The sequence below is a fragment of the Flavobacterium sp. UBA7680 genome (genome assembly GCF_002482975.1).
Classification (GTDB): Bacteria; Bacteroidota; Bacteroidia; order Flavobacteriales; family Flavobacteriaceae; genus Flavobacterium.
Genome location: NZ_DLHA01000058.1, coordinates 57,672 through 115,342, shown reverse-complemented (window position 1 = coordinate 115,342; position 57,671 = coordinate 57,672). Strand labels below are relative to the sequence as shown.

The 57,671-nt window shown below is 33.0% G+C and carries 48 protein-coding genes (2 of these 48 cut by a window edge); 16 read left to right on the top strand and 32 right to left on the bottom strand.

Annotated features, from left to right (window positions below; all coding sequences use genetic code 11):
• Positions 1 to 28 carry the final stretch of an alpha/beta hydrolase gene (locus tag B3C18_RS24120; RefSeq protein ID WP_256634067.1) on the top strand. It extends 617 nt beyond the left edge of the window, so the window shows 28 of its 645 coding nt (coding positions 618–645); its start codon lies beyond the left edge, outside the window; the stop codon is at positions 26 to 28.
• Positions 29 to 149: 121 nt separating this feature from the next.
• Here B3C18_RS24120 and B3C18_RS24115 read toward each other — a convergent pair whose 3' ends face one another.
• The 3 genes from B3C18_RS24115 to B3C18_RS24105 are packed head-to-tail and all read right to left on the bottom strand — an operon-like array spanning position 150 to position 1,904.
• Positions 150 to 575, bottom strand: a complete 426-nt coding sequence (locus tag B3C18_RS24115; protein ID WP_291152867.1) for a hypothetical protein — start codon at positions 573 to 575, stop codon at positions 150 to 152.
• Between the two features lie 48 nt (positions 576 to 623).
• The gene (locus tag B3C18_RS24110; protein WP_291152865.1) at positions 624 to 1,127 is read right to left on the bottom strand and encodes a hypothetical protein; all 504 of its coding nucleotides are present in this window, start codon (positions 1,125 to 1,127) and stop codon (positions 624 to 626) included.
• A 12-nt stretch (positions 1,128 to 1,139) separates the two neighbouring features.
• Entirely contained in the window at positions 1,140 to 1,904 is a 765-nt protein-coding gene (locus B3C18_RS24105) for an MBL fold metallo-hydrolase (protein WP_291152863.1), read from the bottom strand.
• 90 nt (positions 1,905 to 1,994) lie between these two features.
• Here B3C18_RS24105 and B3C18_RS24100 point away from each other — a divergent pair, with 90 nt between their 5' ends.
• Positions 1,995 to 3,455, top strand: a complete 1,461-nt coding sequence (locus B3C18_RS24100) for a TonB-dependent receptor (protein WP_291152861.1) — start codon at positions 1,995 to 1,997, stop codon at positions 3,453 to 3,455.
• Between the two features lie 266 nt (positions 3,456 to 3,721).
• Here the strand turns inward: B3C18_RS24100 and bcp are convergent, their stop codons facing one another.
• Positions 3,722 to 4,174, bottom strand: a complete 453-nt coding sequence (gene bcp, locus B3C18_RS24095) for a thioredoxin-dependent thiol peroxidase (protein ID WP_291152858.1) — start codon at positions 4,172 to 4,174, stop codon at positions 3,722 to 3,724.
• 97 nt (positions 4,175 to 4,271) lie between these two features.
• Here bcp and B3C18_RS24090 point away from each other — a divergent pair, with 97 nt between their 5' ends.
• The gene (locus B3C18_RS24090; RefSeq protein ID WP_056206362.1) at positions 4,272 to 4,928 is read left to right on the top strand and encodes an endonuclease III domain-containing protein; all 657 of its coding nucleotides are present in this window, start codon (positions 4,272 to 4,274) and stop codon (positions 4,926 to 4,928) included.
• Between the two features lie 16 nt (positions 4,929 to 4,944).
• On the opposite strand, the gene B3C18_RS24085 is transcribed toward B3C18_RS24090, so the two are convergent.
• The 9 genes from B3C18_RS24085 to B3C18_RS24045 form a co-directional block, all read right to left on the bottom strand.
• Complete coding sequence (locus B3C18_RS24085) at positions 4,945 to 6,009, bottom strand: tetratricopeptide repeat protein (RefSeq protein ID WP_291152853.1); 1,065 nt, start codon at positions 6,007 to 6,009, stop codon at positions 4,945 to 4,947.
• 632 nt (positions 6,010 to 6,641) lie between these two features.
• A complete protein-coding gene (locus B3C18_RS24080) occupies positions 6,642 to 6,785 on the bottom strand; it encodes a hypothetical protein (protein WP_165590706.1) in 144 nt (47 codons plus the stop codon).
• Between the two features lie 50 nt (positions 6,786 to 6,835).
• Positions 6,836 to 7,420: an RNA polymerase sigma factor gene (locus tag B3C18_RS24075; RefSeq protein ID WP_053473705.1), complete on the bottom strand. Its 585-nt coding sequence runs from the start codon at positions 7,418 to 7,420 to the stop codon at positions 6,836 to 6,838.
• A gap of 312 nt (positions 7,421 to 7,732) precedes the next feature.
• Positions 7,733 to 8,491: a glycoside hydrolase family 16 protein gene (locus tag B3C18_RS24070; RefSeq protein WP_291152848.1), complete on the bottom strand. Its 759-nt coding sequence runs from the start codon at positions 8,489 to 8,491 to the stop codon at positions 7,733 to 7,735.
• Between the two features lie 71 nt (positions 8,492 to 8,562).
• Entirely contained in the window at positions 8,563 to 10,221 is a 1,659-nt protein-coding gene (locus tag B3C18_RS24065; protein ID WP_291152846.1) for a glycoside hydrolase family 16 protein, read from the bottom strand.
• A 56-nt stretch (positions 10,222 to 10,277) separates the two neighbouring features.
• Positions 10,278 to 11,885 carry a hypothetical protein gene (locus B3C18_RS24060; protein ID WP_291152844.1) on the bottom strand — a complete coding sequence of 536 codons (1,608 nt, stop codon included), beginning with the start codon at positions 11,883 to 11,885 and terminating at the stop codon, positions 10,278 to 10,280.
• Positions 11,886 to 11,897: 12 nt separating this feature from the next.
• Positions 11,898 to 13,397 (bottom strand): RagB/SusD family nutrient uptake outer membrane protein, encoded by a 1,500-nt coding sequence (locus B3C18_RS24055; protein WP_291152841.1) that lies wholly within the window; start codon positions 13,395 to 13,397, stop codon positions 11,898 to 11,900.
• Between the two features lie 11 nt (positions 13,398 to 13,408).
• Positions 13,409 to 16,444 carry a SusC/RagA family TonB-linked outer membrane protein gene (locus tag B3C18_RS24050; RefSeq protein ID WP_291152839.1) on the bottom strand — a complete coding sequence of 1,012 codons (3,036 nt, stop codon included), beginning with the start codon at positions 16,442 to 16,444 and terminating at the stop codon, positions 13,409 to 13,411.
• Between the two features lie 241 nt (positions 16,445 to 16,685).
• The gene (locus B3C18_RS24045; RefSeq protein WP_291152837.1) at positions 16,686 to 19,487 is read right to left on the bottom strand and encodes a triple tyrosine motif-containing protein; all 2,802 of its coding nucleotides are present in this window, start codon (positions 19,485 to 19,487) and stop codon (positions 16,686 to 16,688) included.
• Positions 19,488 to 20,080: 593 nt separating this feature from the next.
• On the opposite strand from B3C18_RS24045, the gene uvrA reads away from it, so the two are divergent.
• Positions 20,081 to 22,876: an excinuclease ABC subunit UvrA gene (uvrA, locus tag B3C18_RS24040; protein WP_291152834.1), complete on the top strand. Its 2,796-nt coding sequence runs from the start codon at positions 20,081 to 20,083 to the stop codon at positions 22,874 to 22,876.
• An 84-nt stretch (positions 22,877 to 22,960) separates the two neighbouring features.
• On the opposite strand, the gene B3C18_RS24035 is transcribed toward uvrA, so the two are convergent.
• From B3C18_RS24035 to B3C18_RS24015, 5 genes are all read right to left on the bottom strand, one after another.
• Positions 22,961 to 23,260, bottom strand: a complete 300-nt coding sequence (locus B3C18_RS24035) for a hypothetical protein (protein WP_044047707.1) — start codon at positions 23,258 to 23,260, stop codon at positions 22,961 to 22,963.
• Positions 23,261 to 23,585: 325 nt separating this feature from the next.
• Positions 23,586 to 25,055 (bottom strand): oligosaccharide flippase family protein, encoded by a 1,470-nt coding sequence (locus tag B3C18_RS24030; RefSeq protein WP_291152829.1) that lies wholly within the window; start codon positions 25,053 to 25,055, stop codon positions 23,586 to 23,588.
• A 77-nt stretch (positions 25,056 to 25,132) separates the two neighbouring features.
• Entirely contained in the window at positions 25,133 to 26,416 is a 1,284-nt protein-coding gene (locus tag B3C18_RS24025; RefSeq protein ID WP_291152826.1) for a glycosyltransferase family 4 protein, read from the bottom strand.
• Between the two features lie 149 nt (positions 26,417 to 26,565).
• Positions 26,566 to 29,016, bottom strand: a complete 2,451-nt coding sequence (locus B3C18_RS24020; RefSeq protein ID WP_291152824.1) for a YfhO family protein — start codon at positions 29,014 to 29,016, stop codon at positions 26,566 to 26,568.
• 51 nt (positions 29,017 to 29,067) lie between these two features.
• Entirely contained in the window at positions 29,068 to 29,355 is a 288-nt protein-coding gene (locus B3C18_RS24015) for a DUF4834 family protein (RefSeq protein WP_291152821.1), read from the bottom strand.
• 124 nt (positions 29,356 to 29,479) lie between these two features.
• Here B3C18_RS24015 and B3C18_RS24010 point away from each other — a divergent pair, with 124 nt between their 5' ends.
• Positions 29,480 to 30,451 carry a transporter gene (locus B3C18_RS24010; protein ID WP_291152819.1) on the top strand — a complete coding sequence of 324 codons (972 nt, stop codon included), beginning with the start codon at positions 29,480 to 29,482 and terminating at the stop codon, positions 30,449 to 30,451.
• Between the two features lie 42 nt (positions 30,452 to 30,493).
• Positions 30,494 to 31,612 (top strand): GNAT family N-acetyltransferase, encoded by a 1,119-nt coding sequence (locus B3C18_RS24005; RefSeq protein ID WP_291152817.1) that lies wholly within the window; start codon positions 30,494 to 30,496, stop codon positions 31,610 to 31,612.
• An 81-nt stretch (positions 31,613 to 31,693) separates the two neighbouring features.
• Here B3C18_RS24005 and B3C18_RS24000 read toward each other — a convergent pair whose 3' ends face one another.
• On the bottom strand, positions 31,694 to 32,179 hold the full coding sequence (locus tag B3C18_RS24000) for a hypothetical protein (protein WP_291152814.1): 486 nt from the start codon (positions 32,177 to 32,179) through the stop codon (positions 31,694 to 31,696).
• Positions 32,180 to 32,302: 123 nt separating this feature from the next.
• Complete coding sequence (locus tag B3C18_RS23995; protein ID WP_053473718.1) at positions 32,303 to 33,562, bottom strand: aminotransferase class I/II-fold pyridoxal phosphate-dependent enzyme; 1,260 nt, start codon at positions 33,560 to 33,562, stop codon at positions 32,303 to 32,305.
• A 293-nt stretch (positions 33,563 to 33,855) separates the two neighbouring features.
• On the opposite strand from B3C18_RS23995, the gene nirK reads away from it, so the two are divergent.
• From nirK to B3C18_RS23980, 3 genes are read left to right on the top strand one after another with little or no spacing between them, the layout of a single operon-like run.
• A complete protein-coding gene (gene nirK / locus B3C18_RS23990) occupies positions 33,856 to 35,298 on the top strand; it encodes a copper-containing nitrite reductase (RefSeq protein ID WP_291152810.1) in 1,443 nt (480 codons plus the stop codon).
• A gap of 16 nt (positions 35,299 to 35,314) precedes the next feature.
• A complete protein-coding gene (locus tag B3C18_RS23985) occupies positions 35,315 to 36,097 on the top strand; it encodes a formylglycine-generating enzyme family protein (RefSeq protein WP_414655361.1) in 783 nt (260 codons plus the stop codon).
• A 10-nt stretch (positions 36,098 to 36,107) separates the two neighbouring features.
• Positions 36,108 to 36,701, top strand: coding sequence for an SCO family protein (locus tag B3C18_RS23980; protein ID WP_291152808.1), 594 nt, complete (start codon positions 36,108 to 36,110; stop codon positions 36,699 to 36,701).
• Between the two features lie 295 nt (positions 36,702 to 36,996).
• On the opposite strand, the gene ric is transcribed toward B3C18_RS23980, so the two are convergent.
• From ric to B3C18_RS23965, 3 genes are all read right to left on the bottom strand, one after another.
• On the bottom strand, positions 36,997 to 37,719 hold the full coding sequence (gene ric / locus B3C18_RS23975; protein WP_291152806.1) for an iron-sulfur cluster repair di-iron protein: 723 nt from the start codon (positions 37,717 to 37,719) through the stop codon (positions 36,997 to 36,999).
• A 111-nt stretch (positions 37,720 to 37,830) separates the two neighbouring features.
• Complete coding sequence (gene azu, locus B3C18_RS23970; RefSeq protein ID WP_291152804.1) at positions 37,831 to 38,196, bottom strand: azurin; 366 nt, start codon at positions 38,194 to 38,196, stop codon at positions 37,831 to 37,833.
• Between the two features lie 183 nt (positions 38,197 to 38,379).
• A complete protein-coding gene (locus B3C18_RS23965) occupies positions 38,380 to 38,829 on the bottom strand; it encodes an RrF2 family transcriptional regulator (RefSeq protein ID WP_073482666.1) in 450 nt (149 codons plus the stop codon).
• Between the two features lie 200 nt (positions 38,830 to 39,029).
• Between B3C18_RS23965 and B3C18_RS23960 the strand changes: the two genes are divergently transcribed.
• Together B3C18_RS23960 and B3C18_RS23955 are read left to right on the top strand one after the other, a co-directional pair.
• Positions 39,030 to 39,809, top strand: a complete 780-nt coding sequence (locus tag B3C18_RS23960) for an NYN domain-containing protein (protein WP_291152802.1) — start codon at positions 39,030 to 39,032, stop codon at positions 39,807 to 39,809.
• A gap of 35 nt (positions 39,810 to 39,844) precedes the next feature.
• Positions 39,845 to 41,359, top strand: a complete 1,515-nt coding sequence (locus B3C18_RS23955; RefSeq protein ID WP_291152800.1) for an FMN-binding glutamate synthase family protein — start codon at positions 39,845 to 39,847, stop codon at positions 41,357 to 41,359.
• Positions 41,360 to 41,409: 50 nt separating this feature from the next.
• Here B3C18_RS23955 and B3C18_RS23950 read toward each other — a convergent pair whose 3' ends face one another.
• The 6 genes from B3C18_RS23950 to B3C18_RS23925 all read right to left on the bottom strand — a co-directional run bounded on the left by B3C18_RS23950 (position 41,410) and on the right by B3C18_RS23925 (position 46,029).
• Positions 41,410 to 42,102: a hypothetical protein gene (locus tag B3C18_RS23950; RefSeq protein WP_291152798.1), complete on the bottom strand. Its 693-nt coding sequence runs from the start codon at positions 42,100 to 42,102 to the stop codon at positions 41,410 to 41,412.
• A gap of 2 nt (positions 42,103 to 42,104) precedes the next feature.
• The gene (locus B3C18_RS23945; RefSeq protein WP_291152796.1) at positions 42,105 to 42,881 is read right to left on the bottom strand and encodes a hypothetical protein; all 777 of its coding nucleotides are present in this window, start codon (positions 42,879 to 42,881) and stop codon (positions 42,105 to 42,107) included.
• Positions 42,882 to 43,022: 141 nt separating this feature from the next.
• Complete coding sequence (locus B3C18_RS23940; RefSeq protein WP_291152792.1) at positions 43,023 to 43,454, bottom strand: hypothetical protein; 432 nt, start codon at positions 43,452 to 43,454, stop codon at positions 43,023 to 43,025.
• Positions 43,455 to 43,662: 208 nt separating this feature from the next.
• Entirely contained in the window at positions 43,663 to 44,067 is a 405-nt protein-coding gene (locus B3C18_RS23935) for a hypothetical protein (protein WP_291152790.1), read from the bottom strand.
• A gap of 12 nt (positions 44,068 to 44,079) precedes the next feature.
• Positions 44,080 to 45,258, bottom strand: a complete 1,179-nt coding sequence (locus B3C18_RS23930; protein WP_291152787.1) for a glycoside hydrolase family 88 protein — start codon at positions 45,256 to 45,258, stop codon at positions 44,080 to 44,082.
• A 168-nt stretch (positions 45,259 to 45,426) separates the two neighbouring features.
• Positions 45,427 to 46,029, bottom strand: a complete 603-nt coding sequence (locus tag B3C18_RS23925; RefSeq protein ID WP_291152784.1) for a hypothetical protein — start codon at positions 46,027 to 46,029, stop codon at positions 45,427 to 45,429.
• 176 nt (positions 46,030 to 46,205) lie between these two features.
• Here B3C18_RS23925 and B3C18_RS23920 point away from each other — a divergent pair, with 176 nt between their 5' ends.
• Positions 46,206 to 46,589 (top strand): DUF2809 domain-containing protein, encoded by a 384-nt coding sequence (locus B3C18_RS23920; protein WP_291152783.1) that lies wholly within the window; start codon positions 46,206 to 46,208, stop codon positions 46,587 to 46,589.
• Here B3C18_RS23920 and B3C18_RS23915 read toward each other — a convergent pair.
• Positions 46,570 to 48,348: an ABC transporter ATP-binding protein gene (locus tag B3C18_RS23915; RefSeq protein WP_291152781.1), complete on the bottom strand. Its 1,779-nt coding sequence runs from the start codon at positions 48,346 to 48,348 to the stop codon at positions 46,570 to 46,572. The two genes, B3C18_RS23920 and B3C18_RS23915, sit on opposite strands and share 20 nt — an antisense overlap.
• 81 nt (positions 48,349 to 48,429) lie before the next feature.
• Here B3C18_RS23915 and B3C18_RS23910 point away from each other — a divergent pair, with 81 nt between their 5' ends.
• The 3 genes from B3C18_RS23910 to B3C18_RS23900 all read left to right on the top strand — a co-directional run bounded on the left by B3C18_RS23910 (position 48,430) and on the right by B3C18_RS23900 (position 52,334).
• On the top strand, positions 48,430 to 49,008 hold the full coding sequence (locus tag B3C18_RS23910; RefSeq protein ID WP_291152779.1) for a non-canonical purine NTP diphosphatase: 579 nt from the start codon (positions 48,430 to 48,432) through the stop codon (positions 49,006 to 49,008).
• Positions 49,009 to 49,201: 193 nt separating this feature from the next.
• Complete coding sequence (locus B3C18_RS23905; protein WP_291152777.1) at positions 49,202 to 51,124, top strand: DEAD/DEAH box helicase; 1,923 nt, start codon at positions 49,202 to 49,204, stop codon at positions 51,122 to 51,124.
• Between the two features lie 436 nt (positions 51,125 to 51,560).
• On the top strand, positions 51,561 to 52,334 hold the full coding sequence (locus tag B3C18_RS23900; protein ID WP_291152774.1) for a carboxypeptidase-like regulatory domain-containing protein: 774 nt from the start codon (positions 51,561 to 51,563) through the stop codon (positions 52,332 to 52,334).
• A 309-nt stretch (positions 52,335 to 52,643) separates the two neighbouring features.
• On the opposite strand, the gene B3C18_RS23895 is transcribed toward B3C18_RS23900, so the two are convergent.
• Complete coding sequence (locus tag B3C18_RS23895; RefSeq protein WP_291152772.1) at positions 52,644 to 54,104, bottom strand: aminoacyl-histidine dipeptidase; 1,461 nt, start codon at positions 54,102 to 54,104, stop codon at positions 52,644 to 52,646.
• 207 nt (positions 54,105 to 54,311) lie between these two features.
• On the opposite strand from B3C18_RS23895, the gene B3C18_RS23890 reads away from it, so the two are divergent.
• Entirely contained in the window at positions 54,312 to 55,373 is a 1,062-nt protein-coding gene (locus tag B3C18_RS23890; RefSeq protein WP_291152769.1) for a DUF3810 domain-containing protein, read from the top strand.
• A gap of 54 nt (positions 55,374 to 55,427) precedes the next feature.
• On the opposite strand, the gene B3C18_RS23885 is transcribed toward B3C18_RS23890, so the two are convergent.
• Positions 55,428 to 57,671 carry the final stretch of a TonB-dependent receptor plug domain-containing protein gene (locus tag B3C18_RS23885; protein WP_291152766.1) on the bottom strand. 2,289 nt of this gene lie beyond the right edge of the window, so only the last 2,244 of its 4,533 coding nucleotides appear in the window; its start codon lies beyond the right edge, outside the window — the gene reads right to left on this strand; its stop codon occupies positions 55,428 to 55,430.

Sequence of the window (57,671 nt, the reverse complement as noted above, 5' to 3'; positions counted from 1 at the left end):
TGATTTTAAGAATTGGCTGGCTTTATAAGTTTACAGTGTTCAGTCTCAGTTTTCAGTCTTGAACTGTTAATTACAATCTGAAAACTTTGTCAAAGTTTGAAACTTTGACAAAGTTATAAGCTGTAAACTGAGACTGAAAACTGTAAACTTTATTCTCCTGTATAAATAATCTTCCCTGCTTTTTTCAAGACATATCCTTTCCATGGAATTAATTGTAAATCGCCATTAACCCACGAATCACCTTCGGATTTTCTTTCTAAAATAATGGATTCTTTTTGAGTATCCAGAAAAAGTTCGGCTTTGTTTCCATCAAAAATTACGTAAGCAGCGGTTGTATACGTTTTACCCGTTTCTTCTGTATGCGATAGTTTAGTTCCTTCAAAAATTCGGATACATTCTTTTTTAAGCGTTGACCAAGTGTATCCTGCAGAACCTTTACATACGTGTGCATCAGAGTCCCCTCCCACTAATTTCTTTTCCTGTGGTTCTTTAACAGTTGTGTTTTCCTGTGAAACTTTTTTAGCACAAGAAAATGTCGCAGCTGCGATAATCGTAAACAAAAACATCTTTTTCATAATCCTCATTTTTAATTATTAGTCAAAAAAAAATAGGATTAAAAAATCCTATTTTTGATATAACCAAGTTTGATTTACTTCAAAGGTAATATTATCATCATTATCAACAAAGTATTTTAACAAGACTTCTCCCCATAATTCTCCATTACTGTAATCTGCAATGATCCAACGGTGATTCAATATTTTTACTTTATTGATGATAAATTTATTTGGGCCAATTTGATCTTGTCCTGTATATGGATTTCCTTTTGGATTGGCATTAAAATCTAAAAGTTTCTCAGTTACAACCGGAATTAGCTTTTCAAATAAAATTACTTTTCCTCCAGAAGCACTGTTATCAAAGTAGTTTTGTGCATTTTCATTGTGTTCTAAAGAAAAATAATCTGCATCGGCTAATTTTGCTGATACTAAATTAATGCTGTCTCTTAGCTTTTTAGTTGTTTTCTCATATCTTTCTTCGCCAAAACTTACTTCTCGGCTGTAAAACATATAAGTAAAAACATTCATTAATATCGCAAGGATAAAAAGGTAAAGCATTAAGGATTTTTTCATTTTGTGGTATAATTAAATTGTAATTTCTAAATTATCGTAGGCCAGATAAACATTTTCAGGAAGTTGTTTCTGCACTTCTTCGTGAAAACCTAAAACATGGCTAATGTGTGTTAAATAAGCTTTTTCAGGTTTTACCAAATTGATAAAATCAAGGGCTTCCTGCAAGTTAAAATGAGTATCATGCGGTTCAACGCGCAAAGCATTTACAACCAAAACTTTTAAACCTTTAAGTTTTTCAACTTCAGCTGATTCAATTGTTTTTACATCGGTTAGATAAGCAAAATCATCGATTCTATATCCAAAGACTTGCAAATCACCGTGCATTACATTTATAGGAATCGCAATTTTATCTCCAGTTGCAAAAGGTTCGTTGTTTTTGACTTCAATCGTTTTTACGCTTGGAGCACCCGGATATTTATTTACGGTTTCAAAAACATAATCAAAACGTCGTCTTAAATTATCAAGAACGCGTTTATGTCCGTAAATAGGAATTTCGCCTTGCCTGAAATTATACGGGCGAATATCATCTAAACCAGCAGTATGATCTGCATGTTCATGTGTAAATAAAATAGCGTCGAGTTTACGACATCCGCAAGAAAGCATTTGCTGTCTGAAATCGGGACCGCAATCGATTACAAATGAATGCTCGTCCCATGTAATCCAGATGGATACACGGAGCCTTTTGTCCTTAGCATCAGTGCTTTTACAAACGGGATGATCGATTCCGATGATCGGAATACCTTGAGAAGTACCAGTACCTAAAAAATAGACCTTCAATTGAACTTAATTTTTTTACAAAAATAGGATTATTTCTCTTTCATTAGAACCCTAATTTACTAACTTTGTAACAAATCTATTTAAAATAAAATGGGTACAGAAATAAAACTCAAAGGTGACAAGGTCATCGAACAGATTCCTTCTATAAAAGACAAAGCTTTACGCATTAATTTAAACGAGAATATTTACGGAACATTTGCTGAAATTGGCGCTGGACAAGAGACAGTTAGACATTTTTTCAGATCCGGAGGTTCTTCAGGAACTATTGCAAAAGCGATGTCGGCCTATGACAAAGATTTTAGTGATGCTGTTTACGGGATTGAAGGTGACGGAAGATATGTTACCGAAAACAGGCTAAAAAAAATGCTTACCTTTGAAGGTGAATTGATCGAAGAACGTTTGAGCAGAGAAAAACACCCAAATAAACTTTTCTTCAGCTACGCTAATACGGTAGCAACAATAGATTTTGCCAAACAGTTTAAAGGACACGGCTGGGTTGGAATTCGATACCAAATTGAACCAGACGAGGCATATAACGAAATTATTCTTCACATTCGTTTTAAAGAAACTGACGCCAGATTACAACAAGAAACACTCGGAATTTTAGGTGTAAATTTAATTTACGGTGCTTTCTATAAATATAATGACCCAAAACGTTTACTGCGATATTTATACGATCACTTAGATAAGGATCAATTAGAGATCGATACTATCAATTTTTCGGGACCTCGTTTTGCTGATGTTGACAATCGTTTGATGAGTTTACAGCTGGTTAAAAACGGAATGACGGATGCCGTAATGTTTAATCCAGATGGAAAGAATGTTTTACCAGCAGCTGTTTTATACAAAAAGAATCTTCTTGCTTTTAGAGGAAGTTTCCGTCCGGTTACAAATGTAAATCTTGACATGTATGAGAAATCATTAAAAATGTTTCTCGAAGAAAACAAAGTTGAAAAAGACAATACGCTAGTTGTTTTTGAAATTACACTTTCGAATTTACGTTCGGATGGTGAAATTGATGAGCGTGATTTTATGGACAGAGCTGAGTTGCTTTGTTCGCTTGGTCAAACGGTTATGATTTCAAATTTTCAGGAATATTATAAAGTGGTTGAGTATTTTTCTAATTATACCAAAGCCCGTATGGGATTAGCAATGGGTGTAAACAACCTTGTTGATATTTTTGATGAGAAATACTATCGTCATTTAAGTGGTGGAATCCTAGAGGCTTTCGGAAAATTATTCTACCGTGACATGAAAGTATTCTTATATCCAATGTTAGGTGAAAATGGTGAAGTTATTACTTCTGACAACTTGAAAGTTCATCCTAGAATGAAAGAATTATACAAATTCTTTAAATTCAATGGTAAAGTGGTTGACATTAAAGATTACAATCCAGACATACTAAATGTTTTCTCTCGCGAAGTACTAAAAATGATTGGACAAGGAAAAACCGGTTGGGAACCAATGCTTCCATCTGGTGTTGCCGAAATTATAAAAGAACATCATCTTTTTGGATATCATCCGCAGAAAGAACTAGAGCAAAAAGCTTGATAAAAAGTCCCCTATTTGGGACTTTTTTTGTTTCAGGTTTCAGGTGTTTTGCGTATAATTTTAACGCAAAGCACGCTAAGTTTTTTTTATTATAGATTGCATTTACAATGCTCAAAGTTCGCAAAGCTTTGTGCTGACCAAGCTTTGCGAACCTTGTTTTTTTTTATAAAAACTTACATATAAAAAACCTTAGCGTACTTTGCGTAAAACCTTAGCGTGCTTTGCGTTAAAATTATACATCAAGATTGCAACTTGAAACAAAAAACTTATTTCAAAATCTGCGCTGCGTGTTCTTTTGTTTTTACATTTTCGATTACTTCTTCGATGACTCCTTTTTCGTTGATTACGAAAGTGGTTCTGTGGATTCCGTCGTATTCTCTTCCCATGAACTTTTTGGGTCCCCAAACACCAAATGCATTAATTACAGATTTGTCTTCATCGGCTAATAATGGAAATGGTAATTCGTATTTTTCTTTGAATTTGGTTTGTGCCTTTTGACTATCAGCACTTACGCCAAGAAGTTCGTAATTATTAGCTTGGAAACGATGGAAATTATCTCTTAAATCACAGGCTTCAGCTGTACAGCCTGGCGTACTTGCTTTTGGATAAAAGAATACTACTAATTTCTTTCCAGCATAATCTGCCAGTTTATGTGTTTTTCCGTCTTGATCTGTTCCTGAAAAGTTTGGTGCTTTATCTCCGGCTTTTAATGTTGTCATATCTTTTTATTTAGATTTCAGATTGTTGATTTTAGATTTAAAACAAAGATAACTTATAAGTTATAAATCGCTATTTTTACACTTTAAAATTACGGAAATGAATAAAGAAGCTCGCGTACAATTTGTTATAAATACGTTAAAAGAACTCTACCCTACTATACCTGTCCCGCTTGATCACAAAGACCCATATACTTTATTAATTGCTGTTTTACTTTCGGCACAATGTACCGATGTTCGCGTGAATCAGATTACACCGCTTTTGTTTGCAAAAGCAGATAATCCGTATGATATGGTGAAGATGTCTGTGGAAGAAATTAAGGAAATTATTCGTCCGTGTGGTTTATCACCAATGAAATCAAAGGGAATTCATGGTTTATCTGAAATTTTGATTGAAAAATATAACGGTGAAGTTCCGCAGAGTTTTGAAGCGCTTGAATCTTTGCCTGCTGTTGGGCATAAAACCGCAAGTGTTGTTATGTCTCAGGCTTTTGGAGTTCCGGCTTTTCCCGTTGACACACATATTCACAGACTGATGTACAGATGGAATTTATCGAATGGGAAAAATGTTGTTCAGACTGAAAAGGATGCTAAAAGATTATTTCCGAGAGATACATGGAATGATCTGCATTTACAGATTATTTGGTATGGACGTGAGTATTCGCCTGCAAGAGGCTGGAGTTTAGAAAAAGATATTATTACGAGGACTATTGGTAAAAAGTCTATAATAGAAGAAGCTGCTAAAAAGAAAGTTTAGCAGCTTCTTTTTTATTTTACATACTGCTTTTTAAGGAATTGTATTCATTTGTCATATCAAGTGATCGATATACTCCCAAAAGTGTTTTTGTAGCTTCTGGATTTTTTGGTTCAATAATAAGTGCTTGTTTTAGATACGGAATTGCACTGCGGGCAATATCATCTTTTTTAGCGTTTAGTTTGTCATATTTTTGCATTTCGGATGGTGAAGTTCCTAAAGAAGCTATTTCATCTGCTAAATCTTTTTTGACTTGCAGTTTCAAATACGCCATATTTATATAGGCATCCAGGTAATTAGGGTTAAGTTCCAAGACATAATTATAAGCTGCTTCGGCTTTAGGATAATCTTTTTTCTCCAAATAAGCGTAAGCTAAATTACTATTAACCTCTATTTTTTTTGAAGGAACTAACTCGTTTCTTGGTCTTTCATAAAACCCTTGTTCTATAGCTGATTCTCTGGCTTTTGTAGAAACAAAAAAATCTTCTTCTTTTGTTTTTTTGTTTGTAGCATAATACATCATTCTCTTTCCGGAAAAATTTATCTTCTTTAAGATTTCATAATATTTTACTGCCGACTCGTAATCCTTAGCATTTATAGAAGATGCTGCAGCGTTATATAAGTTCAATGTGTCTTTTTTATCAAACAAATAAACTTTATAACTTTTCTCTGCACTTTCTTTGAATTTTCCAGCATTAAAATCGGTCATTGCACCATTAACAAGAGTAGATTTCATAGCTTTTAAAGCTGCATTTGCTTTAACTGTAAATTTAAACTTTCCTGATTCGTTTTCGTACAAAAACACATCTTGATAGGCCTGTGAGGCAAACGTAAAATTATTAGCTGCATCTATATTTTTTCCAGCTAAATCCTTATATACATTTCCTTTTAAAAAATAATAATCAGATTTAGCTTCATCTGATGCATTAAGGATAAGGTATTCTGTTTTGTTTAAAATTGCCAATGCTTCCTCGCTTTTTCCTTTATCGTATAAAGACTGCGCTTCTTTTATTTGATCATTTTGAGCAAATGCTGCGACATTTATCAATAACAGCATTGATAACATCTTTAGGTTCGTTTTCATATTTCGGTTGGGTTTTGGTTGTTAAAAATAGATTTAGGTTTTTTGAATGAATTTTGCCGCAAAAATGATAGTGGAGAACTTCAACCTGCGGTCATTTGAAAAAATAAGATTTAGAGATCAAAATTGCCATAAGTCTCTAAATTTAATTTCTCAAAAAATCAAACTTCTTAGTAAATAACTAAGGGGTATAACAAACAAAACGAAATAAGGTAGAGTAGTTTTTCTTCATAGGTTTTTGGTTATTGGTTGGACATAATTAGGTGGTTGAAATGTTTTAATACGAAAAATTCTTATGTTTTTATGAAATAATAGTTATTTTTTAACTAAAATAAAATTAATTATTGAATAAAGAAATATTTTAGCTAAAAATATTAAATTTTAACAAAAATATAATTTAAACCAAAATCAAATTTCAGGTTAATTTTAGGTAAAGTGAAGAAACTAAACAGACAATTAGAAAAATTAGTATTGAAAAAAGCACACTAAAATCTATCTTAACTAAGTAAAATTCATGCATTTAAAGCCATAAAAAAACTCACTACCTGTATTTCCATACAAATAGTGAGCTTTTAACCAAAACGACCATTTGGTTTTTCTTTCGAAATAAACATCCGACTAAAGCAGCGGGCTGTTTAATTAGCTATAATCTCAAAATTTTTATCTTCAATTTTCACAACCGTTAGGGCTTGTGAATAACTTAGTAAAAAAGAAATTACTTCTTTTTTAGGTTTCAAATCTTTAGAAGCTAACGCTTTTTTTGAGTAAATTTTCGCCATACTGTGTAAATGTTTTATAATAGTATAACGAGCTAATATTCAAAATAGTATTAGTTGGTTAAAATAATTTGATGTTTGTCAATTATTTTTCTCAAATTCATAAGCGCATAACGCATTCTTCCTAATGCTGTATTGATGCTTACATCTGTTAATTCTGATATTTCTTTGAAACTCATATCCTGATACATTCTCATTACCAATACTTCTTTCTGATCTTCAGGAAGTTCTTCGATTAACCTTTTTAAGTCAACCTCAACCTGATCTACAATCATTCTGCTTTCAACATTTAATGAATCGTCAGACATAATAGAGAAGATTGAAAACTCTTCGGTTTCTCTGTACATTGGCATTTTTTTGGTTTTGCGAAAGTGGTCCACAATTAAGTTATGTGAAATACGCATTACCCAAGGAAGAAATTTACCTTCTTCGTTATAGGAATTACTTTTTAAGGTTTTGATTACTTTAATAAAAGTATCTTGAAAAATATCATTTGAAATATCTCTATCAGCAATCTTAGAATATATAAATCCATATATCTTAGATTCGTGCCTTTTTATTAATGTTGCAAGAGCAGCTTCACTGCCTTCAACATAATTTTTTACTAATAGAGCGTCTGGAATTTGCAGATCAGCCATAATACTACTTTTTTAGTTTTAATAATTTGGAGTAATTTTTCTAAAAAGTAATTTTATTTTATAGGCGTGATCTTTTTTGAGTTATGTTAATTATTGTGACCAAATTTAACAAATATTTATTTTAAAAAGCAAACAAAAACAATAATAATTAACATTAAAACGTTAAGTTTTTTGCTGCAGAGGCTGTTTTTGATAAAAAAAGTTAAAAAAATGCGGTTCAAAACGATTTAAAAAACAAATGTAAATAACTTACAATTAAATATTTAAGCTATTTACACCTGCTTTTTGGGTAAAATTGAATTCTATTTTTTTTTATTGATAAACACGTACATAATCGACGTAATATTTTTGAGGAAGAACAGAATCATCTACTTCAGGACCTCCAAAATTACCTCCAATGGCTAAATTTACGATAATATAAAATGGTTTATCAAAGGGCCATGTGTCTTCATTTTTAACTTCGGGATTGAAGGTATAAACTAAAGTTGAATCAACAAAAAAGGCTATTTTATCTTTATCCCATTCAATTGCATACACATGATAACCTTCTTCAATATTTGGAAATTCGGTTCTTTTTGTATTGATAGTATTTCCATGACTGTCCTGCGTATGAAGGGTCGTATAAACCATATGCGGATCTCTTCCGATGTATTCTAAAATATCAATTTCTCCTGTTTTGGGCCATTTAACCTCATCAATATTAGCTCCTAACATCCAGAAAGCCGGCCATAAACCGTGTCCGATAGGAAGTTTTGCTCTGGCTTCGATTCGGCCGTATTTAAACTGTTTTTTTCCTTTGGTTGTAATTTTTGTCGAAGTATATTTATTTCCTTCTTTTCTGGCTTCAATTACTAAATTTCCATCTTTAAATTCATGGTTTGTTTTAGTATAGATTTGTCTTTCATTGTTTCCGTAACCGCACAAATTTGGGCAGCCGTCTCCAAGTTCGAAATTCCAGACTTTTTCATTTAATTTTTTAGCATTGAAATTTTCTTCCCAGACCAATTTCCTCTTTGTTTCCTGCGCATATGAAAAACTGCAGATTAACAATAGTAAAATTATTTTATTCATAGTATAATTTTAAAATTAAGAAGGCCAGCCGAAGCTGACCTTCTAGAATTACTAATTAATTAACTCATATTCTATTGATAAATTCTCACGTAATCAATCTCCATAGAAGACTGAGTGAAAGCACCATCAATATTACCGCCTAGATTACCTCCCATTGCTACATTTAAAATCAAGAAAAAGTCGCTGTTAAAAGGTAATGAACCATCGTTTGGAACTGAATGAAGTAAATCATCGTCTACATAAGTTTTTACCGATGTAGGGCTCCATACTAATTTATAAACATGAAATTCTGTTGAAACGTTGGTGTATGTTTTTGATGCTGTATTACCATTTCCACCTGAATGTCCAGGATAATGAAGCGTACTCAAAATTACATTTTGATTGTTACCCACATGTTCCATAATGTCTATTTCTCCACAGGCCGGCCAAGGTTTAGAAGCATAGTTCTGCCCAAGCATCCAGATTGCAGGCCATGTTCCTGCTCCGCTTGGAAGTTTAGCTTTAACCTCAACTTTTCCGTATGTAAAAGCAAATTTAGCATCTGATTTTAATCTGGCTGATGAATAATCTGCACCGCCAGAAGCTTCTTTTTTAGCTGTAATAACCAAATTACCTCCTTGTACTTTTACGTTTGTTGCTGCGTTGGTATAATTTTGTTTTTCATTATTTCCCCAGCCGTTATCTCCTCTTCCTAAATCATAATTCCATTTTGTCGCATCTGGCGCTCCATCTGTATTGAACTCATCTGACCAAACCAGATTTGTATAATCTGTCGTTGGATTTTGAGTTGGTTTTGTAGTAGTAAAAATATGATACCATGCTAATGCAGGGTTTCCTCCCATTACTGCTCTTACTACCATTCTGTTTGCTGTGATTGACAAGATTTCATAAGAACTTTGACCAATATAGTACCCCATAAATCCACCATCAGAGAAGTTCAGCATTGTTCCTCTTGTTTGTGTTGCATGGTTTGGATTTTTGGTAACTACAGATTCTGATGGACTTAATGAAACAGTTTTAACGCCGCTTGTATTATAAGTTAAACAAGCATCGTCTGGTCCGCTTCCTCCTCCTACGCTTGCAAAAGCTGCGTTAAAGAATGTTGCTCCACCGTTGTTTAATTCAAATTTCAATTGATCTCCATCTTTTGAGAAAGTCAATTCGTTTTCGTATAAACAGCTGCTTGCCGGCGATGCTGCTTTTTCAAACGGTCCTGCCATATAGTAGTTTGCATAATAGTTTTTAGTTGCATCGCCATCGTTTTGACCAACTCCTAAATGTCCTGCTTCTGAAGCTGACCAATACCATTTTTTAGATGAGCCACCTGTTAAGAACGCTACAGCTTCATCATCACTAAAGTTACTTAACACCGTAACATCAAGTGTTGTGTTTGATGCTACACCGCCTCTTCCGTTTGCAATTACTGTTATAGTATAGATATTTACTCCTGTTTTTGTGAAACGTTTTGTAAAAATACCGCTTGGCGAAGTTTCAGATGTTCCATCGCTAAAAACATATTTAAATGAAACAGCATTATCTGCTTTTGCAGTCAATTTTACCGTTCCTGATCCGTCTCCGTTTGGAGCATCAGTAGTTTTTCCTATAATTTCAGCTGTTACCTGAATATTAGAGGGCGCCGCCAAATCGCCAAAAGCAAAATCATCTTTTTGACAACTTATTGCTAACAGCAGAGCAAAAAGTAATACGAAGTATTTATTATATTTTTTCATTTTGTTATTTTTTATAAAATGTAAATTCATTTTAATCGATTAATAAGGTTCATTTTTTATTTATGAAAATAAACGTTATCAATATATATGGTATGACTTCCGGTTGGTGTTCCAGAATAAATAAGCTGTGCAATATGAGCTCTGGTTGTTAATCCTGTAAAATCACTTAAAGGAATATCCAGACTTACCCATTGTCCTTGTGCCGGAGCGGTAAACTTCAGTTCGTGTTCTTTATCATCTCCTCCTCCATTGTAAACTCCATTGGCCCCAAAATCAACTAATTTGATTCTGAATTCTGTAAAATCTGAAGACCAAACATCTACATGGAAATGTGTCATTCCGGTTGCATCAATTGTTGTAACTGGTTCGATACCCACAAAATTTAAATCTGAGTATTTTTTAACTGCATTTCCTGCAACAGCTGTTTCTTCTAATGTTGCTGCTGACCAGTCTGTACGCCATGTTTGAATGGCAATATTTGAATACGCATCACTAAATAATGAAATAACATCTGAAGCTGGCTTTGTTGGTGTTGGTGCTGCTGTACTTAATGTTTCGACGTCTTTGTAGAAATAAATATTATCGATAAATACAGTTCCTCCAGCCCAAGGAGTTCCCACAAATTTCAATTGGAAAATATCGGCTACCGTTAATCCCTGACTTGTAAATGCCGAGATTGGAATATCAATACTTGTCCATTGATTTGCTGTAAGATCTTTTACAACTGGTTTTTCACCATTTGTTTTACTAATTAATGAAGTTTCGATTTTTTGTAAATCTGCTGTCCAAACATCCATGTGAATATAATCCATACCAGAAACATCAACTGTAACATTATCTGCTAAAGCAATTCCCTGGTAGCTTAATTTGATGTAGTTCAACATTTTGTCTCCGTTTAAATCAAATTCTGTCCAGCTGCTTCCTTGTCCTGCTTGTCCCCAATCCGGGAAATAGTTTGTTCCGGCAACATTAGTGTATTTAGAACCGTAAATAGAAATTACATTTCCGGCTGCTCTGTTTGGAGGCGTTGGTGCCGAAGTTGTTGGATTAAGAACTAATTTTGCTTCAAATTCCTGAGATTTTTCAGTTGTTTTAATTGCAGCACTTTTTGAAACCACACGAATTGTGTAAACTCCAGCCGCTTGGTACGTATATGAAACTGATTCTCCGTTATTAGCCGAAATTGGATCTGGTTTTCCTGCTTCTCCAAAATAAACATCGTAAAACAATGCAAAATCTGCTGTTGCTTTTACGGTTACTTTTTTAGAAACTGATAAATCGTTTGTTATTACCACTACTAAATTTTCAGGAGCTCTAAACGAAACTAAAACTTCTTGTGTTACTTCGGTTTTTTTTCCTGTAATTCCCATTGCAATAATTTTGCTTTGGTAAGTTCCTTCTTTATATACGTGCGTTACGGTTCCTCCAGAAGGAAAATAATCAGATTCTGGCGATCCGTCTCCGTAATTTATTTTGTATTGTGTTACTCCTTCTCCTTTTGGTAAAAAAGTTACTTTACCGGAGTTATCCTGAGTTACAGTGGTCAAAGCAGATATGTTTGCAGGTGCACTAACACCTTCTAAATCAACATTGCTGTCATCGCTTGAACAGCTAAAAAATAGCGCTAAAACGACAAGACTTAATATATAATGTAATTTTTTCATAATAGTATTTTTTTAATATCCAGGATTTTGCGACCAGTTACCGTTTGCGAATTGAATTTCTTCTATAGGAAGCGGAAATAATTCGTTTTTGTTTGCTGAAAATCCAGGGATTGTTCCAACAGCTTTACCAGTTCTTACTAAATCAAAGAAACGATGTCCTTCTCCAAAAAGTTCTACTCTTCTTTCTGCCCAGATAAAATCTGTAAGAGCAGCTCCAGAAGCCGTTACGTTATGGTTATTATCTCCAAATGCACGCGCTCTAACAAGATTTAAATATGTTCTTGCTTTTCCGTCATCAATTCCACCTCTGTTGTAAGCTTCTGCAGCCATTAAAAGAACGTCTGCATAACGAATTGATCTGTAATTATTTGGATTTGTTAAATTCAAATCTCCTTGTGCATTTGAGCTTCTTTTTCTTGGAATATATTTTCTGTTGAAGAAACCTGTATCTTCATTTCCTTTTCCGTAGCTAACTCCTTTTCCTCCATCATAATTAGAATTTGCAGCAGCAAAAGCAGCGATGTCTAAAATAGCTACATCTTTACGTCTGTCTCCTACTTCAAAAGCATCTGCACCTTCCTGAGTTGGTACATTAAAACTAAATCCTGAAGAGAAAAGTGGTCCTGAAAAATTTCTAACACCGCTAAAACCTACAGCTACGTTACCTTCACTACATTGTAAACATCCAAATCCTGCACCTTCAATATCTGTATATTGTACTTCAAAAACAGATTCTGCTCCGTTTTCTCCGTCCATTTCAAATATTGAATTATAATCTGTTACTAAAGAATATTTTCCTGAAGTAATTACAGATTCAAGTACCGTTGCTGCCTGCGTAAATTTATTTTGATATAAATAAGCTTTTCCTAATAAAGCCTGAGCAGCAGTTTTAGTGGCACGCCCTTTTTGAGAAGCATTTGGCGCTAAATTAGCCGATGCGAAAATTAAATCAGCTTCAATCGAAGCATACACTTCCTGAACTGATGAACGCGGTATCTTTTTTTCATCTCCAAGTTTAAATCTCGCATCGCCTTTCATTGGTATACCGCCAAACCATTTTACTAATTCAAACTGGTAATATGCTCTAAGAAAACGCGCTTCGGCAATAACTTGGGTTTTCTCCGGAAAATCTGTTTTATCTTGAAATTCAAGAATATAATTAGCTCTTTGAACTCCTGCAAACATCCAGTTCCAGATATCTCTTAAGTTGCTATTTACCGGAGTATGAATCATATCATCTATTTGCTGAAACCCGATAACATCTGTTGGGCTTTCTCCTCCTGCTAATGTATTATCTGAAGCAATTTCTCCTAATAAAACATTTACATAAGAAGCCTGAAGCAAATCGTAAGCAGCAACCAAAGCCTGATCGTAATCTGATTTTGAATTAAAATAGTTTTCAGAATCGATAGAATATTCTGGTTTAGGGTCTACAAACTCATCCGAACAAGAAATACACAAGGTCGAAAACAGAGTAAGAGATATAACGGTTGTAAATAAATATTTTTTCATTTTAATTGAAATTAAAAATTAATGTTTAAACCCATTAAATAGGTTCTTGGAGTAGGATAAAATCCATAATCAATTCCACCTCCAATTGGCGCACCATTTGAAGCTCCCGGATCGTAACCTTGGTATTTAGTAAATGTGTATAAATTATTTACTCCTGCATAAAGTCTTAATTTTGTGATTCCTACTTTTTGAGCAACACTTGGATTAAGAGAATATCCTAACTGAACATTCTGAATTCTAAGGTATGAAGCGTCTTCTACAAAATAATTAGAAAAAACATTGTTTGATGTTGCACCGGTTGTAACTCTTGGTGTTGAATTTGTAGATCCTTCACCGGTCCATCTGTCTAAAACATAATCTATACGATTTGCATCAGAAAGTGTTCTTTCGTAGTTACGAACCATATCATTTCCTACAGATGCAAAAGTGTAAACTGCAAAATCAACGTTTTTATAGTTTAATTGAAGATTGAATCCCATTGTTGCAGCAGGAATTGGATCACCAATATTGGTTTTATCTTTTGTATCAATTACACCGTCTCCATTTACATCAACAAAGCGAAGATCTCCTGGCGCTGCATTCGCTCCTAAAGCTAATTGTGATGGGTGGGCATCAACTTCTGCTTGATTTTGAAAAATACCATCGGTTTTATATCCATAGAAATATCCCATTGGTTTTCCTATTTCCATTCGTGCAGGTGCAGGTTGTCCAACACCAAATCCTCCAGCTTCTAAAAAGCCAGTTCCGTTATTTACTTCCAGAACTTTATTTTTAATAAACGTAACGTTATAAGCTACATTCATTGAAAAAGAATCTGAGAAATTTTCTTTATAATCGATAGCAAATTCGAAACCTGAATTTTTTACTGATCCTGCGTTTATAGTTGGAGCACCAGAGCCCGGAGCACCTGTACCATTAATACCTGAAACAGGAATATCTCCAATTAATAAATCTTTTCTTGTATCACTAAAATAATCTGCTACAATAGAAACCTTGTCGTTTAATATTCTCATATCCAAACCAATGTCAAGCTTTCTAGCTTCTTCCCATTTTACATCTGGATTTGGAACAGCTCCGGTGGCTACACCGTTTACAAGAGCGCCATCAAAAACATAAGTTGCTTCTCCGCTCAAAGTACCTAAATATCTATAATTTCCAATTTGATCATTTCCTAATGTTCCGTAGCTTCCTCTTAATTTCAAGAAATTAATGAATTTAGGAGTTCCAAAGAAATCTTCTTTAGAAACAATCCATCCTCCTGTAACAGATGGAAAATAACCCACTTTATTCCCTGGTCCAAATTTGGTAGAAGCATCACGTCTAATCATTCCAGATAATAAGTATTTCTCTTTATAATCATACTGCAGCCTTGCAAAATAAGATAATCTGCGCTGATCATAAACATAAGAGCTGTTTGTTAAAGTTGCAGAAACTCCTTTTGTTAAAGAAATATCGGCAAATTCCCAAGAATTATTAGGCACATCAAAACCAGTGGCAGAAAGTCCGTTACCCCATTCTTTAAAAATAGTTGTACCTACAGTTCCGGTAATATTATGTGCATCTGCAATTTTTGTATTATAAGTTCCAAAAAGGTCAAATGAATAATTGTTATCATTTACAGCACCTTGAGTTACAGAGCTTCTTTGTACGTCAAAAACTTTTCCTCCATAACTTATTTGCGGAGCAAATGTTTTTGATTCGCTGTTTGAAGTATTAAAACCAATTGAACTCGTCAATGTAAATCCTTTAAAGATTTTATAATCAAATCCAAAATTCCCGTTTAATTTTTTATAATTATAATCGTTGTACGTATTTGCAATTTGTGCAAGGGGATTAATAATTTCATTACCCAATCCTGTTGTATTTGGCACAAGAGTAAAATTGCCGTTTGCATCTTTAGGAGTCAATGTTGCAGGAACATTTAGTGCATTAAACAATACAGAGCCAAGACCGTTTTCATTTAATGTTTTTCTGGTAAAATAAGTATATATAACATTAGTCCTAAGTTTAATTTTACTACTAAGATCTGCTCCTAAAGCAAGTCTTGCCGTATTTTTTAAGAAACCAGATTTGTCGCCTCCCACGATTCCTTCCTGATCTAAATGCGATCCACTAATAGAATACGTGATTTTATCTGAACCTCCTGAAATACTCAAATCATTATTGACAATTGGAGCCATTTGAAAAACTTCATCCTGCCAGTCAGTACCTTTTCCTAATCCGCTTACATTTGGATAAGGAAGCGGTTTACCTCCGTTAGCATAACTTTCGTTTAATAAAAGTGCATATTCCGTAGCATTTAAAGTTGGAAGTTTTCTTGATGTTTCCTGAAATCCAACAGAGCTATTAAAAGATACTTTTGTTTGAGTATTCTTTTTACCTGTTTTAGTTGTAATTAAAATAATTCCATTTGCCCCAATTGTTCCATAAATTGCCGCTTGAGCATCTTTTAAAACTGTTATGGATTCAATATCATTAGGATTTAACAGACCAAAATCTCCAACATATCCATCAATAATAGCAGTTGGCGCATTTTGCCCGTTTGTAGCAATACCACGAATACGAATATCCAATGGTGCTCCTGGTGCTCCAGATTGAGTTGTTACATTCACACCTGTAACGGTACCTTGCAGAGCTTGTTCGATTCTCGTTGGTCGAATAAGATCAATCGTTTTACTGTCTATTACAGAAACTGATCCTGTAACCTCTCTCTTCTTTTGAGTACCATAACCAATGACAACTACTTCGTCAAGTGATCTTGCATCCTCAATTAATTTTACAGTTATTTTAGTTCCAGAAACTGCAACTTCTTGCGTTTTGTAACCTATATAACTGAAAATAACTAAAGATCCTTTTGGAACTCCGGTTAATTTAAAAGATCCGTCAAAATCAGTGGTTGTGCTTTGAGACGAACTTTTAACTTTTACATTAACGCCAGGCAATGATAAACCTGAGCCATCTACTACCGTTCCGGTTACATCAATAGATTGCGCAAACGCAAATGATGTACACAGTGATAGTACAATTAGTAATAATTTAGATTTCATAATTAGTTAGTTTTTATTGAAAGTTAAATTTATCTGTTCCCTTTATGAAAACGATAAAATTAACCTCAACAAAAAACATACATCATAAAAAAATCTAGTCTTAATTCAGGATATCACAAAATAAACCGCTGTATAACTATAATTTGTGAATGTTAATTTCTTTAACATTTGCACTGCAATTTCCCAACAAAAGCATAATGTTGTGGTAATGTATAGTTTTTTTAAGCCGATTTTAGAATTCCTATACAGCCAAAATATATTCAACTAAACCGATTTCGTGCTGCAAATCCATTTTCTTACGCAAACGATACCTTTTTATTTCAACACTTCGAACCGAAATATTAAACATTGGAGCTATTTCTTTTGAAGAAAGATTCAATCGAAGATAAGCACATAAACGAAGATCATTTGGTGTTAAGGCTGGATGCATCAGTTTTATCCTTTTTAGGAAATCTTTATCGGCACTATCAAAAGCTTCTTTAAAAATTTTCCAGGAATCTTCCTCTGTAATATTTTTGTTAATAGTACTAATTACAGATTTGATATTAGAACTATCATTTTGAGACGTTTTCTTCAAATCTTCTTTAATAAAAGCCAGCAATTCATTTTTACTGTTTAAACTCATTGTCGAAACCGCCAGTTCACGGTTTTTATTATCAACGTCCTGCGAAAGCTGCTCGTTTCGAAGTTTCATTAACTGCTGTTCGTTTTCAAGCTCCTGAATCTCCAGTAAAAGATTATTCTCTTCTATAAGCTTTTCTTTCTGCTTTTGATAATAATTTCGATACGCTTTATTGATAAAGTACGCCATTGCCAAAATCAGAAGAAAATAAACAAAACAAGCTAAATTGGTCAAATACCAAGGTTTTAAAACCACAAATGTATAGACAGCCGTATTCTGCAAAATTGTATTGGCATATTTTGCCCTAACTCTAAAAGTGTATTTTCCCGGCGAAAGGTTTTTAAAATTTACTGTCGCCTTTGTACTCCACTCGCTCCAGTCATCCTGAAAACCTTCTAATAAATATTGGTATTCAGAGTTGATGTACTTATTGTATTCTGGAACGGTGTAATTAAGCGTAATGTTATTTTCATCAGAATCAAAACTACCTTCACTTTGAATGCCAACATTTTTAAACGTTTCGTTTTGTTTGTTTATCAATATATCGGTAATAAAAACATCATAGTTTTTAAAACTCAAATCGTCAATATTTAAGGTATAATAACCGTCTGTTGTACCGATTAAATAGGTTGATTTTGAAATTTGAGTAATATTTTCATAACCCAGCATCGAATTAGTTAAAGAAGACGGAATAGGAATTATATTCTGCTTTAATTGATTACTCAATTTACTGGCAGAGAAATAATGAATGTAGTTTTTAGAAAACAACCAGATTTTATTCGAATGGTCTACAATTAATTTACCCGATGTATATTCGTCTTTTTCAAAAATCGAACTTAAAACGGTATCTTTCTCGAACTGTCTTGTTTTAGGATTTAATTTAAAAATCCCACCTTTGTAAGCATAATAAATTGAATTATTAAAAGTCGTTAAACTCGCATTTATTCCTTTTTGCGGAGACTTGTAAGTATAAAAATCATGCGTTTGCAAAAGAGATTTCCCAAGTTTTAATCTAAAAATCCCTTTGTATTCATGACTTATGTAAACATCCAGATTCTTTGTTATTTCAAAATATCGCGATGAATAATCAAAACCCTGAATTTTGTTTTTAAAAATCCACTGATTATTTACTTTCTCTAAAACCGAAAGTCCGTAATAATTTCCCTGAATTAATTGGTTTTTATTTGTTGGAGAAGGTTCAAACTTCCAGGTTCCAGATCCCGAAAAGATACTTCTTGCCGAATCGTTTGTAATTATAAAAGTTCCCGAATCATGTCCGCAAAAAAGCATATTATCATACGTAAACAAAGACCAAACCTGACCTTTTGTTCCGTTTATAAATTTAAATTCAGCATTACTCTGTGTTGACTTACAAAACAATCCCTGATTTGTTCCAATGTAAAGCATTCCGTTAAAAACTGCCGAGGCATAAACAGTTCCTAAAACGCCCGTATCATCTGTAAAACTGTGTACCGGCGATTGAATATTGATACAGTTAATTCCGTTATCTAATCCAACCCATAAATTTTGGTCTTTATCTTCAAAAAGTGACAAAGCCGTATTATTGCTCAAACCTTTGCTCTGGGTAAGATGATATTTTAATTTTCCATTATTTGATAAAATAAAAACTCCGTTTGAAACCGTTCCTAAAGCAAAACTACCATCCTGAAGACGCTGACTGCTGTATACAAAACTTGATTTTAATTCGGCATCCACATCTGTAACAACTCTGGCTATAGAATTTCCGGTCAGTTTGTAAATTCCGTCGAGCTGTGTTTGAATCAGCAAACCATCATCTGTCGTAAAAACATTCGCAATTGTAAATTTCTTTAGAGTCGGATTATCTGAAACTAATTTTGCTCTTCCGCTTTCAATTTCAAAAAGTCCTTCTTTGATGGTTTGAAAATAAATAGCATTTTTTGCCGAAAACGACTTTATAACCCCATTTTTTGGTGCAATTATATTAAAACTTCTGGTTTTAGTATCGTAAATATAAATTCGGTTTAAGGATTGAAACAGAATCCATTGATCGTATCTTAAGATATTCCAAAACTGTTCATCGTCTAAAATTTTGCTTTTAATTTTATCGCTGAGTGATGTGTATTTTAGTTTACCATTTTCATTTCTGGTCCAATAACCAAAATTCATATAACTGCCTGTATATACTTTATTTCCAATCACTTTTACAGATCGAATAATAGTTTCATTTGGTCCCGGATATAATTGCCAATTCGTTCCGTTATATTCTAAAAGTCCATCGTTATTAGCAAAATACAAATAATTTTCATCGTCCTGCGAAATCATCCAGCTCTGATTTCCAGCTCCGTAAACAGATGAAGAATATTTAACAATTGGCGGAAGTTCCTGCGCAAAAAGCAAGAAATTCATCAAAAACAATAAGGTAGTTAGTTTAGTTTTCAAATTTGGTCAGGATATTAAATAATACTAAAACAGTTCTAAAATAGCACATTTTAGAGTGAAACAATAATTTTTAGTAAAATAAAATCTTTGTAAATAATTCGTGATTTTAACCACATAAAACAATTGATATAATATATTGCGTTCCAGCGGTTGAAACCGCTGGCTATGTTTCAACAATTTCTTAAACATATTCAAATATAGTCCGTGGTTTCAAACACGGGAAACGGATTGCAATGATATACTTTACGTTCCAGCGGTTGAAACCGCTGGCAATGTTTCCTAACAATTCCGCAAACATATTCAAATATAGCCTGTGGTTTCAACCACGTGAAACAGATCGTGATGATATACTTTGCGTCCCAGCGGTTAAAACCGCTGGCTATGTTTTCAAACAATTTCTCAAACATATTCAAAATATAGCCCGTGGTTTCAACCACGGGAAACGGATTGTAATGAGATAAGCTTATATTCCAAATGGTTCAAATACCTTCTTTAATCAAAACCAAACATGGTAATTCTGTTAAGATTTGGAACAATATCCTTAACAAAACTCTATTCAAAATTGATTACTTTTGTAAAAATTGACTTTTTTTATGCAAATTGATCTTTCTACACTCGACCCGAAGCAAAATATTATAATAAAAGGCGCACAAGTACATAATTTAAAAAATGTAGATGTTGCCATTCCGAGAAACAAGCTTGTAGTAATTACAGGGCTTTCAGGATCAGGGAAATCAAGTTTAGCTTTTGATACTTTATATGCCGAAGGACAGCGCCGTTATGTTGAGAGTTTATCATCATACGCACGTCAGTTTTTGGGCCGTTTAGACAAACCGAAAGTAGAATACATAAAAGGAATTGCGCCCGCAATTGCCATTGAGCAGAAAGTAAATACAACAAATGCTCGTTCGACTGTTGGAACTTCTACAGAAATCTACGATTATATTAAACTTTTATTCGCCAGAATTGGAAGAACCTATTCTCCCGTTTCCGGACAGGAAGTCAAAAAAAATACCGTTACAGATGTTGTTTCCGATGTAAAAACACTCGAAATCGACAGCCGCTGGCTCTTGCTTGCTCCTATTCATTTAGAAGAAGGCCGTTTGCTTGAAGACAAACTAAAAGTACTTTTGCAACAAGGTTTTGCCCGTATTTTAGTCGATAACGAAATGGTTCGTTTAGATGAATTTACACCAACAGAACTGCATAAACTGGATAATAAAGACATTTTATTAATCATTGACCGTATTGTAGTTAAGGAAGAGGAAGAATTTTACAATCGTCTTTCTGACGCTGTACAAACTGCTTTTTTTGAAGGAAAAGGAATTTGCTATCTTCAGGAAGTAGGTTCAGAAAAAAGATTTTCTTATTCTAACAATTTCGAATTAGACGGAATTACATTTTTGGAACCAAACGTACATTTGTTCAGTTTTAATAATCCATACGGAGCTTGTCCGGTTTGCGAAGGTTACGGAAATATTATTGGAATTGATACTGATTTGGTTGTGCCAAATACTTCTTTATCTGTTTTTCAAAGTGCCATTTATCCTTGGCGCGGCGAAAGTATGAGCTGGTATAAAGATGAATTGGTAAAACATGCTTATAAGTTCGATTTCCCGATTCATAAACCTTATTTTGAACTTTCAGAAGATCAAAAAGATTTAATTTGGAAAGGAAACCAATACTTTCAGGGTCTGAATGATTTCTTTAGAGAACTTGAAGAAAAAAATTATAAAATACAAAATCGTGTCATGCTTTCGCGTTACCGTGGAAAAACAAAATGTCATGCCTGCCGTGGAAAACGTTTACGCGAAGAAGCTTCATACGTAAAAATCAACGGAAAAACAGTTTCAGATTTAGTTGATCTTCCGATTAGACATTTGGTAACTTTCTTTAAAAACATCGAACTGAATGTTTACGAACAGCAAATTGCCAAACGTTTGATGGTTGAGATCAATAATCGTTTATCATTTTTGACAGAAGTTGGTTTAGATTACCTAACATTAAATCGAAATTCTGCTACACTTTCCGGAGGAGAATCACAGCGTATTAATCTTGCTACTTCATTAGGGAGCAGTTTGGTTGGTTCGATGTATATTCTGGACGAACCAAGTATTGGTCTGCACCCTAAAGATTCGGAACGATTAATTAAAGTTTTGCTTTCTCTTCGTGATTTAGGAAATACTGTTATTGTCGTAGAACACGACGAAGATATTATGAAAGCTGCCGATATGATTATTGATATTGGCCCGGAAGCTGGAACTTTTGGTGGAAATTTGGTTGCGCAGGGAACTTATGCAGAGATTTTAAAATCAGATTCGCTTACTTCTAAATATTTAAATGGTGATTTAGAAATTTCTGTTCCAAAGAAAAGGCGAAAATTCAAAAATCATATTGATATTATTGGTGCGAGAGAAAATAACCTTAAAAACATTAATGTTACTTTTCCTTTGGATGTTTTAACCGTTGTGACTGGAGTTTCAGGAAGTGGAAAAAGTACGCTGATTAAGAAAATTTTATTTCCTGCCATGCAGAAAAAACTGGAAAATGCTGCTGAAAAAGCGGGACAATTCAGTGATATTTCAGGTTCTTTTTCTCAGATCAAACATATTGAATATGTGGACCAAAATCCTATTGGAAGAAGTTCAAGATCAAATCCAGTAACGTATATTAAAGCATATGATGATATTCGTGATTTGTATGCAAAAGAAAAATTATCGAAAATAAGAGGATATCAGGCTAAACATTTTTCTTTTAATGTTGATGGAGGCCGCTGCGAAACTTGTAAAGGAGAAGGCTCTATAAATGTCGAGATGGTCTTTATGGCCGATGTTTCGCTTCCTTGTGAAACCTGCGGTGGAAAACGATTTAAAAAAGAAATTCTCGAAGTGGCTTTTGACAATCAAAACATCAATGATATTTTAACCATGACAATTGATGATGCAATTGCTTTTTTCGAAAAAAATAAGCAGTCTAAAATTACTCAAAAATTACAGCCTCTGCAAGATGTTGGTTTAGGATATGTTCAGTTAGGACAATCGTCTTCTACTCTTTCCGGTGGTGAAGCGCAGCGTATTAAGTTAGCTTCATTTTTAGTAAAAGGCGCCACAAAAGATAAAGCACTGTTTGTTTTTGATGAACCTACAACAGGACTGCATTTTCATGACATTAAAAAATTATTGGCTTCATTTGATGCTTTAATCGAAAAAGGACATTCGATAATTGTAATTGAGCACAATTTAGATTTAATAAAATGCGCCGACTGGATTATTGATTTAGGTCCCGAAGGTGGAGAAAATGGAGGACATTTATTAGCCACAGGAACGCCGGAAGATGTTGTTAAAATAAAAGAATCGGTTACAGGAATTTATTTAAAAGATAAATTATAAACGGAACTATTATAAAAAAGTTAGCCCTAAATTACAATCTTAATGAATGTGATTTAGGGCTAAACTATTTTAGACTGAAATATTTTATGCTACTAAGCATTTTTCTTCAAAAGGAAAGCCATCTTCGTCAATGGCAACTAATACCTTTTTTTGTTTGGAAGCCTCGAATGTTAAATATAGCCAAGCAAATGACCATAATCCGAGGGTTAAACAAAAAATCATGAAATTTAAACTGTGGTTAACTACTTTTCCTCCTTTAGAAAGAACCGCAAAAAGTAATTCATCATTTCTCTCTTCTAGTGTAAATCCATTATGAACTTTGTTCGATATCATATTGGAAAACACCTGTACACTTTGTTCCTGACTTAGCTTATTGCTTTTCATAATCGTTTGTTGGGTTTGTCTGCATGTGATACTTAAATTTAATAATTTTGGATAGCTATTTAATTTAAAAAAAACATTAAGACACCACTTTTACTGGCCTTATGTAAATATTTCTCATAATGTCAATGAAAGAGATGTAATAAAAATCTACATAAAATTAATCGTAATAAATTGAAAAACAAAATAATTTGAACGAATTTTTTAAGATTTCCTTCACATTTTCAAGATGTTATATAAAAAACTAGCTTTTATTTTGGATAATGAAAAAATTGTACCCTTAAATAATTAAGTTCGGAATTCGTTGTTGCAGGAATAATGAAAGTTATTAAATCTTTATTCCAATCTTTCTGAAAATAGTATCAATAACCTTATTAATATCCGGAGAGATATTAAATTTATAATTTAGGTAAACATATAGAATTGTTACCAAAATTGATTTTAAGGCAATGCTGATAAGCTGGTAAAATGGAAATTCCCAAAAATAGAAAACTAGAAACAATACAAACGTAAGCAGCATTGAAGAAAGTGTTTCTTTTGTAAAAGGATATAAATGAAGTTTCTTGACAACAAAAAGAAGCTTAGCTAAACTGTATAATGTGATAGACAATAAAGTAGCAAAAGCTGATCCGAAAATTCCAAAAATGGGAATGAAAATCATATTTAAAACTACTGTCAATACAACCAGCATTAATCCTAAATACAATACCATTCGGTAATATTTAGTATTAAAAATAATCGCATTGTTGTTACCTAAAATCAAATCGAAATATTTTGACAAACCAATCATAAATACGACTGCGATACCTCCGCTGTATTCTTTTGGAACCAATTCATACAATTGATTAATATTTACAAATATGCAAAGCATAACAAAACCACCCACAATCTGCAGATTAATTGAAGTCTTTTTATAAAGATCATTCAATTCGTCATGCTTATTTTCATGCATTAATTTTGCCGTAATTGGATATACGATTTGATGCATCGCACGACTTGGAACTGAAATTACCAAAGCAATATACGTAGCCACCGAATAGAAGGCAATATTTTCAATTTGCATGTATTGATTTAATATCATTTTATCTCCATCTAAAAGCAAATTGGCAACACTTCCAGATAAAATAATATAGAAAGTATATACTAATATATCTTTTGTATTTGCTGGTATCGTAAACTGAAAAGTTGGCTTCTGAATACTAAATGCATATAACATGATTATCAGGAATGCTAAAAAATACAAAATTGCTGTTGCGTACACAAAACCTTCTACGCTAAGCCAATTGTAGTAAACACCTATCAATAGAAATAATGAAAATAATCGCAAACCTACTTCCTTAACAAAGTTTCCAAAAACAGAATGCATATTTACTCGCAGCCAGGCATAAAAAATTTCAAAATAGGCCATACACAATCCTATAAATGGTATTAACCAAATATAACTTTTTACAATCGCATTCTTTTTTGAAACAAAAAATAAAATCTCATCATAAAAAACAAGCCCAATAAGTAAAAGTGGAATTATTAATAGCAGAGGAAATAAAACCGTAAAGGATAAAAAACGGGATTTTTCTTCGTCGGTTTGATATTGTGAATAAAACTTAACCAGAGTGTTTTGCATTCCAATTGCAAATAAAGGCATAATCACATTGGCACAAGACGTCACATAATTAGTTAAACCATAAAAAGTTGCGCCTAAAAAAACAGGATATAAATAGAGTGTATTTATGGCTCCAATTCCAAAGCCAATGTATGTTATTATAGTGTTTTTAAAAGACTGGTTTAAGACAATACCCATTTTTTGATTGCAGAGTTTAGATTGTAGAGTTTAGATTTTTGATTTTCTGCTCTCCTTTTGTTTTTGAAATTGTTGTTTTAATTTATCAATTGTACTAATTGCTTAGTCAGGTTTTTTCGTGAATATTGCTGTAAACCAACACCATTAGCTTGTAATTTCCCTTCTAAAAATTGATTATAAAAGTCCAAAATTACACTTTTTAGCTTCGCTTTTTCTGAATAATCAAAAAATACGCCTGTATTGGTTTCTTTTATAATGTCGGCAAAATCAGAACCTTGAGGCCCAATAGCAATAATTGGACGATTAGAGACCATATATTCAAACAATTTACCCGGAATAATACTTTTAGTGTCTTCAGAGTTTATTTCGATTAAAAGTAAAACCTGAGACTTTTTTTGGTGGGCAATAGCTTCATTATGCGAAACATATCCTAATAAGTTCAAATAATCGTTTAGTTGAAATTCTTCAACAGAATCTAAAACTTCCTGGCTTACGGCACCAATTAATTTAATTTCTAAATGCGTTTTAAAGTCTGGAATTTCCTGAAGTAATTCGACCAGACATTCCCACAAAAACTTTGGATTTCTGTCTGATAAAAATGATCCGATATGAGCAAGCGTAAACTTAGTATCTAAAGTTTGTTTCTCAACGTTCTCAATATCGTAACCGTTTGTAATTACTGAAATTGGTTTATTCGTAATTACCTGAAATTCAGCTTTTGTAGTTTTACTTGTTACAATTATAGTATCAGCAGAGTTGAGAACTTTATGTTCTAAACTTTTATGTTTTTTAGCTGCATAATTAGATAAACGCAAAGCTTTATGATAACCAATTGTTGTCCACGGATCGCGGAAATCTGCAAACCATTTTACATTTAGTTTTTCTTTTAATTCTAAACCAATTAAATGCAAACTGTGCGGTGGTCCCGACGTTACGATTGTATCAATCTTGTTTTCTTTGATGTATTTTTCAAGATAAGAAACTGAAGGTTTTACCCAAAAAACTCTCGCATCCGGAATAAATAGATTTCCACGTATCCAAAGAAAAGCTTTGTCTAAAAAGGTTTGCTTTTTTTTATGTGGAAAAATTCCCGAGCTAATTTTCTTGGTTTTATTTTTTGAAAAAACAGAAGCTAATTGATAAGGTTCCCAAATTTTATTTTTAAGAACTATTACTTTATCTGATATTTCGCTTACTAAACCTTCGTCAACAATTGGATAAGTTGGATTTTCCGGAACATAAACAATAGGCTGAACCCCAAAGTCTGGCAGATATTTTACAAATTTCAGCCAGCGCTGTACTCCCGGCCCACCAGCTGGAGGAAAGTAATAGGTTATAATTAAGAGCTTTTTTTGTTCCAAGGAAAATCGTTTATTATTTTAAAGTGCAAATTTAGAGCTTATTACCGACTTTGCGAAACTCAGTGACTTCTTTGTGAATCTTTGCGAAATAACATTTCACAAAGTCGCGCAAAATATCGCAAAGATTCACAAAGCAATACTGAGATTAATTACTGAGACTGCTTACTAAATTTCTTTCTTTCGAAATAAATACCTCCAATTAAAAGCACAAACATTCCAATTGAACTTACAAGATTAATTGTACCACCTGTTTTGATAACCTGCGGTTCAAACTTAAATTCGATTGTATGTTTTCCGCCAGGAATTTCCATTGCTCTTAAAACATAGTCAACTGGGAAATGATCTGTTAATTTTCCGTCTATATAAGCATTCCAACCATTTTTATAATAGATTTCAGAGAAAACAGCTAAACCATCTTTTCCATTATCTGATTGATATTTAATATAATTTGGCTTATATTGAACTACTTTTATGGTTCCTGTTGTATCCCATTGTTTTTTCATTCTGGCATTTTGGAATTTACTTTCATGTTCATGAACGTTAAAAACTGCCACTTCTTTGGTATCAATATGATCTAAAGCTTTCATTACATCATCTGGTTTATTTACAAGCTTAACAGCACTTACAAACCAAGCATTTCCATTTGCATCAGGATTAACTGCTGGTATAGGTGCACCTGTACTATCTGCCTGAATTACATACTTAACATTCAACATATTAAGCACTTCAAGATTCATGTTTTTTGATTTGTTACCAATTTGGTAATCAAACAATTGCTGCATTCTTCTTGGTTTTGCAGCATGATATCCTCCAATAGAATGGTGAAAATAAGAAGCTGTCGCACTTGACATGTTTCCGTCAATATCAAAAACTCTGTAATGTGTTGTATCTTCTAAAATTTTAGCATCTGCAGCTGTTTCCTGAAAAGGAGCAGCAATTTGAACCGGGCTCACAAAATCTTTTGCCGAAACGTATTTTTTATCAACAAAAAACAAATCAAAAATCATTAAAAGAGCAACGATAACTAAAGTTGTTGTTTGCGAAAATTTGTTTTTAATAAACAACCATAAAGTTCCAAATGTTACTACGATAAAGAATCCTGAACGAAGCAAATCTGCAGAATATAAAGACTTTCTATCTTCTATTAAAACATCAACAAATTCTTGTCCATACATTTGAAGGAAATAGTTGTCACTGCTTCCCGAAAAATGGAAGAAACCTTTAGCAATTACCAGAATTAAAATAACTCCCAATCCAAAAACTCCAGTTTGCACAAGAGCTTTTTGCTGTAATTTAGGTTCATCTTTTGCTTTAAAAAACGACTGAATTCCCATTACTGCTAAAACTGGCATACATAATTCTAAGATTACCTGAATAGATGATACAGCTCTAAACTTATCATACATTGGCACATAATCAATAAAGAAATCTGTTAACAGCGAGAAATTTTTTCCCCATGAAAGTATTAAGGAGAATAATGCTCCTGAAAGAAAAACATATTTTATTTTTCGGTCATCAATAAATAAAGCTAAGACTGCTAAAAAGAATACTACAATTCCAATATACGCCGGAGCAGCAACAATTGGCTGATCTCCCCAATAAGTTGGCATTGCTGATACAAAACCTTCTGCCTTAGAAGCTTCAACATTATGATCAGTCATAAATGTATACATGCTGCTGTCTTTACCTATATTTTCATGATTTGACCCTCCAAAAAGTCTCGGAGCAATCAAATTAAAACTTTCGGCAATTCCGTAACTGTATTCTGTAATATATTCACGGCTTAAAGCGTTTTCATTTTCCTTTTTACTTCCGTCAGGATTAAAAGTTAATTCGCTGTTGCTTCGTGTACTAAACTTAGCATATTCACTTGTCGCTAATAAATTTCCTGCATTAGCGCCAATTGCAAAAATTCCGGCTACAGCCAAAGTTCCAATGGCAATTAAAAGCGGTTTGAATTCTTTATCTTTTATAAAAGTAAAGGCAAAATAAACTGAAAGTATCAATAAGAAAATCAATAAATAATAGGTCATTTGAAAGTGGTTCGCATTAACTTCTAATGCAACTGCAAACATGGTGAGTAAACCTCCCCAAATATATTTTTTTTGAAAAACGAGTATAAATCCGGCAATAACCAATGGCATGTAAGCAATTGCATGCGCTTTTGCATTATGCCCGACGCCAAGAATGATAATTAAATAAGTAGAAAAACCAAACGCAATCGCGCCTATAAAAGCTTTTAAAGGATCTGTTTTTAAAACCAATAACAAACCATAAAACCCTAAAAAGTATAGAAATAAATAATCAGCCGGACGCGGTAAAAAACGTAAAACATCATCTATTTTGCCCACAAAATCATTAGGATAATTTGCTCCTAACTGATAAGTCGGCATTCCGCCAAAAGCAGAGTTTGTCCAGTAAGGCTCTGTATGTTCTGCTGCTCTAAAATCATTTTGCTCTTTGGCCATTCCGGTATATTGAGCAATATCTGACTGGAAAATTTGTTTTCCCTGCAGAACAGGATAAAAGTAAATTAAGGAAACAAGAATAAAGCCCAGGATTACAAGGGCGTGCGGATAGAATTTATTTACTATTTTCAATTTTGGCTGGTTTGGTTAAATGATGAATCCTAATACTACAAGGATACAAACTTAATCTATTTCTTCGTAATCAACATAATCGCCGATCTTTTTGGTCTCGCGCGGTTTTTTGGCATTAGCCGTATTAATGATTATTTCGTCATTATTGTTATTACGAGTTTGCTGCCAAGAATTATCCTGACTGTATTGTTGTTGTCTTTGAAAATTTTCTCCTGCTTTTTCTACCGCTTTTTTAACCAATACCGGCAAAAAGATTCGGGCCAAAAATTTAAAAATATAATAAAACGCAATAATCCACATTATCGTTTTAAACAAATTTGTAAAAGATGCTTCTTGCATGATCATATAATTTTTTTCCAAAATTAGTAAATCCGTTGTTTAAAATTAAAATATCAATCTTAAATAAATAATAAAATATAGTACATTTGAAATGCGTTATAGCTTTTAATCAAAAAATACATTTATGTTGAAAATTAAAAACTTACTCTTTACGTTTCTTTTTTTAGTACCACAATTTTTCTTCGCACAATATACTGATGTGATTAATTCGAACCGTCCGGGAGAAACAATGTCGGCTTATGCGGTTGGAAAATCAGTTATTCAGGGCGAAATTGGTGTTTATGGTATTAAAGAAAAACACGATTTATTAGATTATGACGCTACCGGTTTTGGTACAGATTTAACCGTTAGATACGGTGCATTTTTTGAGCAGCTTGAATTTATTTTAGATGTTCAGTATCAAATGGAAAACTTTGACACTCCGTATACAAGTTATAAAAAGAACAACTTCAGACAGACCGTTTTAGGAGCTAAATACCTGATTTACGATCCTTATAAAAACTACAAAAAAGAAGCTAATATTTATAGTTACAAAGCAAATCACAGTTTTCAATGGCGCGAATTAATTCCGGCTGTTTCTATTTTTGCCGGAGCAAATTTTGTTGGTGCTGATAACCCGTATTATTTTTCTCCAAATGGAGATATTTCTCCAAAAGTTGCTTTAGTAACTCAAAACTTATTTGGCGGCGGAAGATGGGTTTTTGTAACCAATATTATTGCAGATTATATAACTACAGATTATCCGAGTTATGGTTATATTTTAACCTTAACACACGGATTTAATGACAAATGGTCTGGTTTTGTTGAAAATCAAGGATACAAAAGCGATTTTTACAGCGATGCTATTGTGCGTGGCGGAGCGGCGTACCTTTTGTCTCCAAACATGCAGGTTGATGCTTCTATAAGTACTAATTTCAAAAATACGCCTTCTATTTTATATGGAGGAGTTGGTTTCTCCTGGAGATATGACGGATGGTACAAGGAAAAACAAATTGCGAATAAGAACAAAGAAAAAGCAAAGAAAAACTCTGATAATAAAGAAGAAAAAATAGATTATCAGGAAAAAGAAAGAAAACGTAAAGCTAAATACGAATAAATTAATAATCAAACCTTTAAACAAGGAGCTAATACCACCTTAATGATTACAATCAAAGAAGCCAAAACTAAAAAAGAACTAACAGATTATATAAAATTTCCCTTTTCACTTTATAAAGACAATCCGTATTGGGTTCCTCCTATTATTGCTGATGAATTAGAGTCTTTTGATAAAACTAAAAATCCTGCTTTTGATAATGCAGAGGCTTATTTTTATCTGGCTTACAAAGACAATGAAATTGTTGGACGTATTACGACTATTATAAACTGGGCAGAAGTAAATAATCAGCATAAAAGAAAGGTTCGTTTTGGATGGTTTGATGTTATCGATGATATCGAGGTAACGAAAGCACTTCTTGAAAAAGTGTATGAATTAGGCAGAAAACATAACTTAGAACATGCCGAAGGCCCAATGGGTTTTTCTAACTTAGATAAAGTTGGAGTTTTGACTGAAGGTTACGACCAAATGGGAACTATGATTACGTGGTACAATAATCCTTATTATGTTACTCATTTTGAACAATTAGGTTTTCAGATTGAGAAAGAATATATCGAAAGTATTTTCCCGTTTTCGAATGTAAAACCTGAATTTTTCCTGAAAGCCCAGGAATTAATCAAAAAGCGTTACGGACTTAGATCGCTGACTTTCACCAAAACAAAAGACATAATGCCGCATGTAGACAAGATGTTTGATTTATTCAATGATTCTTATGCTAAACTGGCTTCGTTTGTGGCAATTTCAGATGTTCAAAAAGAATATTTTAAAAAGAAATACATCAGCTTTATCAATCCTGAATATATAAAGTTTGTGGTGGATAAAGAGGATAATTTAGTTGCTTTTAGTATTGTAATGCCAAGTTTTTCAGATGCATTACAAAAAGCAAAAGGAAAACTTTTCCCGTTTGGTTTTATCCATTTATTAAGAGCAAGAAAGAAAAGTAAAGATGTTGTTTTTTACCTCATCGGAGTTCATCCTGATTACCAAAACAAAGGCGTTACAGCGATTATTTTTGATGAATATTTTAAAACTTTCTCCGAAAAAGGAATTCAAAACTGCATCAGAACTCCAGAATTAGCCGAAAACACTGCAATTCATTTGCTTTGGAAGAATTTTGATCCTAAAATTCACTGTCAGAGAAAGACTTATTTGAAGTATCTTTAAGAGTTTTCAGTCTCAGTATAAACATAAAAAAAATCCATTCGCCCCCAAAACGAATGGATTTTTTACTTTAATAACAATTCATTAATCCACTTTGCAATCTATTTTGGTCAGCGTATTTTTCTGATCAAATTTTAGTTTGTTTTTATCTTTAAATGTTACTTTGTCATTGGCTTGTACAACATCTCCGTACCCTTCAATAAGAGTTCCGTCTTTTTGTAAAAAAACAACTTCTCGTACTGATGAAGTTCCTTCAGAATTAAAAGTATAATCGGCAACTATCGTGTCACCTTTCACATTTCCTATCAGTGTTCCTTCGTTTTTATCTTTTCCTAACAGATTATAAGTTAATTTTCCGTTTACTTCCTGATGAGAATTTACATTAAAACTAATCTCAATTGCACTTCCATTTGCTTTCCATTCATAACATTGATCTCCCGCAGGTTCCACAATTTCAGCCTCTTTTGGAGGGCTTGGCGTAATTTGTACGGGCTCTGTAGTAGTCGTTTCTTTTTTACAGGAAATAAGAACCGTTAAAATAAGGGTCGTTATTGCTAATACTTTTTTCATAATGCTGCGTTTTTTATTTTGTGATTTATGAATTAAAGTTACTTGAAATAAAAAAAATCCATTCGTATAACAAATGGATTTTTTTACATAATTTCCACTTAAGGAAATCTATTTTTAAATTAATTACGAAACGTCAACTGTTGTACGTTCTGCAATTTCTTTATAAGTTCCGTTAACTAGTTTCTCACGAATTGCTTCAAAAGCAGTTAAAGTTTCTTCAATATCTGATAAAGTATGAGAAGCTGTCGGGATCATTCTTAATAAGATAATTCCTTTTGGAATAACCGGATAAACAACAATAGAAAGGAAAATACCGTAGTTTTCTCTTAAATCGTTTACCATTACCATTGCTTCAGGAATACTTCCTTCTAAGTAAACCGGAGTAATACAAGTATTAGTATCCCCAATATTGAATCCTTTTTCTTTAAGACCGCTTTGTAATGCATTTACATTTTCCCAAAGTTTATCTTTAATAGAAGATGAATTACGCAATAGCTCTAAACGTTTCAACGAACCAATTGTTTGGATCATTGGCAATGCTTTTGCAAACATTTGCGAACGTAAGTTGTATTTTAAGTAATCAATAACCGTTTTATCAGCAGCTACAAAAGCTCCAATATTTGCCATTGATTTTGCAAAAGTCGAGAAGTAAACATCAATATCGTCCTGAACTCCCTGCTCCTCACCTGCTCCGGCACCTGTTTTACCAAGTGTACCAAAACCGTGTGCATCATCAACTAATAAACGGAAATTGTATTTTTGCTTCATAGCAACAATTTCTTTCAGTTTACCCTGCTGTCCACGCATTCCAAAAACACCTTCGGTAATAAATAAAATACCTCCACCTGTTTCTTCGGCCATTTTAGTAGCACGCTGCAGGTTTTTCTCCATACTTTCAAGATCATTGTGTTTGTAAGTAAAACGTTTACCCATGTGCAAACGAACACCATCAATAATACAAGCATGTGAATCTACATCATAAACAATGATATCATTTTTTGTAACCAAGGCATCAATAATAGATACCATTCCCTGATAACCAAAATTTAATAAATAAGCTGATTCTTTCATAACGAAAGAAGCCAATTCATTTTCTAACTGCTCATGATAAGTTGTGTGTCCAGACATCATACGAGCTCCCATAGGGTATGCAGCGCCATATTGAGCCGCAGCATCCGTATCTGCTTTACGAACTTCTGGATGATTAGCTAAACCTAAATAATCATTTAAACTCCAGTTTAAAATATTTTTTCCGTGAAACGTCATTCTAGGACCCAACTCTCCTTCTAACTTTGGGAAAACGTAATAACCTTCTGCCTGAGAAGCCCATTTTCCTAAAGGTCCTTTATTGTCCTGAATTCTTTCGAATAAATCTTTTACCATAAATATATTTTGAAGTAATAATTTTATTTATACAGGTCGCAAAAATAATGATTATTATTCTAAAATAGAGTTGGGCATTTGTTTTTATTAAAAAAATATCAAAATATTAGTTTACAAAAAATTTACACATACTTAAAGAATTGAATTTAAAACAGTTAACTGTAATAAAAGTGTACACAATAAATTAATATAAAGTTTTTATTAGTACGTATTTTATGATTTTTATCATAATAAAAGATAAAATAGTCTTTTATTTTTACTCCTGATTTAAAACTAAATAAAACCAAAACCTTATGAAAAAGAAAAATGACATTTCGATTAAAATGAACATGTTGTTATGCTTACTTTTTACGATTTTTTTAGGAAGCTGTAAAAAAGAAGAATCAGTAAATTATACTGATATAATGACCGAAGGAGAAATGAATGCTGAACTTACTGCTCCGCCTATGGTCCCAAAACCTGTTGGAAACAGAACTGCCATGAAACTCAAATTGAACATGGAAATCAAAGAGCAGGAAGGCACGATGACTGATGGCGTAAAATATACGTATTGGACATTTGGAGGCTCTGTCCCGGGAAGTTTTATCAGAACGCGTGTTGGCGATGAAGTAGAATTTCATTTAAAAAACCATCCCGATAACAAACTGCCACATAATATTGATTTACACGCTGTAACCGGACCTGGCGGCGGGGCGACTTCTTCGCTTGTTGCACCGGGACATGAAAAAGTTTTCAGCTTTAAGGTTATCAATCCGGGACTGTATGTATACCATTGTGCAACAGCGCCTGTTGGAATGCACATTGCAAATGGTATGTATGGTTTGATTTTGGTTGAACCAGAAGGCGGACTTCCGCCTGTTGATAAGGAATATTATGTTATGCAGGGCGATTTCTATACGCAGGGCGAATATGGCGCAAAAGGTTTACAGCCATTTGACATGAATAAAGCCGTAAAAGAAACTCCTGATTATGTTGTATTTAATGGTAAAGTGGGTTCGCTGACAAACGGAAACGAATTAACAGCAAAAGTTGGAGAAACAGTCCGTTTATTTGTGGGGAACGGAGGTCCAAACTTAGTATCGTCTTTTCATGTTATTGGAGAAATATTTGACCATGTTCATGTAGAAGGCGGAACTGTAATTAATAAAAATGTACAGACTACTTTAATTCCGGCCGGCGGTGCAGCAATTGTTGATTTTAAGGTAGAAACTCCGGGAACTTTTATTCTGGTTGACCATTCTATTTTTAGAGCCTTTAATAAAGGTGCTTTAGGAATGCTGAAAGTGGAAGGAAAAGAGAATAAAAACATTTATTCTGGAACGATTCAGGAAGGAATTTATCTGCCAGAAGGCGGAACGATTCAAAAAATGCCTGAAAGCACAACGGCAAAAGCTGTAACACCTAAACGAACTGCCGAAGAGAAAATAAAAATTGGAAAACAAATTTTTGGTACCACTTGTTTCGCTTGTCACCAATCTGAAGGGCAGGGAATTCCAAACACCTTTCCTCCTCTTGCAAAATCAGATTATTTAAATGCCGACTCCAAACGTGCGATTAAAACAATTTTACACGGTTTAACTGGAGAAGTAAGCGTGAACGGAAAAAAATACAACAACGTAATGCCGGCTCAAAATTTATCTGACGATGAAATAGCAAATGTTCTTACGTATATCTACAACAGCTGGGGCAACAATAAAACAGAAGTTACTCCGGAAATGGTAAAAGCACTGCGATAACAATCAAAAATAAAGCATGAAAAAATTTATTTTCATTCTTACCTTTTTCCTGATGTTTACAGGCGCAACAATAGCGCAGGAAATTGGAATGGCTCTGATAAAAGAGGGACGTTTTGTTCCTCTTTACGGAGCCTCATCTAAAAAACCAGTATTTGTAAACTCTTTTTATTTAGACATTTATCCTGTTACCAATGCCCAGTTTTTGAGTTTCATCAAAAAAAATCCAACATATCGTAAATCGAAAATTAAGGGAATTTTTGCTGATAAAACGTATTTGTCTTACTGGGAAAATGATTTTGATTTTGGCAGTTCAAAACCAAATTCGCCCATAACGGCTGTTTCCTGGTTTGCTGCAAAAAAATACTGTGAATGCCAGGGAAAGCGTTTACCCAAAATGGATGAATGGGAATATGCAGCAATGGCCGATGCAAAAACAATGGATGCCAGAACCAAAAAAGAATTCAATAATTACATTTTATCCTGGTATGAAAAGTCAAAAACGTATGAAAATGAAGTGGGAAAAACGTTTAAAAATTATTGGGGAGTTTACGATATGCACGGTTTGGTTTGGGAATGGACATCCGATTTTAACAGCATTTTTTTATCGGGAGAATCTAGAAAAGACAAAAGCAGCGATAAAAATTTATTCTGCGGAAGCGCCTCTGTAAACGCATCCGATTTAATGGATTATGCAGCATTTATGCGTTATGCTTTTAGAGGAAGCCTTAAAGCGCAATACTCAACCCGAAATCTTGGTTTTAGATGCGCCAGTTCAACAAAACCAAAAGTTAATCTTTAAATTAATTTCAATGAAAAAAATAATAATTGCGGTTTTTATTCTGCTGTTTTCGTTACAAAGCTGTAAAGAAAACAAGAAAGATAATGCAGTAACAAAAAAGGAAATAAGTGATTTATCCATTTATAATCTTCCATCAAAATGGACGACTCAAAACGGAAATGATATTGAACTAAAAAGCCTAAGAGGAAATGTACTGGTTATGGTTATGATTTACACAAGCTGCAAAGCCGCCTGCCCAAGATTAGTTGCAGATATGCGTGATATTGAAGCCAAACTTAATAAAAAGACTAAAAACAATGTAAAACTTATTTTAGTAAGTATTGATCCTAAAACGGATACGCCGGAAAAATTAAAAGCTTTTGCTATTTCGAATAAAATGAATCAGGAACCGTGGCTTTTTCTTCGTTCATCTGAAGAAAACACACGCGAATTTGCAGCAGTTTTAGCCATTAATTACAAACAAATATCTCCTGTAGATTTTTCGCATTCTAATATTATAAGCGTTTTTAATCCCAAAGGAGAACTAGTTTTTCAGCAGGAAGGTTTAGGTGTAAACAATGAAAAAACAATTGAAACAATAAATAAAGAAGCAGAAAAGATTTAAAATTTTGAATAGGTTGAATTAGTGCTAAGGCATATTATCAGATCTTTTTGGTAATATGCTTTTTTTTTAAACACATAGAGACATAGATTTTGGAAACTTAAAAAAGGCGTTTCAATTGCATTAACGAACATAGCTATGTGTAAAAATCTAGATTTTTTAAATTCTCTTTTTATAATTCTTCTAAAACCTATGTTTCTATGTGTTTAATTTTTTTTAAGTTCATTCTAATAAAAAACACCGATAATACTCCATAATCTGGAATTTATCAGTGTTTTTTCTCTAGTTAAAATTATAGTTAAGCAAATTCTTCTTCCAGCGCAACCGCTTTTGGAAACAAAATATTATTCTCTAAATGAATATGTTTATGTAAATCTTCTTCAAACTCATTTAGCATAGCATACGTCACTTTATAGGTTGTGCATCCATCAGCCGGAGGCGTATAATTATTAGTCAACTCAGCTATTTCTCTAAAACGGTCACCTTCATTTTCATGTTCGTGCATCATCATGGCAATTGGATTTGAAACCGTTCCGAAAGAAGGCTGCGATAAAACTCCGTTAGCCTCTTTCGTTTTTACCATTCTTTTTACAAAAGGAAATAAAACCAGTTCTTCCTTTTTCATGTGCTGCGCCAATTCTCCCGCACATCCTATAAACAATTCATTAATTTTAAATAATTCAGGATGATTTGAACCGTGAACGCTGCATAATTTATCTAGAAAACTCAGCAGAACCTGTGTTTTTTCTTCCACATAACGGTGATGCGTTTTTTCTATATAATCTACTAATAAATCCAGAGGCCATGAATTAAAGTCGATTCCGCTGTTATTTTCAGACTGCAAAACATCATAAATACTTTGAAGCAGTCCATCAGAATTAATTTCTTCCTTTTCACAAACTTCAGAAACCGTTCTGTTTCCTTTACAGCAAAAATCTATTTTATATTTAGAAAATACAGCCGCAGTTCTATAATCCTGAGCCACAAATGATCCGATTGTTTTGTTTTTTAAATTTTCCATTTTCGTAAAAATTAATATTGATATTTATTTTGATTTTCAATAAAAGACAAAATTATCTTTTATTAGTATTTAAAAAAACTCCAAACCAAAATCAGGCTTGGAGTTTATTATTTATTCCACAATTAATATACCTTTCATCATAGCCACGTGACCAGGAAAAGTACATAAAAAGTTGTATGTTCCTTTTTTATCAATTGTAAATTCGATAGTATCTTCTTCACCTCCGCCCAATAATTTTGTATGAGCAACAATTGAAGCTTTTTCAGAAGCCGGAATATAATCTGTAGCTTTTGCTTCGATCGCTTTTGCAGCAAAAGCACCTTCATCTGTTCCTTGCTCTAGAATTACTAAGTTATGTCCCATCGCTTCTTTTGGAATTGTTCCTACGTGTTTTAAAGTAAGTTTGATCGGTTTTCCGGCAACTGCTTTTAGTTCGCTTTTATTAAACTGCATTTGGTCATTTCCTTCAATAACCAAAACATTTTCAACACCTGCTTCTGGTTTTACGCCTTCATCTGATGTTGTTTAATTTATTTCTGTTGATTCGTCAGCAGGAACTGCTTCTTTCTTTCCGCAAGAAGTTACTGCTAAAAATCCCATTAGCATTACCATCGAAATTGTGACTTTTTTATTCATTACTGTATATTTAAATTATAAGATTTATTCGGTTTTATTGAAGATTTTTAAATAATAATCTCCAGCATTTACACCAAGTGCCAGCTCCTCTAAAGTGGTATTAGTAAGCATTGCCAAAAGCAGTTCGCGTATTTTTTTAAATTGATTGTGCACAGGGCAAGGATGGATTTCTGAACATTCTTTCAGGCCAATTCCGCAGCCTTTATAAATGGTATTTCCGTCAATCGCATCCACAATCTGAATTAATTTTATCGATTTTAATGCTTCTTTCGAAACCTCAAAACCTCCTCCTACTCCTTTTGCCGAATAGATGATTCCGTTTTTGGTTAAAATCTGCATAATCTTGGCAGTAAAAGGTTCGGGCGAATCAATTTCTTTGGCAACATCTTTAATTCCAACCCTAATTCCTTCTGAAGATTTGGTTGCTATAAAAATAGAAGCCCTAATTCCGTACTCACACGCTTTTGAAAACATATACTGATTAATTAATTCCTTACAAATGTATTCAAATTCACTATAAAAGACAAATTTATCTTTAATTAATTTTTATAACAGAAACCTTATTTATAACCAAAATAATTAACACGGTCAAAAACACTTATTCGCCAACAAATTCACCTAAAAACGAATTTTAATTTTAACTTTGATTGTACTTAATTTCTAATATCTAAAAAATGCCAGCAAGCAACGCAAGAGAATTAAAATTAGCTGTTCTTATTGACGCGGATAATGTGCCCTACAGCAATGTAAAAGGGATGATGGAAGAAATTGCTAAGTTTGGAACTCCAACAACGAAACGAATTTATGCGGACTGGACGAAGCCAAATGCAAACGGATGGAAAGCGGTTTTACTGGAGCATGCTATTACGCCTATTCAGCAATATAGTTATACGGTTGGGAAAAATTCTTCAGATTCGGCGTTGATTATCGATGCAATGGATTTGCTTTATTCGGGAAAATTAGATGGTTTTTGTATTGTTTCCAGCGACAGCGATTTTACCCGTCTGGCGATTCGACTTCGAGAATCGGGCATGAAAGTAATTGGCATTGGTGAAAAGAAAACCCCAAGTTCTTTTATCGTTGCCTGCGACAGGTTTATTTATATTGAGGTTCTGGACGGCGCTATTCAAAAGAAAAAGCCAAAAGCAACCGCAGCAGATACCAAAAAACCTGTAGAAAAACCTACTGAAAAAGCACTTCACAAAGTCGACAAACAAACTATTGATCTTATTGAAGCTACAATTGAAGATATTGAAGATGATGACGGCTGGGCATTTCTTGGCGATGTGGGCAATTTGATTGTAAAGAAAAAACCAGAATTTGACCCAAGGAATTATGGTTATTCTAAGCTTACGCCAATGCTGAAATCATTAACGGATATTTTGGAAATCGACGAAAGAGAATCGGATAAAAAAGGCATTAAACATGTCTATGTTCGATTACGATACAATTAATTAAATTATTACCTTATTACTATTATTACTTAAACATGAGAAAAAAATTCTTTATTTACGGATTCTTATTGTTTCTAATTGTTATTGCAATTTATCATTACACGGGCCGAGGTTATTTACTCGTTTTTATTATCCCAATTTTATTGATTATTGGAGCTTATAATGCTTCTCAAAAAAAACATGCCATTTTAAGGAACTTTCCGGTTTTGGGTTATTTCAGGTATTTATTTGAAATGATTGCCCCGGAAATTCAACAGTATTTCATCGAAAGATCTACAGATGGAAAACCTTTTTCACGAAATCAGCGCTCTTTAGTTTATCAAAGAGCCAAAAATATTGATTCGAGTACGCCTTTTGGAACACAGCAAAATTTAAATACAGAAACGTATGAAGGTATAAAACATTCTATTTTTCCGGCAAAAGTAAATGAAGAATTACCACGTGTTTTAGTGGGCGGAAAAGACTGTAAACAACCTTATTTAGCCTCTTTATTTAATGTTTCGGCAATGAGTTTTGGTTCGCTGAGCGAAAATGCCGTTCGTGCCATAAATATTGGTGCTAAAAAAGGAAACTTTTACCAAAATACAGGCGAAGGTGGTTTAACTGAATTTCATCTTGCCGGAGGCGGAGATATTACGTGGCAGATAGGAACTGGATATTTTGGATGCCGTGATGCCGAAGGAAATTTCAGCCCTGAAAAATTCTCGGAAAAAGCCAATCTCCCGAATGTAAAAATGATTGAAATTAAGCTTTCGCAAGGTGCAAAACCGGGACATGGCGGTGTGCTTCCGGCGGCTAAAAATACAGAGCAAATTGCTAAAATTAGAGGTGTTGAACCACATACGATGATTCTTTCTCCTCCCGGACATCATGCTTTTTCTGATGTTAAAGGGCTTCTGCATTTTGTGAAACAATTACGTGATTTATCAAATGGAAAACCAATTGGTTTTAAATTATGCATTGGAAACACAGCTGAATTTGAGGCAATATGCCACGAAATGATCGCCGAAGATATTTACCCTGATTTCATTACGGTTGATGGTGCAGAAGGCGGAACCGGAGCTGCGCCATTAGAATTTGCAGATGGCGTAGGAATGCCTTTTGAACCGGCTTTGATTTTCGTAAACAAAACATTAATTGGTTTAAATATCCGCGACAAAATACGCATTATAGGAAGCGGAAAAATTATTTCGGGATATTCAATCCTGCATGCCGTTGCTTTAGGCGCAGATATGTGTAACAGTGCACGTGGTTTTATGTTCTCTTTGGGCTGTATTCAGGCATTGCGTTGCCATAATAACGAATGTCCAACGGGAGTTGCCACTCAAAACAAAATGCTGATGAAAGGTTTGGTTGTAACCGATAAATCAGATCGTGTTTATCATTTTCATAAAAATACACTTCATTCTGCAAACGAACTTTTGGCTGCAGCCGGAAAAACATCTTTTGCAGATGTTGATATCAATATCTTTATGCGTGGTGATGAATTTACCAATTTATCAGAATTGTATTTCCCTGATAATTTGACAAACGTTACGAAACGTAATTAAAACAAAAAGCCTCTTTGAGTTTTCAAAGAGGCTTTTTGTTTTTAAGAAATCTATTTTTTCTTTTCTTTCATATTTTGAGATAAGAATTCAATGGCTCGTATTTTTAATTTATCGACAGAAAGTATATTACTTTCAAATTCATAGAAATTAAGAAACCCTTCATTTTTAAAGCATAAAGCATAACCGTTATATCTTTTACTTACTTTGGTTATTTTGTATGATATCATCTTAACATCTCCAATCGTATTTTCTACTTTAAACTTTTGCAGATTGTCATTATTTTTTAGGCTTTTAAAACTTGGTTCTATTTCTGCCTTAGATTCAAAATCGTGAATAAAAACATTTACATTATCTGGCGATTTAAAGGCCATTCGTAAGGAATCATCATGTCTGTTTTGAAAGTAAAAATCCTTTGGTATTTTTATCTGAGTGTCTAATGCAATGTATATTAAGGAATCTTTTTGTATTTTTTGAATACCATAATTATCTTTTTGTAAAGCGGATAAACTGTCTAAACTTTCATAATTAGAATATAATATGGCATTAGACATTTTCCTTTGCATTTCTTGATGCTGTCTAAAATTCTCTTTCATTGCTTCCTGAGAATTTCGGAAACTTTCCATTACAGGATCATTTTCATAACGGGGCTTGTTCATATTGGAGCAAGTATACAAAAGCCTTCCGCCTAAAATTATAACCGATAAAACACTTAATACGGTTCTCCAGGTTGATCTGTCATCCATAATTATTTTAGGTCTTTTTCAGTCAAAATAATATCGTTTACCAGATTTCCTTTTGCATCCTGATATAGATATTTTATTGTTGAAATGTTATAACGCTGTATAGAACCCAGAATAGTTTTTAAATCACTGCTTCTTAAAATACTTTCTTTCATTAAAACCTTTGCTCCTTCTCCTTTAAGCAATTCAGAATATTTTTTTGGTACTTCTATTTTATAAACCAATTCATTTTTATCGCTAATTTCAATTTTTATGATTTTTGTTCCATCCTCATTTACAATTGGCATATTTTGGTTCATTATGGCCAGCATTTGCTGCATCTCAGGATTCATGCCAGAACTTGAAAGTTCTTTTCTGTCTACAGCAGGCGCATTATTTTTGCTTAAAATTCTATTTAATTCTTTTTCATCCACTTTCAATTCAGCAAGTATGGTGCTGTTGTTGGCTAAAAAGAACATTTCGAATGTTACTCCTTCTTTAATTAGTTCCATTGAGGCTCTATCACTTTTTAGCATTTCACCAAGTAAAGTCGGAAACATTTGGTTGTAAATAGACTTACTAGATTCGTTTTGTTCTAAATTAGTGTCAATTCTTATTTCAACTTTATTTTCATTTAAAAAAGCTTTTGCACTCGCGCTGCTGATAATATCATTATGAAAAAGTTCACTTGAGTTATTAAAAGTAATAACGTATTCCTGAATTTTTTGTTTGGTATTTTTACAGCTTACCAGAAACAAAGTAATAGCAATCGTGCAGGTAATTTGGGTAATTTTTTTGATCATAGTTTTAGGGTTTTATTAAGTAGACATTTACACAAACATAACTTAATGGCAGAATTAATCCAAAAGAATTATTTTTCTTAACAAAAAGAAAATAGCCTCTCTGATTTACAAAGAGGCTATTTTCAATACTTTAATTTTAACTTAAAGTTTGGCCGTTTCCTTATTTCCCTCTGCAGTTCCTTCTAAAACTGCTAATTCTTCTTTATCAACTATTCTTTTAGCTAAAATAATATTATTGTAAGCCAAAAAGTAAACATCAAATTTTACACCTTCGCCTATTAACTCTGTAGAAATCTGATCATTCTTAATCATATCTTTTAATAAATCCGGAAATGAATCGGCAGCAGCCTGCTTATTAGCATCATCGCCTTCTAAGTTGGTTTCAATTCTAATTTCAATTTTATTATCATTTAAAAATGCTTTCGCAGAAGTACCGGTAATCCCGTTACCTTTTATGGAAGATGAATTATTGTAGGTACTTACATGTTCCTGGATTTTTTGCTTGGTATTTTTACAACTTACCAGCAATAATGCAACAGCAAAAGCAAATGCGATTTGGGTAATTTTTTTCATAATTTTTTAGGTTTTTGGTTTATTTTTAACTCAAACATAATGAAATTATAACACAAAAACAAAATGAAGTCACAAAACTTTAAATTGTAACTATTTAACTACAAATAGGTTATCGTAACGAAAGAATGAAAAGAATTAACTTAATAACTAAAAAAAAATCCTCTTTAAATTGTTTAAAGAGGATTTGATAAATAGTATAATCTGAATATTATTTTAACAATTCAGCCAGAGATTCTTTGTTGATTATTTGTTTTACAAAAACGGTATTATCATCGGCTAAAAAATATGCATCAAACTGAATACCTTCTTCAACCAGTTCTTTAGGAATTTGATTTTTGTTGATCATTTCTTTCAACAGTTTTGGAAACGACGATTCCGCTTTTGTTTTATTCGTTGCGTTTTGCTCCAAATTAGTTTCAAATCGCAATTCTATTTTATCATCATTAATATAACCTCTCGCCGTTGTAAGCGTAACATCTTCAGCCTTAAAATTGGCAGCTGTACTGTTATAAGTTGTTACATATTCCTGAAGTTTTTGTTTTGCGTTTTTACAGCTCACAAGCATCAAAACTATCATAACTGCACACAAAATCTGGCTTACTTTCCTAATCATAATCTAAAGTTTTTATTTCAATTTTTGAAGTCTTAAAAGTGCCTCAAGATAGTAATAATCTGCGTAATTTATAGAACAGTCAATTTCGCTTCCGGCAGGTTTATGACCTGTTGAATGCAATAAAAATGCTGAATTCATATCATGGCTTTGGTAATTATCTGAAAGTGACACAATCATTTTTTTAGATTTTGTCAAATATTCGTTTTTCAGCGTTTTATCTTTTGTATAAGAACTCAATTCTAAAAGTGCCGAAGAAACAATTGCCGCCGCAGAAGCATCTCTTGGAGCATTTGGAATATCCGGCGCATTAAAATCCCAATACGGAATCAAATCTTCTGTTGTCAATTTATCCAGATAAACACGAGCTAATTTATGAGCAAAGTCTAAAAATTTAGGATCTTTTGTTTCTCTGTAAGTCATTGTAAAACCGTAAATTGCCCAAGCTTGACCACGTGCCCACATACTATCATCACTGTAACCCTGAGCCGTTCTGCCTTTTATTTTTTTACCGGTTTCATAATCGTAAATAATAACATGATAAGAAGTATTATCTGGTCTAAAATGATTTGCCATTGTCGTTTCGGCATGTTTTACTGCAATGTCATATAGTTTTTTATTCCCGCCGTTTTTAGATGCCCAAAACAACAATTCTAAATTCATCATATTATCGATGATGGTATTGTGTCCGCCCATTTTATTATGAGGCCAAGATTGAATTGTTCCCACTTTTGGATTAAAAAGTGTTGCCAGAGTATCGGCTGTTTTTAGAATAATTTCTTTGTATTCTTTGTTTTTAGTCAATCTGTACCCGTTTCCGAAACTATTAAAAATCTGAAAACCTAAATCGTGATCGGCAGCTTTACTAACCGACAAAGGCGTTAAAAAGCGACTAAATTTATCCGCTTCTTTTTCCCATTTTTTATCTTTTGTCGCTTCATACAAAAACCACAATTCTCCAGGCCAGAATCCGCTTGTCCAGTCTTTATAATTTACATATTTCCAGTCTTTGCTTCCATTCGGAACCGTTCTTGGTGAAGTCCCGTCATCCGGGATCACTTTTAATGTTTTTGAAGCCTGCTCTGCGCAATACTCCAATTGTTTTTTAACGTTAAACGAATTGTCTTTTTGAGAATAACCCTGATTTCCAAGAAGAAATAAAGCTGTAATCAGAGCGAAAAATTTTGCATTCATGTGGTTACTTTTAGATAGATAGTTTTTAGAACCGATAAATTTATGAAATAAAGTAAACTTATTTTAGTCTTTGTATTTTTCGATGCCTAAAAATGTATTTTATTTCTCCTTATCTCTACAATCCTCTTTGTCAAAGTTCCAAACTTTGACAAAGATTTCTCCAGAACCTTAAAATCTAAAATCAATTATATTAGTATGACAAAATATAAAATTCTCTAAATCATCAAAATACTCAACAACTTCGCCTCTCTTTAAATTTGTTTTCAAGGACGACAATATAGTTACATACGATGAAAATTTATAGCTTTTAAAATCTTTTTTAATATCTATCGGATTTTGATGAACGTATATAATCACATTCCTTAGATACTCTTCGGAATTTATTTTTTTTCTTTTGAATGGAGATTCAAATAATGGACCATGTCTATCGTAAACTTTATTATAAGCTTGTGTATAAGAACTAATAAACTTACTTAACTGTTTACTTGGAAGACTATCGATTGAATGCAGCCCTTTATTATTCGATCTTTTATTATTTTCTTCAAAAAACTTAAATAACTCACTTTTAGATTTAATTTTTATTACAAAATGAAAATGATTTGGCATTAAACAATAAGCATACAAATCACAAACATTCCTCAAGTATTTTAGAAATTGAGCCATGAAGAACATGTAATTATCATTTTCTTGAAAAACTTTATCTCCATTAACTCCTCTATTATAAATATGATAAAAACTGTCCGGTTCTAAATTTTGAATTCTAATATCCACTTATAATTGCTTAAAATTTCAAAATCAAAAATATAAAAATAAATAAGAATTTTCTTTATTTTTATACATGAAAAGTAATCTTTGTCAAAGTTTTGAACTTTGACAAAGGGAGGTACGAGTGGTTATAAATAAAAGTTTTAATATACATTTGCTCTCAACCAAAACCTACCCAAACTTTGAAAAAATCCAGAATACAATATTTCATTTTATTTCTTTGCACTATTATTCTCGGAATCCTTTCAAGGAAAATCTCCTTTATTCCTTTATGGATTGGCGATGCACTTTATGCGGTTATGATTTATTTTTTGGTTAGAATATTTCTTCCTGTTCAAAAAGCTTTTATAGTCGCTTTATTTTCTCTGCTAATATGTTACTGCATTGAGTTTTTACAGCTTTATCAGGCAGAATGGATTATTGAACTTCGAAAAACACTTTTTGGAAGATATGTATTGGGACAAGGTTTTCTTTGGTCAGATATTATGGCTTATAGTTTTGGAGTTGCTTTTGTTTTTCTTATCGAAAAAATAATGCTGAATCGGGTTAATCAAAAGTCTGCGTGATTTTTTCAATATTTAAACTGTTTGCCATTGCCATAAATATTTGATAATACGCTCCTTTATTATCATACAATTCGTCGTGTGTTCCTTTTTCTACACATCTTCCTTTTTCTAAAACAATAATATTTGAGGCATCGATAATTTGAGAAATACTGTGCGAAATTATAATCACAGTTCTGTCTTTTTTAATCGCGTCTAAAGATTTTTTAATTTGTTCTGTAGCAATGGCATCTAAACTTGCCGTTGGTTCATCTAAGAAAATTATTGGCGGGTTTTTCAGAAAAAGTCTTGCAATAGCAATTCGCTGCTGCTGTCCTCCGGAAAGTAAATGCGCATCAGAATCGTACCCTTTTGGCAATTGTATAATTTGTTCATGAATATAAGCTTGTTTTGCCGCTTCAATAATTTCAGATTCTAAAGCTTCGGGATTTCCGTATAAAATATTCTCGCCAATTGTGCCTTTAAAAATGTGGTTCTTCTGAAGTACTAAACCAATATTTTTACGCAGAAAATCGGTGTCATAATCCACTAAATCAATTCCATCTAAAAAGATTTGTCCGGATGAAGGCAGATAAAATTTATCCAATAAATTAATAATAGTACTTTTTCCGGCTCCGCTTAATCCAACTAGAGCAGTTGTTTCATTCGGTTTAACCGTAAAATTAATATCATAAAGCGCCTGAGTTCCGTTTGGGTAAACAAAATCTACACTTTTTACTTCAATTAATCCGGTGATTTTTTCCGGCATATAAGTACCGCTGGTTTCTATTTCCTGTTCAGATTCTAAAATATCAAAAAATCCTTCGGAATAAATTAAGGCATCGTTTACTTCATCATAAATTCGGTGTAATTGTCTAATTGGCGACGAAACATTATTAAACAACATAATATGAAACATGATCGCACCAATTGTCATTTGATTATTTAAAACAAAATAAGCAGTCAAAATGATGATAATCACCACTCCTATTTGTTCTACGAAGCTTTTTATACTTTCAAAAATAAAACTGGTTTTTCTAGTTGCCAGCTGATTTTCGGTCATTTCGTATTGAATCTTTTCATGACGATCAGCTTCGGTTGATTCTCGGACAAAAGATTTAATTACTGTTATGGATTCAATTAAACTTATGATTCCGTTGTTTTTGGTTTCGCGGTAATTACGCATTCTTCGTCTAAAACCGCTCAATTTTGTGGCTTGCAACTGGCTGATATAAAAGTAAATTGGAATTATACACAAACTTACCAAACCCACATATACATTAGCATAAAACATAATGACCAAAGCCACAAAAGCGTTGGCAAATAGTGGCAGAATATCAATAAAGAAATTTTGAACTAATCGTGTTAAGCTGCTAATACCGAGATCGATTCTGGTTTGGAGTTTTCCGCTTTCATTTTCGTCAGAAGTATAAAACTCCATTCTATAACTTAGAATTTTTTCTACGATTGTCTGCGAGATATCACGGGTTATAAAAATTCGGAGTTTTTCTCCGTAGAATTTTTGGCCGAATTGTACAATTGAGTTTACTAATTCTTTAGTAAGCAACACGATACTTATTATTTCTAATAAATGAAATCCTTTTGATAAAGGTTCGTGCGCCACCATTAAATTATTGATAGCATCTACGGTATATTTTAATATTACGGCATTTACCTGCGCCGCAAATGAGCCTAAAAATGTAAGCAGTAAAGTGGCAATTACCATTTTTTTGTACGGTTTTACAAAAGGCATTATTTTTTTATACAGTACAGATAATTGCATTTATTTTTATTTTTTGGTAACTATCAAATATAAGAATTCTAAATTTGTAATTAAAATAGTCTTACTTCTAAATATACAAATATGAAACTGGTTTTCGCTTCTAATAATTTAAATAAAATCAAGGAAATTCAAAGTATTCTAAACGGATCTATTCAATTATTAAGTCTGGAAGATATTGGCTGTCACGAAGAAATTCCTGAAACTGCTGATACAATTGAAGGCAATGCGATTTTAAAAGCCAATTATGTTACTGAAAAATATGGTTATGATTGTTTTGCTGATGATACAGGTCTGGAAGTAAAAGCTTTAAACGGTGAACCAGGCGTTTATTCTGCAAGATATGCGGGGGAACAAAAAAATGCCGACGATAATATGAATAAGCTCTTAGAAGCTTTAAAAAACGAAGAAAATCGAAGCGCGCAGTTCAAGACCGTTATTGCTTTAAATTTAGAAGGAAAGCAGCTTCTTTTTACGGGTTTAGCAAAAGGAAATATTACGTTGAATAAAACCGGAAATCATGGTTTTGGGTATGATCCAATTTTTCAGCCGGAAAATTATAAGGAGACTTTTGCTGAATTATCTTCAGAAATTAAAAATAAAATCAGCCATCGTGCCAAGGCAACTGAGCAACTTATTGATTTCCTGAACTCAAGAAAATAATTGTTTGAAATACAACATTTTATTGGGCAAAATTGATATTTCACGACGTATTTTTTTTGATTTCTTTGAAAAATGATTTTACTTCAAACATAACTTTTTGATAATCAAATCATAACAAATCTATAAATCTTAAAATAGCATTAGTTTATCTGAATAATTAACAGTAATTTTGCACCCTATTTTAAAAACACATATGAATAAATTTGAACAATTAGGATTGAATGAATCGTTACTGAAGGCGATTTTAGATCTAGGATTTGAAAATCCGTCAGAGGTACAGGAAAAGGCGATTCCCCTATTATTGGAAAAAGACACAGATATGGTTGCGTTGGCTCAGACAGGGACAGGGAAAACGGCAGCTTTCGGTTTTCCGCTAATTCAAAAAATTGATGCTGACAATAGAAACACACAAGCATTAGTTTTATCGCCAACACGAGAACTTTGTTTACAGATTACCAACGAACTTAAAAACTACTCAAAATACGAAAAAGGTATTAATGTGGTAGCAGTTTACGGCGGGGCTAGTATTACAGAGCAAGCTAGAGAGATTAAAAGAGGTGCACAAATTATTGTGGCTACTCCGGGGAGAATGCAAGACATGATTAACAGAGGTTTAGTTAACATTAAAAATATAGATTACTGTATTCTTGATGAAGCTGATGAGATGTTAAACATGGGATTCTATGAAGACATCGTATCTATTTTATCAGATACTCCAGATCAAAAAAGTACATGGTTGTTCTCTGCAACTATGCCGCAAGAGGTTGCGAGAATTGCAAAACAATTCATGAGCGAACCGGTTGAAATTACTGTTGGTGCTAAGAACTCTGGTTCTGCAACAGTTTCTCACGAATTTTACTTAGTAAATGCACGTGACCGTTACGAAGCTTTAAAACGTTTAGCCGATGCAAATCCAGATATTTTCTCTGTGGTTTTCTGTCGTACTAAAAGAGATACACAAGCTGTAGCTGAAAAATTAATTGAAGATGGATATAGCGCTGCTGCGTTGCACGGAGATTTATCTCAGGCACAACGTGATGGTGTAATGAAATCTTTCCGTGGAAGACAAATTCAGATGCTTGTTGCTACTGACGTTGCTGCACGTGGTATTGACGTTGATAACGTAACGCACGTTGTAAACTACCAATTACCTGATGAAATCGAAACGTACAACCACCGTTCTGGACGTACTGGTAGAGCTGGAAAATTAGGAACTTCTATTGTAATTGTTACAAAAAGTGAGTTGCGTAAAATTTCTTCTATCGAGAGAATCATCAAACAAAAATTCGAAGAAAAATCTATTCCTTCTGGAATCGAAATCTGCGAAATTCAATTATTACACTTAGCTAATAAAATTAAAGATACTGAGGTTGATCACGAAATTGACAACTATTTACCAGCTATTAACAATGTTCTTGAAGGCTTATCTAAAGAAGAATTGATTAAGAAAATGGTTTCGGTAGAATTTAACCGTTTCATTGCTTACTACAAAAAGAATAGAGATATCTCTACTCAATCTTCTGGAGAAAGACGTGAAAGAAACGATTCTGAGCCAAGAGAATTCAATAATAATGGAGCAGTTCGTTATTTTGTAAACATTGGTTCTAGAGATAATTTCGACTGGATGTCTCTTAAAGATTACTTGAAAGAAACATTAGATTTAGGTCGTGATGACGTTTTCAAAGTGGATGTTAAAGAAGGTTTCTCTTTCTTTAATACTGATCCTGAGCATACTGATAAAGTAATGGATATTTTAAACAACGTTCAGTTAGAAGGACGTCGTATTAATGTTGAAATTTCTAAAAATGACGGTGGAGGAAGACGTGACCACAATAACCGTGGCGGCGGCGGACGTAGTTCTGGCGGACCAAGAAGAGAAGGTTCTGGAGGTTTCGGCCCAAGACGTGAAGGTTCTGGCGGCGGCGGATTTAGAAGCGACAGAAACTCTGCACCAAGAGAAGGTGGTTTCAGAAGCGACAGAAATTCATCTGCTCCAAAAAGAGAAGGTGGTTTTAGAAGTTCTGCTCCAAGAAACGAAGGTGGTTCTGACAGAGCTCCAAGACGTTCTGAAAGCTTTGGTGATTCACCAAGACCAAGAAGACCAAGAAGAGATTAATTCTTTTATATCTTAATACAAAATCCCAAATTCCAGACATAATTGGAATTTGGGATTTTTTTTACATTAATAATATTAACCCGTCGGGCATAATTAATTTTAACACATAGAAACATAGATTTAGCATTCGCAAAAAAGGCGTTTCACTTATCTAAAACAAACATAGAGAGCTATGTGTTAGAAACAAGTTTCTTTTTATATTCTTTTACACTCATAAAACCTATGTTTCTATGTGTTAAATGTTTTTACAGGTAAATCTTAATCTCTATAAATGAGTTTTGTAATTCAGAAACAATGTAATTTAATCTTCCTTTTCTCTTTTTATTTAAACACAAAAAAGCAGCACTGGCGACTTTGTTAATTTTCTGATAATTATATTCAAAGACTGCGAAATATTTAATCTCTATTTACTACTTTTAGTGCTTTAAATCAGGATATGAAATATTTCGCAGCTTTCTTTTTTTTACTATTCTCTGCCATAAGTTTTGCACAAGATGTAGAATCTACAACTCCGCAAAGAGTTTCAGGTTACATTATAAACGATGATAGTAAACAGCCTCTTTCAAATGTAAATATCATTAACACCAATAAAGTACGCGGCGCAAAATCTGATGCAAAAGGGTATTTTGAAATTGATGTGCACCCAAATGATACAATTCATTTCTCTCTTTTAGGATTTCAATCTCTTAGAATTAGAGTAACAAATGACTGGATAAAAAATAAAGTAACTCGAATTCAGCTTACTGAAAAAGCAATTGCTCTTGAAGAAGTTGTTATTGCTCCATTTAATTTGACTGGTTATCTTGAAATCGATTCGAAGTTAATTCCAACCAAAGAAAATTACCGTTACAGTATTTCTGGTCTAACACAAGGCTATGAAGCGGGTGAGTATTCTCCAAATGCTTTTGGGAAAGTGTTGGGTTCTATTTTTAATCCGGCAGATATGCTTTATAATTTCTTTGGAAAGAACAGCCGAGAGCTTAAAAAACTCAAGGACATGAAAAAAGACGATACGATTAGAAATCTTTTAGAAACTAAATACGATCGTGAAACTATTGCTGTTCTATTAGGAATCAGCAAGGATGAAATTCCTGAAATTATGCACCGCTGCAACTATTCTGATGCTTTTATTCAATCTGCAAATGACTTACAGATTTTAGATGCCATAAGCGGCTGTTACGAACAATATAAAGTATTAAAAAGGAATTAAATTTTTACTTTTATATAAATATAGAAATCCTCAATTTAAAAAATTGGGGATTTTTTTATGTCTAATGATTTCAAAAAAAGCTATATTTACTATAGCAAAACAATAAAACAAACAAAATCAATACGTTATGTCAAAAGGTCAAGATGCCAAAAAAACGGCAAAAAAAGAACCGTTAAAAACGGCTAAAGAAAAAAAAGAAGAAAAAAGAGAGAAGAAAAATTCTCCTAAAAGAGATTAATTAGTTTTCAGTCGCAGTCGCAGTTTTCAGTCTCTAAGGAAACTGAAAACTGTGACTGAAAACTGAGAACTTTATTTAACCGGAATATTCGGAAGAATTTCTAATACAAATTTCCAATATTTTTGAGCAGATGAAATACTAGCTCTTTCGTCTGGAGAGTGTGCTCCGTGAATGGTTGGTCCAAAAGAAATCATATCCATATCTGGGTAATTTGTGCCTAAAATTCCGCATTCTAAACCAGCATGACAAGCCACAACTTTTGGCTGTTCACCATTTTGTTTTTCGTAAATATCTTTTAAGACTTCTAATATTTCTGAATTTACGTTTGGAGTCCATCCTGGATAAGAACCAGAAAGTTCAACTTCGCATCCAACCAATTCAAAAGCAGAACGTAATGAATTTGCTAAATCAAATTTTGAAGATTCTACAGAAGAACGTGTTAAACATCCCACTAAAATTTCTCCGTCTTTTACAATAACGCGCGCAATATTATTTGAAGTTTCAACCAAATCAGCCATATCAGCGCTCATTCTGTAAACTCCATTTTGTGCTGCATAAATCGCTCTGACAATTCCTTCCTGAACACCTAAATCCATTATTTTTTCAGGTAAATCACCTTTTACAATTTCTATAGATAGGTTTGGCTCCGTTGTTTTGTATTCTGCTTTGATGTCAGCAATAATTTCCTGCATATCATAAACATACGCTTCATCAAACATTTGAGAGATAATTACTTTCGCAACACTTTCTCTCGGAATTGCATTTCTAAGACTTCCTCCGTTAATTTCAGAAACCTGTAATCCAAAGTTTTCAAAACCATCAAATAATAAACGGTTCATGATTTTATTTGCGTTTCCTAAACCTTTATGAATATCCATTCCAGAATGACCTCCATTTAAGCCTTTTACGGTAATGGTATATCCAACAGAGCTTTCTGGAACTTCTTCTTCATTATAACCTCTTGTAGCCGTTACATCAATTCCACCAGCGCATCCTATATCAATTTCGTCATCTTCTTCTGTGTCCAGATTCAATAAAATCTGTCCTTGAAGAATTCCTCCTTTTAGGTTTAAAGCTCCTGTCATTCCGGTTTCTTCGTCAATTGTAAACAAAGCTTCAATTGCCGGATGCGGAATATCTTTACTTTCTAAAATTGCCATAATTGTAGCTACTCCTAGCCCATTGTCTGCGCCAAGCGTTGTACCGCGAGCGCGAACCCAGTCACCATCAACGTACATATCAATTCCTTGTGTGTCAAAATCAAAAACGGTATCAGCATTTTTTTGATGAACCATGTCTAAGTGACCTTGTATTACAATCGCTTTACGATTTTCCATTCCCGGAGTTGCCGGTTTTCTGATGATTACATTTCGGATTTCGTCTTCAAAAGTTTCTAAACCTAAGCTGTTTCCAAAGTTTTTCATAAACTCGATTACACGCTCTTCTTTCTTTGACGGACGCGGAACGGCGTTTAAATCTGCAAATTTGTTCCAAAGTGCTTTTGGTTCCAGATTTCTTATTTCCTGACTCATTTATATTTTGTTTGAAGTTTAACAATTAAGAATGTCAAAGTTACAAAGTTTATATTTTTTTTCGCCACGAATTCCACGAATTAGCACAAATTATAATGGCTCTAAAATTAAACAAATCAATAATTCGTGAAAATTAGTGGAATTCGTGGCGAACTTTTTTTAATCATTCAATATTGTAATTATATTTACGTATCCAAAATTTAAACTGTGAAATCAAAATATATCCTTCCCTTATTTCTTTTAGTTCAGATTATCTTTTTAAAAATCCTGCCGTTTTTTCCTGATTTTGTAGAAGGACTTTACAGTAATAATTTATATATCAGAATTTCACATTTTTCAAGAACAATTTTGGGTAAAATTTCATTCTCTGTCGGTGATTGTATATACGCAATTTTAATCTTATCTATGATAAGCTGGTTTTGGAGAATTCGAAAAACATGGAGGACAGACTGGAAAGATCATCTTTTAAAAATCACAGGTAAAATTTCTGTTTTTTACTTTTTCTTTCATCTGCTTTGGGCTTTCAATTATTATCGTAAGCCTCTTTTTGAAAAAATGGAAATTAAAAGAGAATATACTGATGCTGATTTATTAGCCTTTACAAAAAGATTGATTCTTAAAACGAATGAAGTTCAGTTTAAAATCACAAAAAATAAAAGCGAAAAAATCAGTTTTCCCTATTCTCAGGAAGAAGTTTTTAAGATGAATGTTAACGGATATGAAAATTTAGCCCAAGAACATCCTTATTTTAAATATGAGACTTTAAGCGTAAAAAAATCGCTGTTTAGTGTACCCTTAACTTATATGGGATTTGGCGGTTATCTGAACCCGTTTACAAACGAAGCGCAGGTAAATGATTTATTACCGATGTATTCTTTCCCACTTACCGCTTCTCACGAAATGGCACACCAAATAGGTTTTGCCAGCGAGAATGAATGTAATTTTATTGGGGTTTTGGCTACTGTAAAAAATGACAATTTATATTATCAATATTCCGGATATAGTTTTGCTTTGCGTTATTGTCTTGGGATTTGGAAGTTTAAAAACGAGAAAATTTTCGAGATTTTAAAGAAACAAGTAAATCCGGGGATTTTAAAAAATTATCAGGAAAGTCAGGATTTTTGGAAACAATATGATACTTTTATTGATGAAGGTTTTCATTTTGTTTATGATAGTTTCTTAAAATCAAACAATCAGAAAGATGGAATGGAAAGTTATAGCAAGTTTATTGATTTGATGATTAATTATTATAAAACGAGAGAATTTTAGTTTTTTTCTAAACTAAAAACCTAACAGATTATAAAACCTGTTAGGTTAAAAAAATTACGGAAGCACTTCAATTTCTAATCCCTGATTCCAATTTTTGTGTTCATTTTCATAATATAAGTATACCGAAGAAGCTATACCTTTATATTTTCCTGGAACAATTGCTTTTAGGTCAATGTTTACTTTTCTGGTTTCTTTAGCTTCTAATTTTCTAAAATAAAAAACTAACTCATTACCGAAAATTTCATAATAATCCACAATATTTTTATCTATAAGTTCTTTTAACTGCCAAGGCTCCGGAGTTAACCCGCCTGGAATTCCAATTCTGGCAATTGGGTTTGAAACTTGTTTTGTACTGTTGTTTTGAACTTCAATTTCAATTCTCGCTGTTTCGCTGATTTTTACTTTATTTTGTTCTGTTTTAGTTCTTAAAATCAGCTTACAATCTTTTGAATTATTTGGTTTAAAAGTATAATACTTAACATAAAATAAATAAGGAATTGATGTGTCCGCAGGAATTTGAATTGAAAAATTATTATTTCCTGAATTGATTTTCAAATTCTGCAAAGTAACATCTCCATTTTTATCCGTGTGAGTTAAATCAGCAGTTTGATTATTTAAATTCAAAGACGCTTTATCTAAAAACGCAGCACGAGCATAAATTTTAGTGAATTCTGTTATTGCTTTTAATGATAATGCTGTGGCTTGTGTAGAACCAAATCCATATGAATTTTTTGATGATTGAATGTAATCCATAACATCAGAAACTTCTTTTGTGAGCTGTTTTTCTTTTAACAATGCGAGTGCATAAAGTGAAGCAATCTCAACATTCATTGATCTGCCATAACTATTAATAACAGATTGTTCTGCTTTTAAAGCTGCAAATCCGCTCTTCTTAATTTCTGTACTTATCAATTGCATTAATTGTTTGTATTCCTGCACTTTATTTAGGTTAAAAGATGCCAGAGCTACTAATTCCATTCTGTATAAATCCTTGCTTGTAAGTGCTTCCTGCAGCGCTTTTCCATATTGTTTTTCGATATCATTATCTCCAATCTCAGATAAAACATAAACGATATAAGCATTATTAACCACATATTTCACCCCAGAAAAACCATATTTTGCAGGGTTTTGTTTAAAACCTCCGCTGTCATCTTTTCTGGAATCGATCCATTTCATTGATCTTTCAATTAGCTTTTTATCAATATTTATAAAATCCTTCATTTCATGAAATTGCAGTAAACCATATGCCGTTAAAGCTTCATTACCCGGATTTCCTCCATACCATTCAAAACCGCCGTCTTTTGATTCATAATTTTTAAGTTTTTGATAACCATTTTCTAAATACTTTAAAGCACGCTCTTTAAATTCGGGAGCAGAATTTTTATATTTTAGTAACTGCATTGCCATAATATTTGGATAGTTTGTTGATGAAACTTGTTCAAAACAACCTCCTGGCTCACGCATCATACTTTCTAATCCGTCAAAAATTGACGAAAATGGATTGTAAAACAATTTAAAACCTGCATCTATAGAATTAGGTAAAGGATCTAGAATTACAAAATCTTTGGTCTGAGATTTTGCTCCGGAAATATCGATATTCATAGGAAATCCTTTTGGATAGATATCAAGCGTTTTTTTGATTTTGGCTCTAAAATTTTCAGCCGACAATGTGATTTCCAACGGAAGTTTTAATCCAGCTTCTTTTGGGTTTAATGTTATATAAATAGTTTTAGATTCATTTGGTTTTAAATCTATTACAGCATTTTGACCGTCAATATTTTGCTTATTAAAATTAACTTCAGATTCTAATTTTAAAGTTTTTTCAGAATTATTTTTTACCCAAATCGGGATCGAAATAATATCTTCCTGCGAGGCATAAACCGGAACTTTTACATCTGTTTGAATTAAGTCTTTTACTGTAAAAACAGTTTCTGCTTTTCCTAAATCTCCTTTATAAGATACTCCTTCGGCTAAAATTTTAAAAGATGTATTCTCATCAGAATTATAAAAGTTAAAACTTACTTCACCTTTGTTATTGGTCTGAACAATTGAATTCCAGTAAATACAGCTTCTAAAATCAGTCTTTTCCTCAACAATTGTCGACTTGTATTGCGGCGCATAAAAACTTTCAGCTTCATTTAGCGGTTTTGTCTGTGTTCTATTAAGCCTTTGAAAAGCATAATTATATTTTTCTCCAAGCAAGATATTTCCTGTATTCAGTTTACTTTTTGTTGTCACTAAAATAACGCCATTGGCTCCACCGGGACCATAGAGCGCAGTGGCTGATGCATCTTTTAA

What these genes read in the sequence shown, in the direction of transcription:
- B3C18_RS23940 (WP_291152792.1), bottom strand. Translation starts at nt 43,454, where the DNA reads ATGAAAAAAATTACCCAAATCGCATTTGCTTTTGCTGTTGCATTATTG.
- B3C18_RS23900 (WP_291152774.1), top strand. Translation starts at nt 51,561, where the DNA reads ATGAAATATTTCGCAGCTTTCTTTTTTTTACTATTCTCTGCCATAAGT.
- B3C18_RS24075 (WP_053473705.1), bottom strand. Translation starts at nt 7,420, where the DNA reads ATGGCTGATCTGCAAATTCCAGACGCTCTATTAGTAAAAAATTATGTT.
- B3C18_RS23960 (WP_291152802.1), top strand. Translation starts at nt 39,030, where the DNA reads ATGCCAGCAAGCAACGCAAGAGAATTAAAATTAGCTGTTCTTATTGAC.
- B3C18_RS23995 (WP_053473718.1), bottom strand. Translation starts at nt 33,562, where the DNA reads ATGGTAAAAGATTTATTCGAAAGAATTCAGGACAATAAAGGACCTTTA.
- B3C18_RS24115 (WP_291152867.1), bottom strand. Translation starts at nt 575, where the DNA reads ATGAAAAAGATGTTTTTGTTTACGATTATCGCAGCTGCGACATTTTCT.
- B3C18_RS23985 (WP_414655361.1), top strand. Translation starts at nt 35,315, where the DNA reads ATGAAAAAATTTATTTTCATTCTTACCTTTTTCCTGATGTTTACAGGC.
- B3C18_RS24100 (WP_291152861.1), top strand. Translation starts at nt 1,995, where the DNA reads ATGGGTACAGAAATAAAACTCAAAGGTGACAAGGTCATCGAACAGATT.
- B3C18_RS23945 (WP_291152796.1), bottom strand. Translation starts at nt 42,881, where the DNA reads ATGATCAAAAAAATTACCCAAATTACCTGCACGATTGCTATTACTTTG.
- B3C18_RS23895 (WP_291152772.1), bottom strand. Translation starts at nt 54,104, where the DNA reads ATGAGTCAGGAAATAAGAAATCTGGAACCAAAAGCACTTTGGAACAAA.
- nirK (WP_291152810.1), top strand. Translation starts at nt 33,856, where the DNA reads ATGAAAAAGAAAAATGACATTTCGATTAAAATGAACATGTTGTTATGC.
- B3C18_RS24005 (WP_291152817.1), top strand. Translation starts at nt 30,494, where the DNA reads ATGATTACAATCAAAGAAGCCAAAACTAAAAAAGAACTAACAGATTAT.
- B3C18_RS23915 (WP_291152781.1), bottom strand. Translation starts at nt 48,348, where the DNA reads ATGCAATTATCTGTACTGTATAAAAAAATAATGCCTTTTGTAAAACCG.
- B3C18_RS23950 (WP_291152798.1), bottom strand. Translation starts at nt 42,102, where the DNA reads ATGGATGACAGATCAACCTGGAGAACCGTATTAAGTGTTTTATCGGTT.
- B3C18_RS24030 (WP_291152829.1), bottom strand. Translation starts at nt 25,055, where the DNA reads ATGGGTATTGTCTTAAACCAGTCTTTTAAAAACACTATAATAACATAC.
- B3C18_RS24050 (WP_291152839.1), bottom strand. Translation starts at nt 16,444, where the DNA reads ATGAAATCTAAATTATTACTAATTGTACTATCACTGTGTACATCATTT.
- B3C18_RS24110 (WP_291152865.1), bottom strand. Translation starts at nt 1,127, where the DNA reads ATGAAAAAATCCTTAATGCTTTACCTTTTTATCCTTGCGATATTAATG.
- B3C18_RS23910 (WP_291152779.1), top strand. Translation starts at nt 48,430, where the DNA reads ATGAAACTGGTTTTCGCTTCTAATAATTTAAATAAAATCAAGGAAATT.
- B3C18_RS23980 (WP_291152808.1), top strand. Translation starts at nt 36,108, where the DNA reads ATGAAAAAAATAATAATTGCGGTTTTTATTCTGCTGTTTTCGTTACAA.
- B3C18_RS24080 (WP_165590706.1), bottom strand. Translation starts at nt 6,785, where the DNA reads ATGGCGAAAATTTACTCAAAAAAAGCGTTAGCTTCTAAAGATTTGAAA.
- B3C18_RS24060 (WP_291152844.1), bottom strand. Translation starts at nt 11,885, where the DNA reads ATGAAAAAATTACATTATATATTAAGTCTTGTCGTTTTAGCGCTATTT.
- ric (WP_291152806.1), bottom strand. Translation starts at nt 37,719, where the DNA reads ATGGAAAATTTAAAAAACAAAACAATCGGATCATTTGTGGCTCAGGAT.
- B3C18_RS24010 (WP_291152819.1), top strand. Translation starts at nt 29,480, where the DNA reads ATGTTGAAAATTAAAAACTTACTCTTTACGTTTCTTTTTTTAGTACCA.
- B3C18_RS23905 (WP_291152777.1), top strand. Translation starts at nt 49,202, where the DNA reads ATGAATAAATTTGAACAATTAGGATTGAATGAATCGTTACTGAAGGCG.
- B3C18_RS24035 (WP_044047707.1), bottom strand. Translation starts at nt 23,260, where the DNA reads ATGAAAAGCAATAAGCTAAGTCAGGAACAAAGTGTACAGGTGTTTTCC.
- B3C18_RS23955 (WP_291152800.1), top strand. Translation starts at nt 39,845, where the DNA reads ATGAGAAAAAAATTCTTTATTTACGGATTCTTATTGTTTCTAATTGTT.
- B3C18_RS24085 (WP_291152853.1), bottom strand. Translation starts at nt 6,009, where the DNA reads ATGAAAACGAACCTAAAGATGTTATCAATGCTGTTATTGATAAATGTC.
- bcp (WP_291152858.1), bottom strand. Translation starts at nt 4,174, where the DNA reads ATGACAACATTAAAAGCCGGAGATAAAGCACCAAACTTTTCAGGAACA.
- B3C18_RS23930 (WP_291152787.1), bottom strand. Translation starts at nt 45,258, where the DNA reads ATGAATGCAAAATTTTTCGCTCTGATTACAGCTTTATTTCTTCTTGGA.
- B3C18_RS24070 (WP_291152848.1), bottom strand. Translation starts at nt 8,491, where the DNA reads ATGAATAAAATAATTTTACTATTGTTAATCTGCAGTTTTTCATATGCG.
- B3C18_RS24090 (WP_056206362.1), top strand. Translation starts at nt 4,272, where the DNA reads ATGAATAAAGAAGCTCGCGTACAATTTGTTATAAATACGTTAAAAGAA.
- uvrA (WP_291152834.1), top strand. Translation starts at nt 20,081, where the DNA reads ATGCAAATTGATCTTTCTACACTCGACCCGAAGCAAAATATTATAATA.
- B3C18_RS24015 (WP_291152821.1), bottom strand. Translation starts at nt 29,355, where the DNA reads ATGCAAGAAGCATCTTTTACAAATTTGTTTAAAACGATAATGTGGATT.
- B3C18_RS24055 (WP_291152841.1), bottom strand. Translation starts at nt 13,397, where the DNA reads ATGAAAAAATATTTATTTACAACCGTTATATCTCTTACTCTGTTTTCG.
- B3C18_RS23935 (WP_291152790.1), bottom strand. Translation starts at nt 44,067, where the DNA reads ATGATTAGGAAAGTAAGCCAGATTTTGTGTGCAGTTATGATAGTTTTG.
- B3C18_RS23965 (WP_073482666.1), bottom strand. Translation starts at nt 38,829, where the DNA reads ATGTTTTCAAAAGCGTGTGAGTACGGAATTAGGGCTTCTATTTTTATA.
- B3C18_RS24000 (WP_291152814.1), bottom strand. Translation starts at nt 32,179, where the DNA reads ATGAAAAAAGTATTAGCAATAACGACCCTTATTTTAACGGTTCTTATT.
- B3C18_RS24065 (WP_291152846.1), bottom strand. Translation starts at nt 10,221, where the DNA reads ATGAAAAAATATAATAAATACTTCGTATTACTTTTTGCTCTGCTGTTA.